The organism is Patescibacteria group bacterium, from assembly GCA_018897195.1.
GTDB lineage: Bacteria > Patescibacteriota > Patescibacteriia > Patescibacteriales > UBA12075 > JAHILH01.
Genome location: JAHILH010000001.1, coordinates 230,686 through 288,356 on the forward strand (window position 1 = coordinate 230,686; position 57,671 = coordinate 288,356).

At 37.2% G+C, this 57,671-nt stretch carries 60 protein-coding genes and 1 tRNA gene (2 of these 61 only partly in view); 5 read left to right on the forward strand and 56 right to left on the reverse strand.

From position 1 onward, the window contains the following. Together KKD45_01045 and KKD45_01050 are read right to left on the reverse strand one after the other, a co-directional pair. Positions 1–2,149 carry the 5' portion of an AAA family ATPase gene (locus KKD45_01045; protein MBU4309091.1) on the reverse strand. Its footprint begins 596 nt before the window's first position, so only the first 2,149 of its 2,745 coding nucleotides appear in the window; the start codon lies at positions 2,147–2,149; its stop codon lies off the left edge, out of view. Continuing rightward, the gene (locus tag KKD45_01050) at positions 2,139–2,537 is read right to left on the reverse strand and encodes a hypothetical protein (GenBank protein ID MBU4309092.1); all 399 of its coding nucleotides are present in this window, start codon (positions 2,535–2,537) and stop codon (positions 2,139–2,141) included. The genes KKD45_01045 and KKD45_01050 overlap by 11 nt, the downstream gene beginning before the upstream one ends. 274 nt (positions 2,538–2,811) lie before the next feature. Here KKD45_01050 and rpmA point away from each other — a divergent pair, with 274 nt between their 5' ends. Beyond that, positions 2,812–3,090 carry a 50S ribosomal protein L27 gene (gene rpmA / locus KKD45_01055; GenBank protein ID MBU4309093.1) on the forward strand — a complete coding sequence of 93 codons (279 nt, stop codon included), beginning with the start codon at positions 2,812–2,814 and terminating at the stop codon, positions 3,088–3,090. Between the two features lie 93 nt (positions 3,091–3,183). On the opposite strand, the gene KKD45_01060 is transcribed toward rpmA, so the two are convergent. From KKD45_01060 to KKD45_01095, 8 genes are all read right to left on the reverse strand, one after another. Beyond that, positions 3,184–4,224 (reverse strand): hypothetical protein, encoded by a 1,041-nt coding sequence (locus KKD45_01060; GenBank protein ID MBU4309094.1) that lies wholly within the window; start codon positions 4,222–4,224, stop codon positions 3,184–3,186. Between the two features lie 181 nt (positions 4,225–4,405). Next, positions 4,406–5,146 (reverse strand): ZIP family metal transporter, encoded by a 741-nt coding sequence (locus KKD45_01065; GenBank protein MBU4309095.1) that lies wholly within the window; start codon positions 5,144–5,146, stop codon positions 4,406–4,408. An 86-nt stretch (positions 5,147–5,232) separates the two neighbouring features. Beyond that, positions 5,233–6,003, reverse strand: a complete 771-nt coding sequence (locus KKD45_01070; GenBank protein MBU4309096.1) for a hypothetical protein — start codon at positions 6,001–6,003, stop codon at positions 5,233–5,235. Between the two features lie 124 nt (positions 6,004–6,127). Next, complete coding sequence (locus KKD45_01075; GenBank protein ID MBU4309097.1) at positions 6,128–7,759, reverse strand: NAD(P)/FAD-dependent oxidoreductase; 1,632 nt, start codon at positions 7,757–7,759, stop codon at positions 6,128–6,130. Positions 7,760–7,761: 2 nt separating this feature from the next. Beyond that, positions 7,762–8,682 (reverse strand): arsenic efflux protein, encoded by a 921-nt coding sequence (locus KKD45_01080; protein MBU4309098.1) that lies wholly within the window; start codon positions 8,680–8,682, stop codon positions 7,762–7,764. A 115-nt stretch (positions 8,683–8,797) separates the two neighbouring features. Beyond that, a complete protein-coding gene (locus KKD45_01085) occupies positions 8,798–9,535 on the reverse strand; it encodes an SIMPL domain-containing protein (protein MBU4309099.1) in 738 nt (245 codons plus the stop codon). A 108-nt stretch (positions 9,536–9,643) separates the two neighbouring features. Continuing rightward, positions 9,644–10,297 carry an HD domain-containing protein gene (locus tag KKD45_01090; GenBank protein MBU4309100.1) on the reverse strand — a complete coding sequence of 218 codons (654 nt, stop codon included), beginning with the start codon at positions 10,295–10,297 and terminating at the stop codon, positions 9,644–9,646. 4 nt (positions 10,298–10,301) lie between these two features. Further along, positions 10,302–10,451, reverse strand: a complete 150-nt coding sequence (locus KKD45_01095; GenBank protein MBU4309101.1) for a hypothetical protein — start codon at positions 10,449–10,451, stop codon at positions 10,302–10,304. Positions 10,452–10,693: 242 nt separating this feature from the next. On the opposite strand from KKD45_01095, the gene KKD45_01100 reads away from it, so the two are divergent. Further along, entirely contained in the window at positions 10,694–11,500 is an 807-nt protein-coding gene (locus KKD45_01100) for a phosphoribosyltransferase (GenBank protein ID MBU4309102.1), read from the forward strand. Positions 11,501–11,583: 83 nt separating this feature from the next. On the opposite strand, the gene KKD45_01105 is transcribed toward KKD45_01100, so the two are convergent. From KKD45_01105 to KKD45_01115, 3 genes are all read right to left on the reverse strand, one after another. Then, positions 11,584–12,282 carry a DUF389 domain-containing protein gene (locus tag KKD45_01105; protein MBU4309103.1) on the reverse strand — a complete coding sequence of 233 codons (699 nt, stop codon included), beginning with the start codon at positions 12,280–12,282 and terminating at the stop codon, positions 11,584–11,586. A 158-nt stretch (positions 12,283–12,440) separates the two neighbouring features. Beyond that, the gene (locus KKD45_01110) at positions 12,441–13,934 is read right to left on the reverse strand and encodes a response regulator (protein ID MBU4309104.1); all 1,494 of its coding nucleotides are present in this window, start codon (positions 13,932–13,934) and stop codon (positions 12,441–12,443) included. Then, complete coding sequence (locus KKD45_01115; GenBank protein ID MBU4309105.1) at positions 13,931–14,314, reverse strand: hypothetical protein; 384 nt, start codon at positions 14,312–14,314, stop codon at positions 13,931–13,933. The genes KKD45_01110 and KKD45_01115 overlap by 4 nt, the downstream gene beginning before the upstream one ends. A 159-nt stretch (positions 14,315–14,473) precedes the next feature. On the opposite strand from KKD45_01115, the gene KKD45_01120 reads away from it, so the two are divergent. Continuing rightward, positions 14,474–15,049, forward strand: coding sequence for a DedA family protein (locus tag KKD45_01120; GenBank protein MBU4309106.1), 576 nt, complete (start codon positions 14,474–14,476; stop codon positions 15,047–15,049). Positions 15,050–15,060: 11 nt separating this feature from the next. Here KKD45_01120 and KKD45_01125 read toward each other — a convergent pair whose 3' ends face one another. The 6 genes from KKD45_01125 to KKD45_01150 all read right to left on the reverse strand — a co-directional run bounded on the left by KKD45_01125 (position 15,061) and on the right by KKD45_01150 (position 21,051). After that, on the reverse strand, positions 15,061–15,822 hold the full coding sequence (locus KKD45_01125; protein ID MBU4309107.1) for an alpha/beta hydrolase: 762 nt from the start codon (positions 15,820–15,822) through the stop codon (positions 15,061–15,063). Between the two features lie 44 nt (positions 15,823–15,866). Next, positions 15,867–17,051, reverse strand: coding sequence for a glycosyltransferase (locus KKD45_01130; protein ID MBU4309108.1), 1,185 nt, complete (start codon positions 17,049–17,051; stop codon positions 15,867–15,869). A 147-nt stretch (positions 17,052–17,198) separates the two neighbouring features. Beyond that, positions 17,199–18,239: an AmmeMemoRadiSam system radical SAM enzyme gene (gene amrS, locus KKD45_01135; protein ID MBU4309109.1), complete on the reverse strand. Its 1,041-nt coding sequence runs from the start codon at positions 18,237–18,239 to the stop codon at positions 17,199–17,201. A 125-nt stretch (positions 18,240–18,364) separates the two neighbouring features. Next, positions 18,365–19,504, reverse strand: coding sequence for a 4Fe-4S binding protein (locus KKD45_01140; GenBank protein ID MBU4309110.1), 1,140 nt, complete (start codon positions 19,502–19,504; stop codon positions 18,365–18,367). Between the two features lie 5 nt (positions 19,505–19,509). Further along, on the reverse strand, positions 19,510–20,412 hold the full coding sequence (locus tag KKD45_01145; GenBank protein MBU4309111.1) for a DUF2892 domain-containing protein: 903 nt from the start codon (positions 20,410–20,412) through the stop codon (positions 19,510–19,512). 123 nt (positions 20,413–20,535) lie between these two features. Continuing rightward, positions 20,536–21,051 carry a hypothetical protein gene (locus KKD45_01150; GenBank protein MBU4309112.1) on the reverse strand — a complete coding sequence of 172 codons (516 nt, stop codon included), beginning with the start codon at positions 21,049–21,051 and terminating at the stop codon, positions 20,536–20,538. A gap of 509 nt (positions 21,052–21,560) precedes the next feature. Here KKD45_01150 and KKD45_01155 point away from each other — a divergent pair. After that, a complete protein-coding gene (locus KKD45_01155; protein ID MBU4309113.1) occupies positions 21,561–21,836 on the forward strand; it encodes a hypothetical protein in 276 nt (91 codons plus the stop codon). 146 nt (positions 21,837–21,982) lie between these two features. Here the strand turns inward: KKD45_01155 and KKD45_01160 are convergent, their stop codons facing one another. The 11 genes from KKD45_01160 to KKD45_01210 all read right to left on the reverse strand — a co-directional run bounded on the left by KKD45_01160 (position 21,983) and on the right by KKD45_01210 (position 30,143). Further along, positions 21,983–22,201, reverse strand: coding sequence for a hypothetical protein (locus tag KKD45_01160; protein ID MBU4309114.1), 219 nt, complete (start codon positions 22,199–22,201; stop codon positions 21,983–21,985). A gap of 177 nt (positions 22,202–22,378) precedes the next feature. Beyond that, positions 22,379–23,449, reverse strand: coding sequence for a hypothetical protein (locus tag KKD45_01165; GenBank protein MBU4309115.1), 1,071 nt, complete (start codon positions 23,447–23,449; stop codon positions 22,379–22,381). Then, a complete protein-coding gene (locus KKD45_01170; GenBank protein MBU4309116.1) occupies positions 23,442–23,939 on the reverse strand; it encodes an RNA polymerase sigma factor in 498 nt (165 codons plus the stop codon). Before KKD45_01170 ends, KKD45_01165 begins: the two co-directional genes overlap by 8 nt. Positions 23,940–24,087: 148 nt before the next feature. Then, positions 24,088–24,432, reverse strand: coding sequence for a response regulator (locus tag KKD45_01175; protein MBU4309117.1), 345 nt, complete (start codon positions 24,430–24,432; stop codon positions 24,088–24,090). 187 nt (positions 24,433–24,619) lie between these two features. Further along, positions 24,620–25,060 carry an NUDIX domain-containing protein gene (locus KKD45_01180; protein MBU4309118.1) on the reverse strand — a complete coding sequence of 147 codons (441 nt, stop codon included), beginning with the start codon at positions 25,058–25,060 and terminating at the stop codon, positions 24,620–24,622. A 159-nt stretch (positions 25,061–25,219) separates the two neighbouring features. After that, positions 25,220–25,465 (reverse strand): hypothetical protein, encoded by a 246-nt coding sequence (locus KKD45_01185; GenBank protein MBU4309119.1) that lies wholly within the window; start codon positions 25,463–25,465, stop codon positions 25,220–25,222. A 103-nt stretch (positions 25,466–25,568) separates the two neighbouring features. Then, positions 25,569–25,640 (reverse strand) — tRNA-Asn (locus tag KKD45_01190). A gap of 148 nt (positions 25,641–25,788) precedes the next feature. Then, on the reverse strand, positions 25,789–26,244 hold the full coding sequence (tsaE, locus tag KKD45_01195) for a tRNA (adenosine(37)-N6)-threonylcarbamoyltransferase complex ATPase subunit type 1 TsaE (protein MBU4309120.1): 456 nt from the start codon (positions 26,242–26,244) through the stop codon (positions 25,789–25,791). 90 nt (positions 26,245–26,334) lie between these two features. Continuing rightward, on the reverse strand, positions 26,335–27,471 hold the full coding sequence (locus tag KKD45_01200) for a sigma-70 family RNA polymerase sigma factor (GenBank protein MBU4309121.1): 1,137 nt from the start codon (positions 27,469–27,471) through the stop codon (positions 26,335–26,337). Between the two features lie 336 nt (positions 27,472–27,807). Next, positions 27,808–29,652 (reverse strand): DNA primase, encoded by a 1,845-nt coding sequence (gene dnaG / locus KKD45_01205; GenBank protein MBU4309122.1) that lies wholly within the window; start codon positions 29,650–29,652, stop codon positions 27,808–27,810. 50 nt (positions 29,653–29,702) lie between these two features. Further along, positions 29,703–30,143, reverse strand: a complete 441-nt coding sequence (locus KKD45_01210) for a hypothetical protein (GenBank protein ID MBU4309123.1) — start codon at positions 30,141–30,143, stop codon at positions 29,703–29,705. A 62-nt stretch (positions 30,144–30,205) separates the two neighbouring features. Here KKD45_01210 and KKD45_01215 point away from each other — a divergent pair, with 62 nt between their 5' ends. Next, positions 30,206–30,403: a hypothetical protein gene (locus tag KKD45_01215; GenBank protein ID MBU4309124.1), complete on the forward strand. Its 198-nt coding sequence runs from the start codon at positions 30,206–30,208 to the stop codon at positions 30,401–30,403. Here KKD45_01215 and KKD45_01220 read toward each other — a convergent pair. From KKD45_01220 to KKD45_01345, 26 genes are all read right to left on the reverse strand, one after another. Then, the gene (locus tag KKD45_01220) at positions 30,400–31,278 is read right to left on the reverse strand and encodes a glycosyltransferase family 2 protein (GenBank protein MBU4309125.1); all 879 of its coding nucleotides are present in this window, start codon (positions 31,276–31,278) and stop codon (positions 30,400–30,402) included. The genes KKD45_01215 and KKD45_01220 overlap by 4 nt on opposite strands. Positions 31,279–31,371: 93 nt before the next feature. Continuing rightward, positions 31,372–32,343 (reverse strand): glycosyltransferase family 2 protein, encoded by a 972-nt coding sequence (locus KKD45_01225; protein MBU4309126.1) that lies wholly within the window; start codon positions 32,341–32,343, stop codon positions 31,372–31,374. 83 nt (positions 32,344–32,426) lie between these two features. Continuing rightward, positions 32,427–33,839 (reverse strand): aminopeptidase, encoded by a 1,413-nt coding sequence (locus tag KKD45_01230; protein ID MBU4309127.1) that lies wholly within the window; start codon positions 33,837–33,839, stop codon positions 32,427–32,429. A 207-nt stretch (positions 33,840–34,046) separates the two neighbouring features. Further along, positions 34,047–34,772 (reverse strand): NTP transferase domain-containing protein, encoded by a 726-nt coding sequence (locus KKD45_01235; protein MBU4309128.1) that lies wholly within the window; start codon positions 34,770–34,772, stop codon positions 34,047–34,049. A gap of 52 nt (positions 34,773–34,824) precedes the next feature. Next, complete coding sequence (rfbD, locus tag KKD45_01240) at positions 34,825–35,685, reverse strand: dTDP-4-dehydrorhamnose reductase (protein ID MBU4309129.1); 861 nt, start codon at positions 35,683–35,685, stop codon at positions 34,825–34,827. Then, on the reverse strand, positions 35,678–36,391 hold the full coding sequence (locus tag KKD45_01245) for a hypothetical protein (protein ID MBU4309130.1): 714 nt from the start codon (positions 36,389–36,391) through the stop codon (positions 35,678–35,680). Before KKD45_01245 ends, rfbD begins: the two co-directional genes overlap by 8 nt. Before the next feature lie 2 nt (positions 36,392–36,393). Further along, complete coding sequence (gene rfbB, locus KKD45_01250; GenBank protein ID MBU4309131.1) at positions 36,394–37,365, reverse strand: dTDP-glucose 4,6-dehydratase; 972 nt, start codon at positions 37,363–37,365, stop codon at positions 36,394–36,396. 45 nt (positions 37,366–37,410) lie between these two features. Next, on the reverse strand, positions 37,411–39,846 hold the full coding sequence (locus KKD45_01255) for a hypothetical protein (GenBank protein ID MBU4309132.1): 2,436 nt from the start codon (positions 39,844–39,846) through the stop codon (positions 37,411–37,413). A 72-nt stretch (positions 39,847–39,918) separates the two neighbouring features. Beyond that, entirely contained in the window at positions 39,919–40,317 is a 399-nt protein-coding gene (locus tag KKD45_01260; protein MBU4309133.1) for an HIT family protein, read from the reverse strand. A 105-nt stretch (positions 40,318–40,422) separates the two neighbouring features. Then, complete coding sequence (locus tag KKD45_01265) at positions 40,423–40,830, reverse strand: HIT domain-containing protein (protein ID MBU4309134.1); 408 nt, start codon at positions 40,828–40,830, stop codon at positions 40,423–40,425. Between the two features lie 75 nt (positions 40,831–40,905). Next, positions 40,906–41,355 (reverse strand): dTDP-4-dehydrorhamnose 3,5-epimerase family protein, encoded by a 450-nt coding sequence (locus KKD45_01270; protein ID MBU4309135.1) that lies wholly within the window; start codon positions 41,353–41,355, stop codon positions 40,906–40,908. A gap of 4 nt (positions 41,356–41,359) precedes the next feature. Beyond that, entirely contained in the window at positions 41,360–42,382 is a 1,023-nt protein-coding gene (locus tag KKD45_01275; GenBank protein ID MBU4309136.1) for a prohibitin family protein, read from the reverse strand. A 3-nt stretch (positions 42,383–42,385) separates the two neighbouring features. Then, positions 42,386–42,589, reverse strand: coding sequence for a hypothetical protein (locus KKD45_01280; GenBank protein ID MBU4309137.1), 204 nt, complete (start codon positions 42,587–42,589; stop codon positions 42,386–42,388). Between the two features lie 2 nt (positions 42,590–42,591). Continuing rightward, positions 42,592–44,058 (reverse strand): hypothetical protein, encoded by a 1,467-nt coding sequence (locus KKD45_01285; GenBank protein MBU4309138.1) that lies wholly within the window; start codon positions 44,056–44,058, stop codon positions 42,592–42,594. A gap of 22 nt (positions 44,059–44,080) precedes the next feature. Next, on the reverse strand, positions 44,081–44,494 hold the full coding sequence (locus KKD45_01290; protein MBU4309139.1) for a hypothetical protein: 414 nt from the start codon (positions 44,492–44,494) through the stop codon (positions 44,081–44,083). 101 nt (positions 44,495–44,595) lie between these two features. After that, positions 44,596–44,955, reverse strand: coding sequence for a ribosome-associated translation inhibitor RaiA (gene raiA / locus KKD45_01295; GenBank protein MBU4309140.1), 360 nt, complete (start codon positions 44,953–44,955; stop codon positions 44,596–44,598). A 154-nt stretch (positions 44,956–45,109) separates the two neighbouring features. After that, on the reverse strand, positions 45,110–46,237 hold the full coding sequence (gene rseP / locus KKD45_01300; protein MBU4309141.1) for an RIP metalloprotease RseP: 1,128 nt from the start codon (positions 46,235–46,237) through the stop codon (positions 45,110–45,112). Positions 46,238–46,264: 27 nt separating this feature from the next. After that, a complete protein-coding gene (gene frr, locus KKD45_01305; protein ID MBU4309142.1) occupies positions 46,265–46,819 on the reverse strand; it encodes a ribosome recycling factor in 555 nt (184 codons plus the stop codon). Positions 46,820–46,899: 80 nt separating this feature from the next. Next, complete coding sequence (locus KKD45_01310) at positions 46,900–47,973, reverse strand: hypothetical protein (protein MBU4309143.1); 1,074 nt, start codon at positions 47,971–47,973, stop codon at positions 46,900–46,902. 4 nt (positions 47,974–47,977) lie between these two features. Continuing rightward, positions 47,978–49,027 carry a DNA polymerase III subunit gene (locus tag KKD45_01315; GenBank protein MBU4309144.1) on the reverse strand — a complete coding sequence of 350 codons (1,050 nt, stop codon included), beginning with the start codon at positions 49,025–49,027 and terminating at the stop codon, positions 47,978–47,980. A 40-nt stretch (positions 49,028–49,067) separates the two neighbouring features. Beyond that, a complete protein-coding gene (locus KKD45_01320) occupies positions 49,068–49,850 on the reverse strand; it encodes a hypothetical protein (protein ID MBU4309145.1) in 783 nt (260 codons plus the stop codon). A 29-nt stretch (positions 49,851–49,879) separates the two neighbouring features. Beyond that, positions 49,880–53,398 (reverse strand): DNA polymerase III subunit alpha, encoded by a 3,519-nt coding sequence (locus KKD45_01325; protein MBU4309146.1) that lies wholly within the window; start codon positions 53,396–53,398, stop codon positions 49,880–49,882. A 7-nt stretch (positions 53,399–53,405) separates the two neighbouring features. Then, positions 53,406–54,509, reverse strand: coding sequence for a glycosyltransferase family 4 protein (locus tag KKD45_01330; protein ID MBU4309147.1), 1,104 nt, complete (start codon positions 54,507–54,509; stop codon positions 53,406–53,408). Between the two features lie 10 nt (positions 54,510–54,519). Next, positions 54,520–55,989, reverse strand: coding sequence for a flippase (locus KKD45_01335; protein ID MBU4309148.1), 1,470 nt, complete (start codon positions 55,987–55,989; stop codon positions 54,520–54,522). Between the two features lie 101 nt (positions 55,990–56,090). Continuing rightward, entirely contained in the window at positions 56,091–56,849 is a 759-nt protein-coding gene (locus KKD45_01340) for a hypothetical protein (protein ID MBU4309149.1), read from the reverse strand. Between the two features lie 132 nt (positions 56,850–56,981). Beyond that, positions 56,982–57,671: the 3' end of a hypothetical protein gene (locus tag KKD45_01345; protein MBU4309150.1), read on the reverse strand. 1,746 nt of this gene lie beyond the right edge of the window; only the last 690 of its 2,436 coding nucleotides appear in the window; its start codon lies beyond the right edge, outside the window; the stop codon is at positions 56,982–56,984.

Below are 57,671 nucleotides of genomic sequence, written 5' to 3' on the forward strand. Positions count from 1 at the left end.
TTTCCGTGAGGTAGCCGTTGACACCGTCAGTGTTGCCAATCATTTTATCCACTGAATCAGGATGTTGGTATTCGCTCATGTCAATTCTAATCATGTACGCCTCATCACCAAAATAAACATCGGCAATTGTTTTGGCTAACTCAGTCTTGCCTACGCCCGTCGGTCCCAGGAATAAGAAATTAGCAATCGGCCTTTTATTTTCGCGTAGTTCGGTGCGGGCACGACGTAAACTAGCTGACACCTTTTCAATTGCCTCATTTTGACCAATCATTCGTTCGTGCATTTTTTCTTCTAGGTGTAATAATTCTTTACCTTCACTGATAGTGATTTTGGTTAATGGAATTTTGGTTATTTCCGATACGGTGCGGGCCACATCATTTTCCACAATTTTTGTTATGCCCTCCCTAACTTGCCCAGTGTTAACCGCGGTCATATTAAGAATATTAATCGCCTTTTCTGGTAAATAGCTATCATGAATATAGCGCTGAGATAGACTAATTGCTTTTTCAATAGCACCATAAGAAAAATAGACCTTATTATGAGACTCAATGGCACCAATTTTACTTTCGACAATTTGAATTGCCTGATCACCTTCCGGTTCTTCGATAATAATTTTCTTCATTGCGCGACCCAGTGTCTTGCGTTCAATGTACTTGGTATAATTGTCACTTCCAGCCGTAGCTAAACAGTAAATATTGCGTCTTTCAATTTCATTGGCCAAAACTTCTGACAAATCCAAGCTGCCACCTTCGCCACTACTAATTCCAATCAGGTGTTCTATGTCATAAACACATAAAACGATATTGCCTGAACTAATTACCTCATCAAGGATTGACAACATTCTCCCCTCGGCCTGCGCTGGCGTTGCCCCACTGATAATTCGCGAAGCATCGATCTCAACCAGGCGCATGTCACGCATAAACGATGGCACATCTTCACGCACCATCCGCTCAGCCACACCTCCGACAATGGTTTTCTTACCCACGCCGGTGGCACCGACTAAAATAACACCGTTATTACCGCCTTCAAAAGTTGAAAAAATATTATCCAATTCCTCTTCACGCGCAACGCAAAATTCCAAACGACCATACGCGGAGACCAGTGTTAAGTCATAGCCAAAGCTATCTAAAATAGGCGTTGCAATTGCGGTGTAGGATCGATTCATACTCGTCTTAGGCTTTAGATGAGCCTTCTTTTGATAGATATTATAATTTTCAATCATTTTTTCATTAATATGAAACCATAATACTACATTAAAAATCTTCTCAGCTGTAATCTCAAACTCCAAAAACAATTCCTTTAAATACTCGTCCTTACTTATCAATGCTGTTAAAAGATTGCTGACAGAAACATGTTTTTGTCTAAATGAAATCGCCTCCAAGTAAGCACTAATCAAAACTTCTTTTGTTTCATTGGATAAATCACAGGATTGCGCATCTGATTCTATTTTGAGTAAATAGTTTTTTATTTTTTCAATCAAGTTGTTAAGGTTTGTGTCTAGTCGTGATAAAATTGCCACAACTTCATTATCACTCAGCGCAGCAAAAAATAAATGCACGGGATTAACCTCGGCATTGCCAAGTTTGATTGCCAGTAAAAAAGCATCTTCAATTACCTTAAAAATCTTTTCATCAAAACCGTGTGAGACCTCAACTCTAATTTCGCTTCCAGATTTTACCAACTCAGCCCAATTGTCTGGTAATCGTCTAGTATTAGTTCGGTCTTCGTATTCGGTTTTTTCAATACGTCTACGCTTACGTGATTCCTCGCTAACTCGAAAAAAGATAAACATCCCAGCAATAACACCAATCCAGAAAATCAAAATCAAGGGGTGTTGCTTATTCCAAAAGAAATAATCAGTAAGAGTTTGTGTATTTAGTGAAACAAAATAAAGCCAGATTGCTAAAGTTGCGACTCCAGTCAAAAAAACAACATATGCAATCAAGTTTAGGAAGAAATTTAATTTACGTCGCGCAAAATCTAATTGGATAACTGCTTTACTTAGTCCGAGTTTCCAATAATAAAATTTACCAAAACTAAAAAATCCCAAGCCCATGCCCATACAACTTGAGCATGCGAAGCCGAGTTTATTCTTGCCCGAGCCATTGCAAACGGGACAGACGATAAATTGTTCTTCTTTATTGGGCATTAGTAAATATTAGAGAAATATTGGGATAAATTTGATAAACAATTTCATAAAAAACAAAAAACGGTAAAGCCACCCAAAGCAGGATAAAAACAAAAGACACTAAAGTATAAAAAAGCATAAACAAAGAGCGAAAAATAATTTGCACCATGCGCATAAATACGCTAATTAGGCGCCCTGATATGTCTGTTTGCCCATACATCGGTCGAAAAATATTCTTGATCCAGATAAATACACCAAGAGATCTTTGTTTATCACGCAAAAAATTAAGATTTTTCTTGACTATCATTAATAACCCAAGGCTATACCACCAAAGGGGAAAATACAAAATACTCTGCAAAAATTCTAAAATTATTTTGCCACTGTATAGTAAAGTGTCATTATTTTTCATATTACCAATATTATAACATATTTTGACTAATTATAAAAAACATTTTATTAAATAAAAATAGCTAAAATTAGCTAAGTTAAAAAATGGTAAAATACTTGACAGAAGTTATCCACCCTGATATACTATAATCATAAATAATTACACAAAGTCTTTGTGAAAATACAAAGGTCTTTTTATTTTAATATAATGTAAATCTATTATTTATGAGCACCGACCCGTCCTTTACCGGGAATTTGCAAGTAATATTTAAGAATTCATTAGTTAGACCAATCATATGGCACATAAAAAAGCTGGTGGCTCCAGTCGTAACGGCCGCGATTCCGCAGGTAAACGCCTAGGTACAAAACTTTCCGGTGGACAATTTGCAAAAGCTGGTTCAATCATTGTTAGACAAAGAGGCACCAAGATTCATCCAGGTACAAATGTTCAAATAGGAAAAGATGACACTTTATTTTCTCTTGTTCAAGGTATTGTTAAATTTTCAACTAAAAAAGTTCGTAAATTCAATAACCAATTGAAGAGCACAAAATTTGTCAGCGTTGAAGCTATCTAAAATTTTTTCAGATAAAAAAGCAGTTCGATATGAACTGCTTTTTTTGTGGTAAAAAAATACCCCACGCGTTATTTTGCGTGGGGGTTGATTCTTTTAGACAATAATTAAAATATTCTTTTCCTTGATTGCCAAATTTAACTTCTCAAAGTTTTGAGGATTTTCTACGCTATTCTTTTCAGCAAGACACTGACGAACAGATGACTCGACGCTTGCCCGCCATCTTCTTTTTTTGTCGGCGACAAACAATCCATCAGGGCCTTGAAAAAAAGTTGGGTAATTACCGTCTAAATTCATCTTGCCATAAACATAGAATTTAATTCCCTCGACATTAAAAGTTGCCACAACATCAGCACTTCCAGTTTTATCTAGGCAGAATTTTTTATTAGCCCGTGTAATAGAATTAAGGCGCTCCTGCTTGGTTTGGAAAACAACGGGCGCGACAACCGGCGGTAATTCAACCACTGCATCCTTTTGCACATCGTCTTTACTTCCTGACTTGTGCGACATGCACATGGCCACTTGCTCGCTTGTTTCGATTTTTTCACCTTTAATTGTCGGAACATTCTGGAGTCTGTTTCGGAACAATATCTGTGCAAGTCCACCAATGGTAAAACACACCGTTATTGCCAACAGAGCAATTAATCCAGGCTTACGCCTCACTGGGTTATTGTTTACTCCTTCTGTCTCAGTAGAAATTGTCTCCGGCGTCGTAAGAACTGTTGACTCTAGACGAGGTTTGTAAATCTCAATCCAAGCACCCTGGGCATCAACACCATCTTTATCATAACGACTATTAGCAACTTCGAGGTTGCTATCGGGAAGTTTTTCAAATGAAACAACGCCCCTCAATACACCAATGACTGCCTGACCACGTTCCTCTGCCAACTCTTTGTTTTTTTTAATACTGCCGACTTTGTTCGTCCGAACATAAATCCGAACAAAACGCCCATCGGGCAAAGTGTTGAGCCGAATAATCTCGTGCCCCATTTTACCGGTCAGATCTGCCTTCCCAAGGGGAAATTCCCCTAAATCAATATGCTCCTCAATTTCCCACTTACCGTTATCAAGCGCTAAAACACTTGATGCTAAACACAGCGACATTGCCATAAATAAAAAGAACATTTTCATCTTCATCGTGTTACCTCCTTCTTTGTTGTTTGTAGACGCACTTTTGCGCGTCCGATGAATTGAATATATTAGTATATTTATCTGATTTTGTCAATACTGGTTCTCGATTTTAAAAAAATGTTAAAAAAATTAGCTAAAAATACAAAAAACCTCGCTTATTAAACGAGATTTTAATTATTTGAAGATTTTATTTAAATAATATTTGCAGGATTAAAACCAAGACAGAACCTACGAGAAAACTTGGTAAATATTTTAACTTCTTCCCCTTTTGGCTCATAACCTCTGGTAGTAATTCCCAAAATGAAATATAGAGCATGACACCAGCGGTGGCGCTGATAATAAGACCGAGTAAAAAACCAGAGATGTTTTTAAAGAAATAATAAGTTAATAAAAAACCGGCAATAGTTGGAATGACGGTTAAAAAAGTTAGTAAAAATGATTTAAATTTTTTTCCAGTTGAGTAATAAAGTGGCGCAGCCACACAGATTGCTTCTGGAATATCATGAATAGCAATAGCGAGAGCAATTAAGATAGAGAAATTAAAACCTGGTAGAGCGCCGATGCCGATAGCGATACCTTCTGGTAGATTGTGAATAAAAATACCGAGAAAGATAAAAAGAGCCAATCTTTTTAATTTTTCTGCCCGACTTTCAAGCCCAGATCGAGAATGGTGATAGTGTGGAATTAATTTATTCAATATATGCATCACAAGGCCTCCAAATAGAACACCGACTATAAGTAGCGCTGGGGAAACTTTTTTGTAACTTTCCGGTAGTAATTGTAAAGCTGACACAAAAACCATCACACCAGCTGCAAATGACAACATGTGGTGAATTTGATTAGCGTTATACTTCTTAAAGACGCCTAATAAAGAGCCAATCAGAGGGCCAACAAGAGAAATTATTATAATCACTAATACATTAGTCATGTCTATATTCTACCCTATTTGTTTATTTTACACAAAAACAAAAGAGGCTAATAGCCTCTTTTGTAATCTTTTACTTATTTCTATAATTATATTTGTGCTTCTACATCAACACTACCACCATCTTCTAGGTTCAAAACTTCTTCAGTTTCTGGTGTTTCAGTTGCTTCTACAACTGCCGGTGTTGTTGAGGCATCTGTAGCTGTTATTGTTGACGCTTCCGCCTTAACACATTGTTTCAATTTTTCAGTATAACTCTTCCAAGACTCATTTCTAACAGCAGCTGTTATTTTATTGCTATTCTTTACAGCCTCTTGGTAAGTTGTTGCACAAGCTTTGTTTGCTTCGATTTGATTTTCGCCATCTAGCGCGTTGATTTGACAAAGATTGCGAGCATCTAAAGCTGTAAGGATTGTTTGTGAGTAAGCAGTGAAGGCTTCTTTCAAGGCCGCATCCTTAGCATTGATCGCTTCTTTAACACATGGAACAGCACCAGCTTGCACTTTCTTCATTTCTTTCACTTGTTTCTTCTCTTGCACTTTAGCTTCTTTTCTGATCCCGAACAAAGATGTACCGATTTTTTTAATTTCTTTAAAATTATTCATTTCAGCCAAATTGGGAATTTTTTCCAATTCTCCTGCAACATCTTCTTTCTTAGTTTCTTTCTTTTCTGCGCTTGCCATTGATTTACCCTCAGCGCCCTTTCTAATACCCCATAACGCTGTGCCTTTTTTTACGATTTGTCCGAAGTTTTTAATTTCTGAAGGGTGAGAAATTTTTTCTAAGCCATCAGCCTTAACAGCTACTGCTAATCCCAAGATTAAGGAAAAAGCAACCACTAAAGATAGAGTTTTTTTCATAGTTTTTTTATCCAGCCGCAATTCATCATGTCGACTACAGATGGATTTATTTAATTATAAAAGAGAGAACATAGAGATGCCTCAATGTATTAAATATAGCATTTTTTTGATTCTCTGGCAATGCTTATTTATTCAGCCTCTTATCAATAATTGCTTCTGCCACCAACATCCCATCAATTGCCGCCGAGATGATTCCGCCAGCATAACCAGCACCTTCACCAGCTGGATAAATGCCTTTTATATTAGACTGTAAGGATTCATCACGAAAAATGCGCACTGGTGATGAGCTCCGAGTTTCTACTCCAGTCAGAATAGCATCGGGATGAGAGAAGCCTTTTATTTTTCTTTCCATTTCAGGCAAAGCCTTGCGAATACTGTTTAAAACGTAATCTGGTAAACAACTACTCAGTGAAGTGAGTCGCACACCTGGTTGATAGGTCGGAGTAACGCTCTTGGTGTCAGTTGATGGTTTATTTCTCATAAAATCACCTACTAATTGGGCTGGAGCGCGGTAATTGCCACCGCCGACTGAAAAAGCTTTTTCCTCCCATTTGCGCTGAAATTCAACACCAGCCAAGGGATGGTCAGACTTAAAATCACTGGGTAAAACGTTTACCAATAAAGCGCTATTGGAATTATCACTGTCGCGTGCGTTTTCGCTCATACCATTGGTAACCAATCTTCCATCTTCGGAAGCGGCTGCAACAACATAGCCACCTGGACACATGCAAAAAGTATAAACAGAACGGCTTTCGGTTACATGCTCGACTAACTTATAGCGAGCGGCTGGTAATTTGGGGTGATTATAAAAGTTGCCATATTGTGATTTGTTAATCATTTCCGATTGATGCTCAATACGCAGACCGATTGCAAACGGCTTTGCGGTCATTGTTAGATTTTTTTCATGAAGCATTTCGTAGGTGTCGCGCGCCGAGTGACCCACAGCCACCACTAACTCATCGACGCTTATTTTTTCATTTTCATTAAATATGGCTGTGACAATTTTATCATCAACAATTTCAATATCAGTTAAGCAAGTCTCAAAGCGCACTTCACCGCCTAATTTAATTATTTTCTCACGAATATTTTTAACAATTTTGCGCAATTTGTCAGTGCCAATATGTGCCTGAGCATCAATGGCAATTTCCGGTGATGCGCCCGCATTAATTAATTCATCAAAAATATACTTCTTACGTGGATTATCAACCATGGTGTATAATTTTCCATCAGAGAATGTCCCTGCCCCGCCTTCACCAAATTGAATATTTGATTGTGTATTTAATTTTCCTTCTTTAAAAAATTGATTGACATCTTTTATCCGCGCTTCAACATCTTTACCCCGCTCCACCACCAAAGGTTTTAAACCGGCCTGGGCTAAAAGCAAGGCAGCAAATAAACCACTCGGTCCAGAACCAATAATGACCGGTCTCTGGCTTTTTATGTCTTGAGATATGATTTTTAATTCATAAATATAAGGCATTTGTAATCGAATGCGGTGGCGCTTTATCTTATCTTTATGCGTTTCTACAATTTTAAGCAAATAATCTTCAGGATTTTTCAACTCAACATCTACGGAAAAAACAAAGAGAATTTTACGTTTGTTGCGTGAATCAATTGCCCGTTTAACAATGGTGTATTTTAATAATTCCGCCTCTTTAATTTCTAAAAGCTCCGCAATGCGCAACCCCAAAACACTTTCATCCTCTTCAAGACCAAGTGTTAGTTCTTCAACTCTGATTAATTTATCATTTTTCATAATTACATTTTAAAAACATATTGAATAATAAGTCCTGCGATAACACTAATTCCATAAAGAAGGCCCATGATTTTGAGCACGTCTTTTTTGTTTTTTTCTTCACGAAATAAAACCAAAATACCAAGACCGCCACTAGCACTAAGGCCGGCAATAACGGAACCGAATGTAATTGCGTGACTCATGTACATTTGTGTAATGGTGACCGAGGCAATACAATTTGGAATCAAGCCGATTAGCGCTGTTAAAAATGGCTGCCAAAAACTCTGACCAAGGAATAATTTTTCAAAAGTTGCTTGGCCAACTTGGAAGATGATTAGATTTAACAATAGCGATGCTCCGAAAATATAGGAAAAAATCTTCGCCGTGTGCTTAATCGGGTGCCAAATAATTTCCCTGGGATTAAATTTTTTCGATTCTGAGCTAGGACTATGTCCGCAACAGGCAATCTCATCAACAACAGAGTCATGATTATGGTGCGAGTCATCGTGCCCGTGTGTATAAGCCTCGATATGTTCTAGAGTGAATTTATTTTTCTTTCTAAAAAAGAAATCAACTGTGTAGCCCGCTATTATTGCCACGGCTATCTTGGTTAAAATTAGTGGCAAAATAATTCCAATCTTGTCTGGCTGAGATAAGATAACTGGAATCGCCTCATCAGACGTTGATAGAAAAACAGCCAACAAGGTACCAATTGTTACCAATCTCTGTGAATATAAAGCTGCCCCAACCACGGAAAAGCCACACTGAGGAAAACCTCCAGCAAGGGCACCAATTGCCGGACCGGCAGCACCAGCACCCTGAACTTTTTTTCTGATCAAATTGCCAAATTTATATTCAACCAACTCAATACCGATATACACGATTAGGAGTAAGGGGATCATGCTCACCGAGTCAAGTAAAACATCTAAAAATAGTTCGTACATATAATTTATTTATATAGGAATAATAATTAACTCAAGGTAATTATATCCTTCTTGGGCATTATAGTCAACTAAAAAAGAGTCCGTTATGAACTCTTTTCTCGCTCAAGGAGGTTAATTATTTCACCTCATAAACCAAGGTTACATCAACCTTAATTTCATTTTGACCAGTTTGAACGGTTGGGCTTGTCAAGGCATCTCCGCCCCCGCCCATACCTAATTCCATCTTGGTATTAGAGTACATTGGATACACAATCGGATTAGCATTTTCGGTCACAGTTTTGACTGCCCCCAATGTCATTCCCGCTTGATCCGCAATCATCTGCGCTTTTTCCTTGGCTTTTTGAATTGCCAATTCCCGTGCTTGATTTTTTAAGGCATATTCATCGTCAATAGTAAAATTGATATTACCGATTTGATTAGCGCCCTGTTCGGTTGTCTTTGCAATTACATCACCAATAATATTTAAATCTCGGATTTTTAAAGTTAAAGTTTGAGTCACCTCGTAACCAATTAACTCCTGCCCTTTATTATTAGTCCAATTATATATAGGGTTCAAGTTGTAGTCACTGGTTTTAATATCCTTGTCATCAATTTTCAATTTTTTCAATTCAGCAATAATGCTATTCATTTTTGCAGTGCTGTCCTTCGTCGCCTCCGCCGCCGTCTTCTTCGCCCCCGTCTTCAAACCCACGTTAATATTAGCAATATCCGCCTTGGCATAGACAGTGCCTGAACCGACCACAGAAAAACGGTCTTGATTATTAATTTTATTCGTGGTTATTAACGACACAATGACAATTGCACCAACTACTAAAATCACCAAAGTAGCTAGAAAGGTATGAGTTTTTTGCATAAAATTATTTTTTAATAATAAAGATTATGCATTTATTGTACCATATTTTGGCAAAATGAAAAAGAGAGAAGATTTTTCTCCGCTCTTTTTATTTCATTCTAACGATTGTTATTTTTCTCCGTCCCACTCCGCATAAAATTCTTTCAGATACAGCTCCATAAATTTATGCCGCGCAACTGCAATCTTTTTAGCTGTTTTGGTGTTGATTAGATTTTTCAAAAGCAATAGCTTTTCATAGAAATGATTTATAGTCGGACTATTGTTTTTCTTATACGCTTTAAATGAGTTATGCATTTCTGGCTTGATATCCGGATTATACATTTCTCGACCAGTGTGTCCGCCATAAGCGAAAGTTCTCGCTATTCCTATAGCACCGATCGCGTCGAGTCTGTCAGCGTCTTGGACAATTTCACCCTCCAGTGTCTTCATTGTGGTTTTGACACCAGCGCCCTTAAAAGACAAATCTTTTATTATTGCTGCAACATGTTCAACAATATCTTTATCAACTTTTAATTCTTGCAGCCACTCAGATGTTAGCCTAGGTCCTACACTATCATCACCGTCGGTAAATTTCCAATCAGCAATATCGTGAAGCAAGGCCGCCAATTCTATCACAAATAAATCCCCTTTTTCTTTATTGCCTATCTCTTTGGCAAGCGTCCAGACTCGATAAATATGCCACCAGTCATGCCCTGACCCTTCGCCCGATAATTTCTTTTCAATATATTCTCTAGTTTTTTCGATTATTTGTTTTTTGTTCATAAGTTTATTCCACGTCTTTATGTTGTTCTGGATATCTTCCCAATACTTCGACATGGGCAACATTAATATCTTTGTCATTTATTGGATATTCCGTGGCGATACACACATCGCTATTTTTAAATTCGTTTGTCTGAGATTTGTGAATAATTTTCATATGAATAATTTTATATCAAAAATTGATTGTTGTAATTTAAGAATATTCTATTTTGGTATAGGTGTCAATTAATATATTTAAATTAAATACACAATATTCTATCAGTCGCCCTAGCTCCTTCCAGAATGACAATATTTAAAAATAAAAAAAGAACGAGGTTGACAATTTTGAAAAATAATGCTAAAGTCTGGGAAATAATTCCGTACATTTAAATATTAATCTAAGCATACGAGGGGGCAAAAATGGATAACCAATTTATGGATATTTTTAAACTGGATAAGGAAGGACTGAAAAATCTTAGGCCGGAAGATGTGATGCGGAAAATTTCGATTGAGGAATTTTTCCATATTCTCAAAACTCTTAACAACTTATGGTTTTACGACCGTGAGGCCTTAAAAAATGGAAAGGTCGGATATCATGCAATTTTAAAATCAGAGCTTTGTAGTGATGGATTTGTAAATCTAAAAGGAGTTCTTAAACAATATCCAAACATACGCAAAATTATGGCGTATCAGCTCAAATGGATGATTTTGGAACGGGTAGATAAAGGTATGAAAATGCCCACCCATCTTGCCGGAGTACCAGATGCTGCCACCGAACTCGGCGAGGATCTTGCAGAAATTCTGGGCATAAAATTGGCTCGAGTTGCAAAGACCACAGAGGGACACATTGTTTTCCTCACTAAATTAAATAAAAATGAATCCCTCCTTCTTGTTGAGGATATCTGCTCAAAAGCGACTGGTATCACAGAAACAATAAACGACGCCACTGAGTGTGGCATGGTGGACGCTAGTGCCATTATCAAGGTGGAGATTGTACTCCTTAACCGTGGCGGTCTTAAGTCATTTATTGTTGATGGATACGAATATGAGGTCCTTTCTGCGTTTGAGCACCGCATAAGAGAATACATGCCACCTGGCGCGACCGACGATCTCAGAAATAAATATCCAGATACGCCACCCTGTCCGCTATGCGCGCTCGGTGTACCAAGGGATAAACCCAAAAAAACAGAGGAAAGCTGGACACGCATAACAACAGCGCAGCTCTGAATTGTTCAAAAATAACAAAATAAAGCCAACAAACAAAATATTAATTTTGCAAGTTGGCTTTTTTATTTGCGAATTTAAAATAATTACATTTTTTGCTCTTCCTTTATTTCCGCCATCACTTTCTTCTCTGACTTGTAAAATTTCATTAAGGTTAAAATTAACAAACTGCCCAAGATAATTCCAGCTACATTTAACAAGAGAACATTTAAAGCATTTTCAAAAGCCGGCATTTCATTCTGAGATAAAGCAAGTCCAACCACTGTTAACGGCGGAATCAAGGTGACAGTAATAGCCACACCTGGCAAATTACTGTTAAGCTCTTTTTTGGCCCAAGTAAAGCTAGCGGCAACACCAGCAATAGCTGCAATAGCGAAAACAGAAATTGACGGGTGCATAGCGGTTACGATTTCCGAAGACAATAAATTGAATTCAATACTTTTACCCAATACGAAAGCGATTAGTACTGCTAGAAAAAAAGAAGACAACAAAATACGAATTGATCTAATTAAAACTTTGATATTTAAAATTACCGCCCCAAGGGATATTGCTAAAATCGGTGATAAAAGTGGCGTCACGAGCATGCCCCCAATAACAAGAACAATACTATTAATTATCACTCCCCAACTCACGATTATACTGGAAAGAAAAACTAAAAAATAAAAATCACTTCTAGGTGCTGATGATTCAATAATATTAGCACAAAGCTCGTTTCTTTCTGCATTGCTTACTTCAAAAAGATGTACAATAGAATGGTTATTACTATTTCGAAATGGATTAAACATAAAAAATACTTAAAAAAAATAAACTACATTTTACCTTATTTAGGATTAATAATTAAATAAACTCCTCGAATTTAATTATAACACAACATCATCATTTTTAAAAATTAAAAAAATAGGGACCACATCTCTGTAGTCCCCGGTTATTCCCCGCAGGGATTTTATTTGTTTTTCTCATCCTCTAATACTTTTTTTATAATTATTGATAAATCTGACATCTTTACTGGTTTTAGAATAAATTCTTTAACACCTAGTCCTCTAGCTACCTCCGGTGACATAATTGAACTATAGCCAGTGCACATGATAATCGGAATATCTGGTCGAATGTTTATAATTTTATCCGCCAATTGCGCCCCAGTTAACTCTGGCATTGTTTGGTCAGTTAAAATTAAATCAAAGGAATCTGGACTGTCTTCAAAAATTTTCAAAGCTTCAAGACTGCTAGTGGTACTAATTACATCATACCCTAATAATCTTAAACCCATTGCACAAACATCGGCAATTTGCGGTTCATCATCAACTAGGAGAATTTTTTCACTACCAAGAATAATCAACTCATCTACTTTTTGGCACTTTACTTCCTCTCCACACCAGAGAGGTATAAAAACATTAAACGTAGAACCTTTTCCCAATTCAGAATCAACCGTCACGAAGCCGCCATAGGTAGCCACTATTCCGTGGACGATGGCCAAGCCCATACCGGTTCCTTTGCCAGCACCCCTAGTGGTAAAATAGGGATCAAAGATTCTTTCCTTTACTCTTGAATCCATACCAACACCAGTGTCGGAAATTGACAACTGCATATACGCGCCGGGCTTTGCATCTTCGTTTTTTAGAACCTGATCTTCACTGATAACGACTTTTTTCAAAACTACTGTTAATGCGCCGCCCAATTGCTCCATTGCGTGAAAAGCATTTGTGCATAAATTTGTTACAACTTGATGTATTTGCGTCGCATCAGCTAAAACATAGTTTTGTTCATTGTCTATTTCCTGCACGATTTTAATCGTCGTTGGTAACGAAGATCGCATCATTTTTAATATTTCCTTAATACAAGTCGATAATTGCAATGGCATAAACTCAGCTTTATGTTGGCGGCTAAAACAAAGAATTTGATTGATAAGTAGCTTTGCTCTTTTAGCCGCTGCTACAACATGGCTTAAGTTTTTTTCTTGTTCAGAATCTTTTGGTGCCAATGCGATCGTTAACTCTGTATACCCAAAAATAATACTCAGAATATTATTAAAGTCATGTGCAATTCCTCCCGCCAATGTGCCAATAGCTTCCATTTTTTGTGCTTGATTCAATCTATCTTGAAGCTTTACACGCTCAATTTCAGTCAACTCGCTCTTATTTTTCTCCGTGTGCAACTCCTGGATTTGGCGAATCATCTGCTTGTTCAAGTCAATAATCTTAGCTTCGGCCATATCCCTGTTTCGAAATATGATTTTAAATTTCCCATGAACAAAAAATATGCCAATCATGAGAATTACCCAAAAAATAAAACACCAAGTCTGATTTTGATTAATTTTGTAGCCCTGCGCCAAGATAATTAATGTTAAAAAAACGGCAACAAGGATTAAAACTCTTTGCACTTGAATAAAATCGCCCTGAGCCTTATGCCCAAACAAATCCTTCAAATATTTTATTTTCATGACTTGCCTCCACTTTGAATTGCGTCGCTATTGCCGCTCAGGACTATGCGACCCTGATTTACAAGATTCTGCTTGGCTTCCATAACCATGGAAAGATTCCAAAAAACTTCTGGATAATTTCTTTTCAACATTACTAAGCAATAAACCGCATAAGCCCCCTTGGTACCTGTTTTTTGAATTTTATATGCACGCTGATTCCAAGTGTCAATTTTTTCAATACAGTACCCTTCGTTTATAGCTTGTGCCTGAGCAGAGCTTGGCGTTTCGCAAAGAATTGCCAACTCCATTAATCGCTGGTTGTTTAATGCAAAATGCGCTTTAGCGATTAGGGTATTCGCATCATGTGGCCTCGGTTTCCATTTTCGTTTCTCATTGGTCATGCCAGCCTCTCCTTGTGCTAGATTTTAACAATACCTCAATTAATCGCGATAATGATTTTTTATTAAATTGTCAAGGTTCGTTTTGTGGTTATTTACATTGCAACCTTAAATCTTTCACCCCCTTTTGTCAAACTAGTTTTTATTTGTTAAAATAATACTATGTTAACTTTAGCACAAATATATTTGAGTTTAATTAAATTTCAATATATAATTCTATTTCCAGTAGTTGTTATAGAAGGCCCGATTATTTCGGTTATTGGCGGCTTTTTGATCGCCCAGGGTTTAATGAATTTTTATCTAACCTATGCGATTATCATCATCGGCGATTTAGCCGGAGACTGTCTTTATTACTCTCTAGGAAGATGGGGGCGAGATTTTGGCCTAAGGCTTTTGCGATTAACGCCGCGTCGGTTGGAAAAGCTGGAACATCATTTCGACAATCATGGTGGCAAAACAATTCTATTAAGCAAACTTGCTCATGGCATTGGCACTACTTTTTTATTTGCGGCTGGCGCAGCCAAAATGCCTTTTGGAAAATATTTATACTACAATGGATTAGGCACAATCCCCAAGTCTCTCATTTTAATTATTATTGGTTATTTATTTGGAAAATCATTTGTCCGCATTGGAACATATTTTGACTACTATGCGCTTTTCACAATATTTTTAGGAATTGTTTTATTGACTGTTTATGTTATGCTAGCCAAGAAGATTCAAAAAAAAGAAGATATATAAAATTTGCAGTTTTATTTAATTTCAACAAAGGCCTCTATAGCACCGGCTACCTCTGGGAAATTATTTAAAACTAAAATATGATCAGCTTCATCCAAGAGAATTAACTTGGATTTTTTTATTTTTTGCGACATGCTAATTGCACCAGCCACAGGAAAAATTGAATCTTTTTTGCCATGCACAATCAAAGTTGGTTGATTGATTTGATTAACAATTGCCTCATAGTCCACTTCATATGATTGTCGACTTCCAAAAAGATAGACCCGTAAACTAGTATTACTAACATCGGCAACCATACGTGGAATATTCCAGTCGCCAGTATTTTTGAAACGATTATAATCAATATGCTCTCCGCTTGACGGATTAAAAGGCAAAATTTTTAACAAGCCAACTAAATTAAATAATGGTCTAATAACTTTTGCAATTGGAATTCGATTCGGTGCGTAGTTAGGACTAAGAAAAATAACTTTCTCGACCATGCCCATATGTTGAGCCATAAATTCAAGTGCAACTAAGACGCCAAAAGAATGACTGACTAAAATGAAAGATTCTATTTTTAGATAAGAAAGTAAATCAAAAATATCTTCTGCAAATTTACTAATAGCATAATCTTCCAGATTAGGAAATTTAGCTGATTTACCATGTCCGCGCAAATCGAAAGTTAAAATATTAAATTTATTACTAAACTTTTCTTCATACAACTTCCAGGCTGACGAACTACCAGAGATTCCGTGCACAAAAAACAAGGTTGGACGATCCGACTTAAATTCATTCATTTTATAATATATTTTTTTGGGAGAATAAATATATTCAGTCATATTTAAAGTATTGAGTAATATAAATCCAAAAGCTTATCAACACTACGATTGATGTCATATTCACGACTAAGTTGAAGACTCTTTTTTGACATGATTTTCAAAAGCTCATCATCATTTAATAAGCGAACTGCATTTCGCGCTAGATCATTGTAATCCTCAGCCTTAAACAAAAAACCATTACCGTCAACCAAAAAAACCGATGCGCTATCCTTGGCATCTGCAATCAAAAGAGGCATGCCACAAGCCATCGCTTCAAGCACCACCATGCCCTCCAATTCCGCCAAGGAGGTAAGAACAAAAACATCTGCCGCACTATAGGCCAAAACCAAATCTTCATCACTCACCTTGCCGCAAAAAGTAATATATTCATCAAGATTAAGACTGGTCGCCAATTTCTTCATTGCTTCCTCTTGATGACCAGATCCAGCCAAAATAATATGCGTTTTTGGTGCTGCCGCAATAATATTCGGCACCGCCTTAATCAAGGTGTCGATGGATTTTTCAGGATGAAAACGTCCAACAAATAATAAATGCTTATTAGTCTTATCTAAGTTATATTTTTTAAAAAATTCATCCGCATTGGTTTTTTTAAAATGAGAAGTATCAACGCCGTTGGAAATAACCGCTGTCTGTATCTCGCTATTCAAATCAGGAAATAATCTTTTTGCAAACTCTGTTGGATAAATAATCGCTTCCGCTTGGTGATACAACCAATACATGAATTTATAAAAAGCTCGATTCAAGGTGCCTTTAGGCATCATTTTTGGCAAATGTAGAAAAACATTTTCCGGTTGTGAATGTGAATGCGTTACCACTTTAATTCCCAAAGACTTTGCCGCTTTGGTCGCCACAATTGAAGATGGTGTTGGAATGATATTATGCAAAATATCGATTTTTTCTTCGATTAAAATTTTCTTAATCTGCCCCTCGGTTGGAAAAGAAATATATAATTGTTTCTCCGTCTTTGGTAATAAAATAGCTGGGAAGCGATAAGCCTTAATGCCATTGTAGTGGTCACGATAACCGTTATTATTTGGCGACTTAGCAGCAATAAAGATCACCTTATGTCCGCGACTTTTCAACAGTTCTGCAAAGCGCAGAGCGGAAACAAAAGAACCGGCTACATAGTCGGTAATCGGATCGCAAACAATGGCGATATTTAATTTTCTTTGATTTTCTGAGTCCATACTGTTGAAACATTAGCTAAGAACATCATACACCTGAATAACAAAAAAATCAAGATTATGTCTTAATCTTAATTTTAACAAACTTTTACTTTATTGTAATTCATTAAATTTATATAATTTATTTAAATAATATAAATTTGTAATTTTTTAATTACCCATCATTCCATCCATTTTCTCATGACACTTTTGGCACTTTCCGCCTTTATCCATCCGAGCAATATTATAACCTTTTCTCTCAATCACCATCTTACCACAATGTTTGCAATAAGTATTTTCCAAATTTTTTTCCAAAACATTCCCCACATATACATATTTCAAACCCTCTTCTTTGCCAATATCATAGGCGCGTTTAATTTTAACAATGGACGTGTCTGGTAAATTTTGCAATTTCCAAGAAATCGCGCCAGAAAAAGCGCTGACATGCCACGGCACAAAATCACCTAATTCTTTTTTAATAAATCTTGCTACTTGTCGTAGCATTTCTTCATCATCAGATAAAGTGGGGATTACTAATGTTGTAATTTCTAACCAAATTCCACGCCTAACCAATTTTTTACAATTCTCTAAAATCGGCTTCAGGTGTGCCCCGCAATTATTACGGTAAAATTCATCATTGAAGGACTTAATGTCAATATTTATCGCATCTAAATATGGAATAATTAAATCCAAGGCCTGATCTGACATAAACCCATTGGACACCCAAACATTTTTCAATCCGGCCTTTCGCGCTAGCTTCATTGTATCCAAGGCATATTCCAAAAATATCGTCGGCTCATTATAGGTATAGGCAATCGATTTACAGTCATTCACCTGCGCTTGTCGGACCACTTCCTCAGGGCTTAATTGATAACCCCAATCAATTTCATTATATTTATCAACTGATCCCTTCAGTCCATAAATCTGTGAAATATTAAAATTCTGACAGTTGGCACAGCGAAAATTACAACCCAAGGTCCCCAAAGAAAATGCCTTGCTGTCTGGTAGAAAATGAAACAATGGCTTCTTTTCGATCGGGTCAATATTGACTGCTATGATTTTGCCAAAAACCAAAAGAGATAATTTTCCCTTCTGGTTTTTTCTCACTCCGCAAATTCCTACCTGCCCCTCACTAATTATGCAAAAATGATGGCAATTTTGACATTGCACCTTTTCTTCGTCAATTTTTTTATAATTTAGACATTCTTGCATAATTATTTCATTCATTAAGATTATATAACATACACATTATAACTACATTAAGTATTAATATAATCTACTATAGAAAAAAAAATACGGCCATCGCTGACCGTATTTTAAGATATATTTATGGGATTTTATTTATTCGCAAAGTAATCACTAATCACCGCTCGAAAATCTTCAGTCTCCAAAACAGCACCTTCGGCATTTTTCAAATCATATTGGATACCGATATTTTTTAACATCAAAGAAGAATCAATATCTTTCGGTAAATTCAATTCATTAACAAACACTTCAAGAGGCACTTTGGAATCTTCAACTACTTTTTTAAGTGTATTACTACCACGAATATTCGCCACATCAATTACACCTTTTGTGTTTACAATATTTGAAGGTGCCATTGTTTCCCAAAACGGTGTCACAACCACAATCGCCAAAGGCACAAGAAAGCTAAGCACTGCGATAATTCCAAATGTTTTTTTGCTCAACAACTTATTAAAAACCCGTGCACTCAAGCTATCACTAGGGCAATCACTAACGCAATTCAAGCAACTAATGCAGTCAGCTGACTTAATTGCTTCCGCCGTTTGAATATCCAGATTGGCCGGACACACCTTATCGCAATTGCCACAGGACGTGCAAGTTGACGACTCGCGCTTAATTTTAAACGGACTAATTTTTTTAACGATACCCAAGAAGGCACCCATCGGACAAGCGTATCGACACCACCAACTTTTTGAAAACAAAGCTGATACCAATACTATGCCCAAGATGGCATAAGCAGCCACCTTTTCCTCGAATTCATTACCAAAATGCATCAAGGCATTGTATGGGTCATAGTCTCGGAAAAATAAATCACCCACTCTATATGAATAATAAACAATAAAAGCTAATACAAGATATTTCAAATAGCGTGCATATTTATCAATACTCCTTGGTAATTCAATATCTTTCTTAATCCCCAACTTGCGACCAATCGCTCGCAACCATTCCTGCAAAGCGCCCAGTGGGCAAAAATAGGAACAAAAGACACGGCCAAACAGCACAGTCGTCAAAAGTGTAATTCCCATCAAAAGAAAAGCGCTTGTCCATATTCTTTTTAAATAATCACCGGTTTCTATTTTTGTCAAAAAACTTTCCACAGCCCCAAATGGACAATAAGCATCGATAGAAGCAGCCTTTTCAATGCCATATTTTAAATGACTCAATGAAAGGAAGATGAGTAAGGCGAAAACTGAAACCTGTACAATAAAACGAAATGTAAATATTTTTTTCATATTTTTTAACCGCGTTTAAGATAGACTTTAACAAAGCTACTCTTTAACTCTCCGGCTTTTTTTGATAATTCCTCAGTTTTATTATTATTGGCCAAGTCTAGAAGACTATCAAGATTGGCTCTAATTGCTTTTATCTCGTCATCATTCGCTGTTTCCTCTACCGCTTTTAATTTCTCGTCAATCTCCGGATAAACGTCAATTACCCCTTGAGCATCTTTGGCGTCAGCCGCTGCAATAGCTTTTTCCATGGCATCATGAAAATCAACCAAGGCCACAGCTAACATTGAGAAATTATTACGCTTTAACATGTCTTGAAAAATCGGTCGCACATCTTCTAGCTCTTTATGCAAAGCCAACAAATCGCCATTATAGATTTTATCTTTAGCATTGACTATTTTCTCTGAGATATTTTTAATATCATCGTTAAATTGAGAGTCTTTACGAATAACATAGGGATGATAAACACTGTATTTATCACTATACTTCTTATACTCAATTACTAATTTTTCATAATTATCAATACTTTCCGGTCGTAAATCTTTACCAGTATTAAAAAGCGTCTGCTTGTAATAATTATTCATCCGGTTGTAATCTTCTAAGAAAAATTTCTTGGTGAAAAAATTACTATAATAAGCGCCAATAGTTGGCAACATCACTAAAACAACCACAAAGAAATAAATAATTTTTTTTCCTAAAGCTGAAGGAAATTTTACCACCGTGCTAAAATTAATTATTTTATAAAGCGCACAAAAACCGGTTATCGCTGTGAATAAAGTGACCCCGCCGACAATATAGAGAACCAGAGACAGCGTGCCACTAACCCAAAAAAAGGCTAGTAATAAAAAAAGTTCGCCCAATGCGACCCGGATTAAGCGATCTAAGAGATTTTCATTTTGCAGTTTTTGCATAAAAAATAATATTAATAATAATGTTAAACTATGTTCTATCATTACTACGTAAGTAAATAACATTTTCTTTCAAATAAAAAAACCGCAGGGCGAACCATGCGGTGTTAAACGTTTGTAAAAAACTTACTCAGTCCTTTTTTCTTTTGCTTTTTCAAAGAAGGCGAGGCACTCTTTTTCGTCGGCAATTAAATCCTTGAAGGCGAACGCATCAATGCCTTCTATAAGAATTGTCACCTTCTCTTCGCCGTGAACGAGCTTATTGATATTGCCGTAATCGCAATCTCCTTCATACATGACGTCTTTACACTCAAGCCCATTTTTTAGGGCATAGGCAACTATTGGTGAGCTTGGCTTTTCGAAGAGGTATTTACCGTTAGGCAATATAATTCGTGTTGCCTGACCCCGTTTTACCTTGGCCAATATTTGACAAACAGCCTCAATAGATTTATCGCTGACTTCTTGTTTTGGCGGAAATTCACCAGGGGTTGCAAATGCTTTCCGCATCAGAACGATTGATAACAATTCGGCCACTTCTCGCCCGTAGCATTTTTCTACGTAGTCAAAGGCTCCGGTGCCTTCAATCTCGAACATTCTGGCTGCCTCATTCAAGTCAGACAACGTCAAGTTTTTTTTACTCATTTGATTCACTCCTTATGTTGTGTTTGATAAAAAAGACAAACAAATATATGCTTAAAAAGAACTGCGTTTAATACTCCAAGTTAGCACAAAAACCTAAGCTTGTCAAACATATGCTTAATATAAAAACAACCCGCATGTATTACGGGCTGTTTTAAACGTTTTGGAATAAATCTTAATTCTTCTTTCTCTTTGCCGCTTTTTCTTCAAGCATAACACGCTTGATTTCTAATCTTTTTGCTGTTTTGTGTGAGTGCGATTTTTTACCTTTTCCCACGCCAGTGTCTCTTTTTGCCATGTTTTTTTCATTAGGAGCTACTCATTTATTAAATATATGGAGCAAATCCTTATTACAAATTTATAATAATCTTAATATGTATAATACTTTAACACAAATGTATAAATATTTCAAGGGCTGGCAGTTATTGACAAATACGAGAATAATTGCTTAAATATGTAAATCATGTTCACGGCAAACTACAGATAAACAATATTTAAACGGAGAAAAAAACATGGACAACAACAAAAGAATGCTTGTGTTGGAGATTGGTCAATCCGTGAAAATCGGTGAAAAAACCTTCCTAATGGCATCCATGTCTCGGAAGGGAGACGACATTGTTTGTGAACTAAAAAATGGCCCAACAGTGTCCATTTCCCAGAGAAATATGCCCGAACATTTGGCTGAGATAAAAAAGGTGCATCACAGAAAACCACCCCGTATTCTCGGCACAGTAATCGACGAAGCTGCCAGGGTGGTTACAAAAAAACAACCAATGAATAGGAGATAAAAAAAATTCTCAGTAAAAGACAAAACCCAAGACGCGCGCTTGGGTTTTTTAATTTTTGAAATTTAAAAAAAATAGGGCTACTTAATATTTCATAAGTAGCCCATTGGTAAGCATAATTTATCCCAAGTTAATACATTTTATTTTTGTCACACACTTATAACTTTGCCGCCTGGCCCACTAACTGTTATCATGGCCATAAAGAGCAACCCCTTTCGTTCAGTGGCAATTGCAGCTCTTGGGCCATCGAAACCAGCCTTGGTTAATTGATTTCTGATTTCATCAACTGAACGAGTTGAGTGTGCAATTTTTTTTACAATCTCAGTCGCCTCTTCAACAGAAAGCCGGCTAATATCATTTGCGACCATTGTTACTCTCCTTTCATTATAAAAGGTTTATAAAAAGAACCGTTATTATTATAATAATTTACATACACTACCTTGTTTTTTACAGTTTGTCAAGTAAGTGCCTAGTAGGCATAATTATATAAATAAAAAAATAGCTAAATATAGCTATTTTTTTATGTGAACTAATTTTACGTTACTTTATTCCTCGCTAGTTGTGCTTGCAATATCTTCGTCATCTTCCTTTTCAGTAGAGCTATCCTTATCGCGCCCATTACCTTTTTTCTCACCTTCCCCATTCTCAAGTTTCTTGCCTTTTTCCATTTTAAACTCCTTTTTCTCTTCTTTTTCAATCTTGTTCTCTACTTTTTCCAATGCCTTTTCAGCTTGCATGGCATGCTGCCTAGCTTGCACCCAATGTTCTTTTGAAATAGATGAGCTAGCTTTATCCATAAAAGAATTAAATTTTATCAATTCGGTTGTTGAGGCTAATCCGTTTTGTGATGCCTCTTGTAGTTGCTTTCGCGCCTGAAGCATGGCCGCCTCGGCTTCTTTTTTAAATTCCTCAGACTTGCCGATTCGATCCTCATTATCCTCCATCTCACTCTTAATTTTCTCAATTTTTTCTTTCCACGTTTTTCGCGCTTCGGTACTTGTGGCGTTTACCGCCATTGAGTCTAAATTATTTTCCAAATCAGTTTTAGCTTTCTCAATTTTATTTTGCAATTCTTTGGCTAGAGCATTTACATTCTTACCATGACTTCTTTCCCCTTCAATAATACTAGCTGTTTGAGATGCGTGTTTTGTTAGATTAGCCAAAGCAATTTCTAAACCCTTGGGATCAATTCCTTTTTCGCTTAACATTTTTTGAACTTCCTCAACTCTATCATTTGCATACTTGGCATGAAGCTTGGCTTTAGCAGTATTATTAAAAGTAACTGCCTCCCTAACTTCTTCTGTCAATATTTTGACTGGATACAAGGCATCACTGGGAAGACTTGTTTGAGAAGCAGCTGCGACTCCACCTCCGGTTGTAATAAGCGCGATTAAAACAATAATAAATGCTGGCATAGATTTAAAGTTTAGTTTATTAAAATTTATAAATTTATTTAGGGACTCCATATTAAATAGACGTTGAACTTCTTTTTTCATTACAGGATTATTTGTCATGAAAATATTTAGTTCACCTCTAAAATCAACCAAGAATTGCTTATTCATATCTTCAGTTCTTAGCTTCTTTATTTTTCTGATTGTAAATACTTCCTTAAACATATAATTGGTTTCTTATTTTTTTTAATCCTCGATGACATATGACGCGAATATTGTTTGGATTTTTATCCATCATTGTAGCAATTTCCTTAACACTTAAATCGTCAATATATCTCATATACACAATTTCACGTTCATTGTCTGTTTCAAGACTTTCAATAGCTGCTTTAATTTTTTTCACCTCTATCTTATCTGACGTACTATCAGCCAAATCATTACTTGATGGCTCATTTGCCCCCAAGTCATCCAAGGCAATATCAGATCGACTTTTCTTCCGGTAAAAATCAATAATGAGATTCCTGGCCACCATATAAACAAATGCTCGAAGATTTTCAATTTTTTGTTCATTGACTAAGGACTTCCAAGTTCGCAAAAAAGTCTCTTGAAAAATATCCTGCGCCTCCTTGTTATTAGACACGCGAAAACTAATATGGCGCATAACCTGCTCACCATATTTATCATAAATCTCTAAAAACATTTTTTCTTCGTCCATATCTATTTAGACGAATATAATCGTCTTTCATTACAAGATTATTTTTATTTTATCATTAAAAGTTAAAATAAACAATAAAATTAGCAAAAAATAAGATAATAAAAAAGCGTGCTTTATAGGCAACGCTTTTGTTTAAATTTAACCTCTTTTACCTCTCAATCAAATTCTTTAAGGCCTCAGTTTGGACTGGTTTTGAAAAGATGGCCAAAAAAATATTTTGATCATCTTTATTTATCCTTTCGGGACTAGCGGTTATCATTATTACGGGAATTTTAATCCCTTTTTCTTGAATTGCTTTTGCGAACTCAACTCCATCCATTTGCGGTCTGCGATAATCCGTGAGAATATAATCAAAATCGGGATTACCAACTAGGTGCACCAGCGCCTCCAGGGAACAATCGGCAATTGTCACCATGTGGCCGGCATCTTCTAGGACAGGCTTTAGAAACCCGCGAATCACGGGACTGTCATCGACTAATAAAATTTTTTTCATTACTGGCCTCCCTTGTTTATATAACAAGATATAAAGTTTTATTCTTAAAAAGAACTACGTCATAGAAGATTAACACATTTTAAGTCCATGTCAATGTATTAACAATTTAATTTATAATAAATATTAGATATAAAAAAACTTACCTAAAATTAGATAAGTTTTTTTAAATTATTCATATTCCAATTGTTTAGTTATTTGGTTGATATATTTTTCCGTCCTTAAAATTTCTAATAACCAACTCTGTCCCCTTAAATAATCTTTTCGGCAAATCATTCAAGCTCACCCAGCGCCATTCTTTGCATTTGTCCGGCTCCATAAGTTTCGGATCACCGCCATTGTACACAGCCTTGATACCAATATTAAGATAATGTTTATTGTCAGTTATAATATAACGCAATTCGTCAGCCACGGAAATCAATTCAAATTCACTCACATCAAGATCAACTTCCTCTTTTACCTCCCTCTTTGCCGTTTCAAAAATAGTCTCCCCAAACTCCAAATGCCCACCCGGAAAACTCCACTCACCCTCACCATGCGCCCCTTGTCGCAAACCAAGCAACACCTCGCCTTTGCTATTTTGAATTAACACACCAACGCCAACACGCGGTCTTATTTTTTCTGTTGTCATATTTTTAACGACTAATTTATTACTTTAATATTATATATCCGTATTATATCACAATTTCAAATTATTCAACATTTGTTAAATAAAAAAGAGGGCTTCGCGAAATGCGGGTGCCCTCTGAATGTGTCCCATTAATTTGATGATGTAATTTACGTCGTATCACTATATTGACGTTATATCCTCTCCGGAAACTAAACCATTGGCTTCAGCCAAGTAATAAACAGTTTTATGTTTTTCAGTTTTCTTATATCCAACCACTTGCCTGTTTTGCACCACTCTCGAGAGCGTGAATGATAGTTTAAGCTTAGCTCGCGCATCTTCTATTGAATCTGCACTAACATAACCTTTTACCCGACTAGGCGTTAAGCCATTGCTTTTTTGATGATTTTTCCAAAGAAAAAATAACATCTTTTATCTCCTTGATATGTTTGTTTATGAGTAATATAAGTTCGATTACTATTTATTAAATACGTAACAAAAAAATATAGCAGAACGCTATACTTTTGTTAAGCTCCCAGGACAGGATTCGAACCTGTGACCAATTGATTAACAGTCAACTGCGCTACCGCTGCGCTACCTGGGAATGTTTATTCTTTTTTTTCTTTATTATAAAAACCAACGGCTTTTTGTATAGTCTGGAATTCATTTTCCTCGACTGCAAAAAAATAAAACTGAAAGATTTTCAGCTTATTTATATAATACCAAATTTTTAAAATATGTCAATTCCTTTGCTAAATTGCTAAGATTTCAGTCTTTTTATTGTTTTTTACCGTGAACTCGCGGCTGTCTTCGCTTACATTTTTTATACTAATGTTTATTGTATTTTTAGGCAAAACATCAGCTATTTTTTCAGGCCATTCTATTACCGTAACCGTCTTTTCCGCTCCAAAATACTCTGATGCGCCGATATTGGTTAAATCGCGACCTGATTCTAAGCGGTAGGCGTCGATGTGGACAAATTTATTGACCGTGGGGGTATTTGCGTGATAAACCTTCATAACGACGAAGGTGGGGCTGTTGACGTTCTGTTTGACCCCTAGGGCTTTGCCTAAGCCTCTGGTAAACGTGGTTTTGCCAGCGCCGAGGTCTCCGGATAAGAGGATTACTTCGCCGCCTTTTAGTTTATCAGCTATTTTTCTGGCAAACAGAATAGTTGCCCCCTCGCCTTTTAGGATTATTTTTTTCATGTCTATTATTCAGACCAAATTCTTAACACGGGTATCAGCTTCGAAAACCACCTCACCCCGACCCTCTCCTGGCCAGGAGAGGGAGATATATTAGTAATCTCTTAGCTTTTGAATACCATCATGCTTTTGAACTTTTTCCAAAGCCTTGGCTTCGATCTGACGGATACGTTCTCTGGTAACGTCGAACTCTCGACCGACTTCTTCCAGGGTATGTGCCACGCCGTCGGTTAGACCGAAACGCATTTCGATAATCTTTTGCTCTCTTGGGGAGAGTTGTTGAATTACCTCTTTTACATAATCTTTCAAAAGTTGCAAAGCAGCCGAACGATCTGGAGTTACTGAGCGAACGTCCTCGATGAAGTTTTCCAAAGTGGAATCTTCGTCGTCGTCGCCGACGGATGTTTCTAGGGAAATTGTATCTTGGGAAATCTTGATGATGTGACGAACCTTGTCGATGTCTTCGTGCATTTCGGCGGAAATTTCTTCTGGCAATGGTTCACGTCCTAGGTCTTGGATTAATTGTCTTTCAATCTGGGTAAACTTATTAATTGTTTCAACCATGTGCACTGGAATACGAATAGTTCGAGATTGATCAGCCAGGGCACGCGTAATCGCTTGACGAATCCACCAAGTCGCGTAAGTTGAGAACTTGTAACCCTTGCGATAATCAAATTTCTCAACCGCTCTAAACAAACCAATATTACCTTCTTGAATCAAATCTAATAAACTCAAGCCCTTGGCGCCGGTAAACTTCTTGGCAATCGAAACTACCAAACGAAGATTGGCTTGAATTAATTTGTGCTCCGCTCTACGGTCACCACGTTCTTTTCTCTTCGCCAATTCAACCTCATCCTCAGTCTTTAATAACGGTACACGACCAATTTCCTTCAAATACATTTGAATTGAGTCAGAGCTCAACTTGGACAAATCAGCGATATCGCGACCAAGTACATTGCTACCCTCAAAGACACGTTCTTTTTTCTTGGGCGCATCACCATCTTTCTTGGCTACAAAATTATCCGTATCCAAAAAGCTTGTCTCCAAAATCTTGCCAGTATCTTCAATAATACGTACGCCATTTCTTTGTAATTTCTCTAGAAACAATTCATAATCATAAATATATTCTTCAACCTCGGGAAAAACATAAAGCAGCTCGGTCTCGGTTACAAAATCACGAGAACGACCTTTGTTGATCAAGCTATTTACCCTCGCCTCCTCAGGTGGCATTACTTCCTTTTTTGGTTCTTCAACTTTTGGTACTGGTTTTGGAGCTGGCTTCGGAGCCGGAGCCTCTTTCTCTTTTTTAGCAGACGATTTATGCTCAACGTGTTTCTTAGCAGGCGTTGTTTTTTTCTCAACCGCTTTTTTTTGTGTTACCACAATTTTTTTAACAACATGATTCTTTACTGGTGCTTTTTTTGGCAATTCTTTCTTATCTACCTTTTGCTGCTCCTTTCCCTTACCAACAAGCTTAGCTGCGGTTTTGGCAGTTTTCTTGATAATATCTTTCATTGTTGTTTTTAGTTTAGGCATAAAAATTCGTTTACTATATATGATTATTTTTTAATTTTCAGATAAATACTTGAGCTCATTCATTAAGCCATTAATTTCATCTTCGCTATCAATATCTGTGTTGGCTTCTAATTGCACTATCATTCTTTCAATTTCTTTCATTTTGTTTTTTCTGTGGATAGCTTTTAAGTCCTTCAACATCCCAATTAAGCCCTCTTTGGCATTTTCATCATCTAAACCAGTAAATTCTTTATCAATTAAAAGAACCAGTTTTTCCGCTAATTTTAACTGGTTTTCTATTTCTATTTGATTTTTTGCCTCCTTATCGCTAAGTAGCCAATTCCTAAATTCAAAATACTCAAATTCACTAGAAGTTTCTTGATTATTTATATTGTTATTATAGTAGAATATTAATTTTTTGTAAATAGCTTTATTTTCCTGTCCGGAAAGATGCTCAATTGGGAGATTATTTATTAAATATTCAAATAAATATGGAAATTTAAAAGCAAAGGACAGAAGTAACTGACTTAACTGATCTTCTCTAGTCCTAGACACATTTTCTAGTTTTCGCACCTCAACTTGATTTCGATCTTGATACTGATTACCCTCGCTATTTTTAAGAATTTTTGACAATTCTTCACGAACAACAGATTCGTCACTATTGGTAATCTGACTAAACTTAGAAATCCAAAAATCACGCTCTATCTTGTTGGGCAAAATCGCAATTATCGGCAGCAACTTTTCTTGCGCTTTTTTTATATTCTCAATCTTGGAAATATTCAAACCAGTGAAGGTTTGGTCAAAATAATATTGCATCATCTGCTTCGCATTCTTTAAAGCACCGACCCAACCATCCAAATCATTCTTGATACACTCATCCGGATCCTTTCCATTAGGCACTTCAATTATTTTAATATTCATCCCCTCGCGCAATGTCTCGCGAATCCCGCGGTCAGCCGCCATAATCCCAGCCTTGTCCATATCAAAAGCCAGCGCAATGTTATTTGAAAATCTTTTTAACAAATTAAGCTGTTCCTTGGTCAAAGCTGTGCCTGAAGACGCAACCACGTTACGAAAACCATTCTGATGCGCCGTAATAACATCCATTTGCCCTTCAACTAAAATCGCATAGTCCTGATTCTTTACGGTCACCTTGGCCTTATCCAAACCAAATAAAACCTTACTCTTGTCGTAAACGTCAGTCTGGGGGCTATTAATATACTTCCCCATTTTTTCTGTCGCTTCTTTCTCTGGGGACACACGCGCGGTAAACGCAACCGTGTTGGCATTCACATCATTAATCGGAAACATAATACGACCACGAAAGCGATTATAATATCGCCCGGTCTCTTCTTTTTTTACCGACATACCAGATGCAAAAATTTCTTCATCTTTGAAGCCTCGTTCTTTTAATATATTTATCAAGTCATCCCAAGAATCCTGACTATAACCAACTTGCCATTCTTCAATTGTGTCCTCAGTCAAACCACGTTTCTCCAAATAATCACGCGCCTTCTCCGCTGCCTTACTGTCCATCAATACCTTGTGATAATATTTTCGAGAAATATCCAAAATATCCAAAATTCGATTCCGTTTCGAATAGGTCTTCGGATCTTCCTGCTTCAAAGTCACTCCCGCTTTTGGCGCCAAAAGACGCAAAGCCTCAATAAAAGTAATTCCCTCAATCTCCTGCACAAACGAAAAAACATCCCCACCCTTGGAACAACCAAAGCAATGAAAAATCTGCTTTTCAGGAGACACCATGAAAGATGGCGACTTTTCTTGATGAAAAGGACAGCGCGCCCGAAAATTCCCCCCAGCCGCCTGGAGTTGGATATAATCGCGAATAACGTCCACGATATCAAGTCTGGATTTTATTTCTTCTGATGGTTGCATATATTAATCAATTTACAGCATTATATAAAACTTAACAACAGGCCAACTATTTACGAAAATAATCGCCCTAACCAGCCCTTCTTTTCCGCAACTTTAAAATTCTTCTCATAAGTACCGTTTCCAATCACATTGTCATTATCCCCATCACGAACATTTACTTGTGCGTTTTGCTCTGCACCCCGGACACCACCGATTACAATCTCTTTCAAGCGCTCAATCTCATCAGCAACCACCGGTCCATCATGTTCGGCATTGTGCATATGAGCAGAGCCGGCATAGCTGGCTTGTTTTTGGTCTAAGTGAATATCGAAAATTACTTTCTCACCTTCTCGCTTGACATACATGTGCAATCTCGGATAATGGTCACGCCCCAAACGACGCACGAAGCTTTCTTTGCCCATTTTACGGTCAACGATAAAACCATAGCCGGCGTTGCGGAGGAAATGTTCGGGGTGACCATTGATTTGATTTTGATGGACGATTAATTTCATTTAATTTACGTTTAATTTGATTAATGATATAATTAAAATAGTTTAATAATTAACTTAAAGTTATGTTTCAATCTCTAACACCAGAAATGAGCGCATTATTACTTATTCTCATTATCTGGGAAGCAAGCTGGAAAGGCATGGCGCTTTGGAAAGCAAGCAAGAATGACCAATTGAATTGGTTTGTTGCAATTTTTCTACTCAACACTGTTGGCATTTTACCGATTGTGTATATTAAGTTTTTTCAAAAGAAAGCAATTTAAGTTTTTGCTTTGCTTTTGACGTTCAGCTTGCCTAAAACAAAAGTCAGGGTTAGACCGATTGGCCAGGCGGCTTTCAATAACAGGTATTGCCAATACGGATGCCATTTTTTAAAATATTTCAACATTGAATTTCGAAAATACAATTGTTTTTTGATTGTGCCCACTTGCTTAAAACTCTGACCAACATAATCAATACATTTTGCCGCTGGTGTATACCAGACCTCGCCCTTATTCGAGCCGTTGTGCCCATTATAAACTTTTTTACAATAATCCACCTCGTCAAACCACAAGAAATATCTTTCATCCATCCAAAATAATGGTTTATTGTCACTCAACATGTTTACCATAAAAAATCCACCTCGAATCGAATCAACTTTCGCTGCCTTACTATAATCAAAATCAACGCACAAATATTTATCCAGTGCATGCGAAAAAATATGTGGAATTTTCAAAACTACCGCTAACTGATTCCACGCTGTTGGGAAGCGACGAACATGTGGCATCGTTTCTCCCGTCTCAGTCACCAAATGACATCCGGCCACACTGGCTTGCGGATTGGCGCGCATCCAATCAAGCATGTTTTTGAGCGTATCCGGAAAAACGCGCATGTCTGGATTGAGCAAAAGAATAAAATCACCCGTCGCCATATTTATTCCCAAATTACAACCACGCGCAAAGCCCGCATTGTAAGAATTCTCCACCACTTCAACTAAAGAAAACTCAGTCTCGACCATCTTGACGGTATCATCGGCTGAATCATTATCAACCACAATTACCTCATAACTAAAATCACCCTCACTTTGAAAAAGAGCTTTTAAGTTGTCTCGCAATTTATCGCGGACATTCCAGGAGACGATGACGATGCTTAAATCCATATATTTTAATGCTATTTATAATTTAATATATTCATTTTGCCACGAAAAACTACCTCACCCCGACCCTCTCCTGGCAAGGAGAGGGAGAATAGACTAGTAAACTTTGGCTAGGCGGCACTTCATTCGCATTTCTATTAAATGCAACAATAAATATTGTTCGAATAAAATAATGTACGCCAAGAGCTTTATTTGATTCCAAACAACTACCAGCTTTTCACGGCCACTAATGACACGCCAGTATTTCCAATAAATAATTTGCTGATTTACAAATGACCAAATCCGCACTTGCTTAGATTTATTTTTGCGATTTTTAATAATATCCAAATTGCTTTCTCCGATTGCGCTCGCCGTGCGGTCATGATAGACAATCGCCTCAGTGACATATCTTGATTTAAGACCAGCTAAATGCAAGCGGTATACCAAATCACAATCTTCTTTGTACATAAACATTAGTTCGTCAAAATATTTTCCATTCTCGGCAATTTGTTGTAGTGCGGAAATGCGATATAAGCCACAGGCGCCACTCGGACCCAGTATGTCTACATTTTCAAATTGTCCTTTATCTTCTTGAGCTTGACCAATATCTACAAAACGCAAACCTGGTAATAATCCGATACCACAAGTATCAATTAATTCGTAATTTTGTCCGCCCCGGCGGATTGAATTTTGAATTTCGGAGAAGTCCCACTTCAAAATTTTTGGACTAACCGATCCAAGACTTGAATCTGCGTCCAGGACCGACACCATTTTTTCCAAGGCTGTTTCAGTTAATTTCACATCAGGATTAATGACCAAGAAATAATCAGCCCCGAATTCAATCGCTCGCTTAATTATTTTATTATAAGCGCGCCCGAAGCCAAGATTTTCCTTATTCCACCAAAAATCAAAATTTAGATCGGCAACATTATCCATGTATTTCTTATTCTCATTTTCTTCCATTTCACTGTTATCAGCTACTAATAATTTAAAATCGGTAAAGGTTTGCTTTTTTAAACTATCAAAAAAATCGGGCAAGTATTTTACCGTTGAATTGTTATATGTAATTGTACCGATTATTAATTTCATAAATTTATAACTCCCTATATAATTTTCATAGCCCTTCTACCTCATCCTAACCTTCTCCTATCCAGGAGAAGGAACCAAAAAATCTAGTTCTCAAAAAAAGCCTTATATGCTAAATAGGTTGAATAAATATCCGCCTTTGAGGCAATCTCCATCGGCGCGTGCATATTAAATAGAGGCACACCGATATCGATAATCTCCAGATTGCGAGATGCCATGAACATGGCAATAGTGCCACCACCACCTTCGTCAACCTTGCCCAATCCAGCTGATTGCCAAATAACACCCGCTGCATTCAAAATGGTCCGAATCTTTTGCACATACTCCGCATTTGCCTCAGATGTTGAGCTCTTACCCCTGTGACCCGTGTGTCGTTCTAAGGCAACACCAAAACCCAAACGTGCGGCATTGAGTGGATCATGTACGTCTTTGTAATCGGGATCATAACCAGCGGTTACGTCACTAGACAAGGCCATGCTACGAGAAAAAAGTTCATGCACTTCACTAAAACCCTTTGGTTTGCCAACCAAGCCTAATAATTTAGAAATGGTTACTTCGAAATAATTAGAAATGGCGCCAGTCAAACCCTCTGAACCAACTTCTTCCTTATCCACCCAATAAATAATCTGCGTTTGATTTACAGATTTTGCGGTCAACAAGGAGTCAAAAGAGCCATACGCACAAACACGGTCATCTTGGCCGTAAGCAGCCACCATGGAGCGGTCAAAGCCCAAATCGCGTGCCTTGGCTGATGGCACAGCTTCAATCTCCGCACTATAGAAATCTTCCTCAATCATGCCATATTTAATGTTCAAATGCTCAAGGATTGCCAATTTCACCCGCTCCTTAATATCTTTATCAACAACAGGAATTGAGCCAATTAAAATATTTAATTCCTCTGCCACGATTCCTTTATCTAGTGTCTTTTCCATTTGACGACGAGCCAAGTGTGGCAACAAATCAGTAATCATAAAAATAGGATCATTGTCGTCCTCACCAATCACAAAAGAAACCTGTTTACCATTTTTTAAAACAACAAAACCGTGCAAAGATAATTGGATAGTCGGCCAATGATATTTCTTGATTCCGCCGTAATAATGCGTTTTTAAAAAAGCCAATTTCTCATCCTCATAGAGCGGCATAACCTTGGCGTCCAAACGCGGTGAGTCAATGTGCGACATCACCAAACGAAAACCCTCGTCAAATAGCTTCTTGCCAATCACGCCAGCAATCAAGCCCTTGCCGCGATTTACAGAGTAAAATTTATCACCCGCTTTCAAACTCTTTAATTCCCCAACACTCTTAAAACCTTTTTTCTTTAAAATCTCCACACCAACCGAGACTGCCTCGCGCTCCGTCTTCGCCTTATTCAAAAAATCCTTATACCCCTCCGAAAAAGCCAAAGCCTTCTTCTGCTCCGCCTCACCCCAAACATCCCAACAATTCCGCTTCGCGAAAGTCAATTCTTTTTCTATTTTTTTGTAATCTTTTTTCGGCATATATTTGTAAAATTATCAATAATAACTACCGTCATCCCCACGAAGGCGGGGATCCAGGTACCTCGCAGATTGTTTTTAGAATAAGTAGAATTAAAATTTACGAAGTTTTATTTGTTATCAATTTATGTATTAAGATTAGTCTCTATGATTACGCATCCATTGTCTGTGGCGCCTGGATTCCCGCCTTCGCGGGAATGACGAATGTATTTAAATAACCATCCCATACTGCAATTTCTCTTTTGCCAAAATTTGCGCCTCGAGCAAACTATCAAAAGTCCCGGCATCAAGCCAAGCGCCATTCACTATGGCTGTTTCCAATTCACCTAATTGCAGATAATAATTATGCAAATCAGTAATCTCAATCTCGCCACGATGACTTGGTTTTACATTTTTTGCTGCTTCTATAACACGGTTATCATATATATATAGTCCGGTAATCGCGTAATCACTCTTTGGTTTTTCAGGCTTTTCTTCAATGGAAATGGCTTTCATGTTTTCGTCAAATTCAACTACACCAAAACGCTTGGAATCATCAACTTTTTTAGCAAAAATTTTACCCCCCTTTTTAAAATTTCTTATGTCATTGCTAAAATCATCTTCAAAAATATTATCTCCCAAAATCATCGTTACATCATCATTCCCAATAAACTTCTCACCAATTATAAAAGCATCAGCTAGACCACGAGGACTATCCTGCACTTCATAGGTAAAATCGACTCCGAATTCACGGCCACTGCCCAGTAAATTCAAAAAGTTACCAGCTCGCTCTGGCGCAATGATAATCATAATCTCCGTAATTCCAGCCTTAATCAAGGTGTTTAACGGATAATAAATCATCGGCTTATTATAAACCGGCAATAACTGTTTTGAGGTAATTTTCGTACACGGTCTTAATCGTGTTGCATTCCCTCCTGCAAGTATAATTCCTTTCATAGTTTTTCCTCGCCACACCATAGCTTTTTAGCGACGGCGGGTATTTTAAATATTATAATTGACTTAAATATTCTTTTAGCGCATCTTGATAGCTGCGCATTTTTTCGAATTTTGTATTTACTAAAACTGAACAAGTCGGTCGTTTCGCTGGTCTAGGAAATTTATCAGACGTCACGGCGTTAACCCGAATATTAATATCTGCCATTTTATACAATTCCAAAACTGACTCATACCAAGTACAAGCGCCTTCATTTACAAAATGATAAATGCCGAAGGTACTGTCACTTTCCAAAAGCTTTTTTGTCCACAAGGCTAAATCTGGAGAATAAGTAAAGCAACTCCTTTCTTCATTCACCACGTCAATCGATTCTCTTTCTCGGCCCAATTTCAACATCACATCAAAAAAACTCGGTTTCGCTACCTCGCTCTCACCCTTTGGTCCAAATAATTTTGAAAGTCTAACAATGAAATATTTCAAACCCTGATCGGAAAACCGAAGAACGTTTTTTTCACCAGCCAATTTCGTTTCACCATATTTATTTATCGGATTAGTCTGTGCATCTTCCCTAAACTCTTCAGTCACCTCACCATTAAAAACATAATCACTAGAATAATGAATCAAGGTTGCGCCGACCTCCAGAGCCGCCTCAGCCAAAAAACCTGGCGCATCGCCATTAATAGTCTGTGCTGCTTGCAGCTCTGCTTCATCTGCTTCACATTTATCAACTGCATTATAGGCCGCGGCATTAATTATTACATTCGGCTCCAAGTCTGTAATTTTTTTCATAACTTGCTCCCGATTCGCAATATCAATCTCATCACGATCCCAAGAATATACATCATACTTTGCAAAAACTTTTTTCAATTGCCCGCCCAAATTACCCTGAGCACCAACTAGTAATATTTTATTCATATTGTTTTATTAAATTAATAATATAATCTCTTGCCAATATTTGCTCTTTAAAAGAATTTTCCAACTCAATACTAATTAAGTCTGGTAAATATTTAAAATATTTTTTTAAATAATCAAACTCATTTAATTTTTCAAACTTATGCCAACCAAAAACTCTTACCTCTTCACCGTTTAAATAATTTGTTAATATATCTGGATAATCCCTAATGGCGGAGATATGGCAACACCCGATTTTTCTTGATTTCAAAATTTCTGGAAATTGATCATAGCTCCTAGATTCCTGAATAACACCGTAATCTTCCCAGTGTGAAAAATCAGGACATACGCCGGCAAACAGATTAAGGGCATTCCTAAAATCATCGTCAATATGATAATGATTTTCAATATAGATCATGTCGACGTATTTACTGTTTTTGTAATAATCAGCCACGGCTTTATGGGAATGAATATTAAAAACTTGCGTTTTATATCTTTCAACGAAATAATCAAGCTCCCACTGCTCCATATCGTCACGTAGATGAACGTGTGGAATATTTTCCAGATTTGTTCCTTCTAATAACTGATACAACTCCTTTCGTTCTTCAGGTTTTAAAAATGTCGGGAACAAAGCTAACTCTTTTATTCCCAAATCATCTATTTTTCGAATTTTTTCTCGCCAATCAGACCCAGGCGTCGTAGTTAATCCAAATAATATTTTTTTACTCATTTTTAATTCTTATTTTTTAATTTCTTCCACCAATTTTCAGCACCTTTGTACCACTCAACCGTCTTACGTAAACCTTCTTCAAAGTCAATCAACGGCTCCCAGCCTAATTCTTTTTTTGCTTTAGAAAAATTAATTGCATAGCGTAAATCATGGCCCTTGCGATCAGTCACATACTCAATCATGTCATGCTCATGGCCCATAATATCCAATATTTTTTTAGTAATATCAATATTTGCAATTTCACCATCACCGCCGAGGCAATAAGTCTCACCAATACGACCTTTTTTAATAATCGCCTCCACGCCGGCATTATGATCATCAACATGAATCCAATCGCGAACATTTTTACCTTCACCATAAACAGTTACTTTCTTGCCCTCAATTAAATTTGTTACGAATAAGGGGATTAATTTTTCCGGATATTGATATGGTCCGTAATTATTAGAACAATTAGAAATTGTAATAGGCAATTTGTGAGTATGGTAATAAGCGCGCACTAAGTGATCAGAGGACGCTTTTGATGAGCTATAAGGACTGCGCGGATCATATGGTGTATTTTCATGGAAAGGCTCATCGTCCATGCTCAAAGCACCAAAAACTTCATCAGTGGAAATATGATGGAAACGTATATTTCCGTTATTTTTTGCCGCCTCTAACAAAACATGCGTACCGAGAACATTGGTGCGAATAAAATCAGCACTATTCTCAATGGAACGATCCACGTGAGACTCAGCTGCAAAGTGTACAATCACATCAACGTCCACAACTAATTTATTAACTAAATCCGCGTCGCAGATATCACCCTGCACAAAATCATAGCGCGGATTATTTTCCAAATCGCGCAAGTTTTCAATGTTGCCGGCATATGTCAATAAATCAAGATTAACAATACTGTCTTCTGGATTATTGTTTAACCAATACCTGATAAAATTTGAACCAATAAAGCCGGCTCCGCCAGTTACTAAAATTTTCATATAAGAATAATTATATATATTTTAACTAAATATTAATGACCCAAGCTACAGCTTCACGCCTGAATAAGCAATCGCTCTAACAAGATTCCAATCCATCATGGAAGATGGGTTATATTTATAAATTTTTTGAAATTTTTTCAACGCTACTTTTTCGTAGCTCATGTTTCGATGACGCACTCGTAAGCCGTAGGCAATCAAGTTCAAGGCAGCCTGGTCCTTCTTGTTGGCAATCACCGCCTTACGTTTATATATCTTTACAAAAGACTGTCGCGCATTATCCAGTGCAACTTTACTTACCGCCTCCGGCAATTCGCCATTCGTCATATTAAAGACATCAAACCATTCTGATTTAGTCACCGGAAACTTACCATAAACCTGCCAATAGGTTTCAATCACGCTCATTCTCTCGCCAGCTCCCACATTACTCACCCACTCCGAGCCAGTGCGAATAAAACTCGTAATTAAATCCTGGGAGAATTTATTAATATTTTTGCCGGCAAAAAGTTTTATAATTTTCTTATCAGGCGTGCTTGTGCTATTACTAACAAAAGTTATTCCCAAAATCTTATCACTCCGCAACACAAGATCTTTTTCCAGATCAAGATCGCCCTCACCGCCAACTTCACCTTTCTCAATATTCAAACCCTTAACTTCTTCCTGAATAATCAGTGGGATAATTACAGGCGGCACAATAAACACCGGTACACTTGAGGGGGGAATATAACCTGATGATGACGTAATTTTCTTAAGCACAGTGTCTGACACAGCCACACCCTCGTAACCAGCCTCAGTAATTAAATTAAATGTCAAAGTCAGCGTGCCATCACTCAGCTTAGAAACATCGAGACCGGAGACAACACTGGTGGCCGTCGCCACAAGACCATTTCCACTAATCGCCGGGGTCTTAACATTACCATCATCAACTGTGTAGTAGTAAGTCGCTCCAAGCTCAACGGCCACATAGGTAAAAGAGAGGCTCTTTTGATTACTACGATCAATTAAAGATTGGTCAATATCAGCGCTGTAGCCGAATGGAGTTTTTGTATCAATCCTAAATAACGATGATGACGCAAATAGCGCATCGTTGCCCGCAATATCAGTAAGAACAGAGTCTAATACGACGTAATAATCTTCGTCAATTCCATTATCGATACCATTGCCATCGACTCCATAATATCTGAAATTCATAACATAGGAACTATTATTATCAATCCAACCAAAATTCAAAAGCTCCCAATCCTGACTGTCACTAAATTCGCCTATTTGGCTATCATTATCTACAAACATTTCTTCACCAAAATCAACCGTTACCGTTTGGAGTAGATCACCTCTATGAATAAGATAATTATCAATAGAAATCGCAGCTAGTGGCGCTTTTGTATCAATATTTAGGTAGCCTATCGTGCTTGTGCTTTCTGGGTTACCTACCAAATCGATTGCCCCGGTACTTTTTATAACCACCCCAATCTGCTCCTCATCCACATCTACCAATCTAAACGATTGCATCCAAACATCATTAGCATTATCATCTGTGCCCCAATGTCCATTAGATGTTGTTGAAATAAAACTAGTTGTCGGACCAAAAGAAATAACTGGATCAACACCAGTATCCATTATCTCATTATAAGTAACCGTAACATCAAAAGTAGGAATCTGTTCCGTAACTGTGCCGTTTGTTACATTAGCATGCCCAACTGGATTTGTCGTATCCTTAATTATCTCCGAAGTTGTGGATATCTTAGTGTTTCCATATTCATCCTCAGCCCGAACATAAAATGTAAACGCATTAATGCCACTAGTTGCCGTATCTGGAAGATTAACAAATCCGATAATATCACCAATTGTGGTCACACCACTTTCGCAAGTAGACCAATCATTTCCATTAATTCTGCACTCGATATTAACGACGTTTAAATCACTAGCATGCGGATCAAATTCTATCACGCGGTTAGCGTTGACAACATCTCCAGACGCTGGTGCAGAAATGCTTATATCTGGGCCAATGGTATCAATAAATAAATAAAGAATATCACTTTGCGCTCCATCTACCCACACTGGGTCAATTTCCGTCCCCTCGTTATGCCAGATTAAATAAGTCAACGATGATGTTCCATCGGTTAGTTGTCCATGATTTAATGTAAAATCATATTGTTTGGCAGTATCTTCAGTATTTAAAGTTATCGCCTGATGCCCAGCGAAAGTGCTTTCATCACAGCCTACATCTATATCACAAATTTGTCCTTCATCGCTATACAATTCAAGAACATCCCCCGCACTACTACTAGCCAAAGTAACAGACACTAAAAATCCAGCCTTCTCTTCCAGATAATTCACGGCAAAATCATCATAAAAATCACCAACAACAGTTGGCGCATTTGAACTTTCTGCTAAAACTACTAAATTATTAAACGGTAACGCTAATAGAGAAATAACTACTAAAATAAAAATCACGCTTTGGGATTTCTTAAAAAATTTTTTCATACACGAATACAATATTTATTAAAAATTTCAGAATCTTTTAAGTTTTGTTTTTAGAAAAAATTTTTATTTTATTTATTTGATTTTTATTTTATTCAAGACTTCTTGGATCTCATCATCACCATATCGTCCACCACTCCACAAAAGCAATCCATCATTTTCCAATCTTGGAATAATATGAAAATGAAGATGGGAGACAACTTGACCAGCAACCGGATCATTGTTCTCTTGTATATTATAACCAGTGATATTGAAATTTTCTTTCAAGCTCTGACCGATTTTTTTTACTACAGTTATAACACGACAAAGATCGTCATTGGTCACCTCCTCCATATTCGCATAATGATTTTTGGGGATGACTAAAACATGTCCATAATTAACGGGGGCGACATCCAAAAAGGCTAAGACAAAATCATCTTCATAGACTTTGTACGACGGGATTTCACTTGAGACAATTTTACAAAAAATACACATACATTTTGTAGACGCTAGTGATTAAACCACTGGACAACTAAAATTATTTAATAATGTTATTCGATAATTTTAGTTGTCGAGCCGCCAAGATACCTAGTTGTCTTATTATGCTAAATTTGCCTTTATTTTACTCAAACAAGCCTCTGCTTCTTTTTCACCATATCCGCTTGAAGGCCATCTTTCTAATCCATCACCCTCATCTCTTGGTACTAAATGAAAATGCACATGAGGCACGTGTTGGTTTGCAGCACTCTTATTATCCAAAAACACACTATAACCCTTCACGCCCAAGCCAGCCAAAATCGCCTTACCAACCTTCTTCACAACAATAGCCATCGCCGCCATATCTTCATCAGTTAAATCTTCAACATCGGAAACATGATTTTTTGGTGCGATAATTGTATGCCCAGGACTAATCGGCAATATGTCAAAAAAGGCCACCACCTTATCATCTTCATAAACTTTATAACCAGGAATATCCTCGTTAACGATTTTGCAAAAAATACAATCCATTTTTTTTAATATGAATTATTAATTACCCTCCCTAGGTGGAAAATTACTAATTCACAGTAATTAAATTATTTTAAATTAAATCTTATATGGTGACTCCCCATCTGTCTCCCAACGAATCTCATCAACCTCGGCGTCTTGCTTTTGGATTCCTTTATACAGTCTATCTGGAAGATTTATAGAATAAGCGTCAGTCTCAGAAATGCACTTATAACCATGCACTACTCCCGGTGGCACAATCACCATTGTTGGATTATTTTCACCGACTTCCATTTTGATATGCTCACCCTTGGTTGTGGATTCCTCACGGCGATCCCAGAGATACAAATCATAACTTCCAGGCCCAACAAAGACAAAACAATCAGATTGATAACGATGTTCGTGGGGACCACGCGCCACGCCTGGTTTAGTTACGCTGATATACGCCATAGCCGGATTGTAATCAGCCTCGTCATGACGATAAAACTCCGCCAACCACCCGCGAGCGTCTTCATATTTATTAATCTTCTTAATAACTACTCCGTTCATAATTTTATTTACCTAACTCCTTAAACGTCGGCATGCCAGTTGTTGGACTGGTTGGCACATAAATTGTGCCTTGGCGATCCTTTAGGGTATTAATATATTGATAATACAAATAATTAGTGGTTAAACTCTCATTGATAATCTTTTGTGCATCACGTTGACCTTCAGCTTCGATTATTTTTCGCTCCTTTTCTTTCTTTTCTGTTTGCAACAAGAAATCATATTTCTGAGTGCTTTGTTCGGCTTGTAATTTTTCCTGAATTGATTTAGCTAGATTCTCAGGTAAACGCACATCACGCAAAAGCATATCTTCCAAGACAATTCCTCTTGTGTCTAATTCCGTCTGAACTTGATCTTTAATCTTTTGTGCTGCCTCCTCTCTCTTGCTTGAATACATTTCCTTGGCCTCGTAACCGGCTACAATATTTCGAATTGCCGTACGGATAATTGGGCGGATAATTTTTTCATTATAGTTTATCCCTAATTCTCTATAAACATCTGATGCCTTACTCTCGTCAAGATGATAAAGAGCGGTCAAATCCAATCCGACGCTCAAACCTTCTTTAGTCAAAGCAGTAATTGAATCATCACCCATTTTATTACCCTCACCTGAAACAATACTCATGGTATACTCTTCAGTTCGAATGCTCATTTTCTCAACACGTGCCAGCGGAATCACCAAATGAAAACCTGATTTTAATTCATTGTCACGCACCTTGCCAAACAAGGAATAAACACCAGTCTCGCCCGCATCAACCACCACGATTGAAGCAAAGAAAAGCCAAAGGCCAAAAATGGCAATTATTCCAGTCACTACACCTCTTTTTACATTGTCCATATTTTTAAGTTTATCCATGTCGATTGCACCAGACATGGGATTATTTAATTTTTTTCTTGAAATGAGATAATTTATACCAAAAATGACTCCAGCGACAACCAACAAAAAAATCCCAAATTTACCAAAAATTGGGAAAATAAAAAACATTAAAAACAACAAAAATGGTAAATTTTTCAATAAATCTTTATTCATATATTATATCTGCTTCTTCTTGGGAAGCATCAATAATATAATAGCAATAATCATCCAAAGAATCAACACTTTAGAGATGTTAATATATGCCAAGACCACCCGTGGCCAAACCGCTTCCAAAATAGCGAAAATAAGCAAAGAAGCGGTTAAAACGTAGAATAATTCTAAAAAAATAGTTTTCGTTTTGGTATTAAGTGATAATGTCATAATTATTTAAAAATATTTTTTATTCGACTAATAATTGACCAGCCTGTCAAGTCAATCCGCATTTCATTTATTGTAATGCCATCATCAACATCATCATATCCTTTTAGACCAGGAATTGAGACCAAGAAGCTATATTTTCCTTTTTCACGATAAGCATAACGTAAATCCACGGATACATCCACCTCTTTCCAGTCGTCATTCGCAGTCGGCGACTGATAGCGCGCCAAGACGTATTCAATACCATCATTTTTTACATCAACATTGGTGTCCATTTTTTTAATACTCGGATTAAGCAAGGCGTCAGCTGTAAAGCTAAACACACCATTGCCGTTCAAATAAATTCCGTCTTTTTCCAAAACAATTTTAGTTGACTTATCTACGCTCAACTCCTTGATCACAGCCGCTTCAAATTGTTTATAGGTTTCCGTCAGTGGCAATTCATTTTCACCCACCTTGATTATTTGTAAGGAACTAGGGTAAGTTGTTTTACTTTGAATTTTTTTACTATCAGTAAAAATGGTCAAATTTCTTTTGCCGGCCTCGTGCAGTCTAATTCCATTTATAAAAGCAAGCTTATTTTGTTTTGTGCTAATTTTCTTAGTCACAATATCATCGTTAACTTTCACTTCAATTTTATAAACCCCAGTGCCCAGGTCCGGCATCTCAAAACTCATTTTTTGCACCGCATTTTCTTTACCATCGTCGGTACTATTCCCATCATCATTTATCTGGCGAGTTTCAATTAAGTCATTATCGTAAAAAAGTCGCACCTCAATCGGATCTTGATCCCTGTTTTTATTCAGATCAATAAATTCAAAATTATAATCCAAGTTTTCATTATCAATATAAGTATAAAACTGATACGCCCCACGCATCGCCTTGTCAATCACTAAATTTCCAGGCATTGCCTTATAGTCATTGAGTAAATACTCAGTTTTCAAATCATAATTGAAAACCGCCACCTTGCTTAAATCAATTTTTCCTGGATCATCCAGCGCAGACAAAAATTCATTCACGCTCGCAAATTTCTTTTCTTTTTGCAATAACTGCAAATCACCGTCATTAATTCTATCCCACACTAAGGCAATTGAGTCGATTAATTTATTCTCTACTGGTTGTAGATTATAACGCCAAGAAACCTTGTCCACCAATGGACCAACCTCAATAATCGGATTCATTAAATTATCTGTGCCTATATTCTTATACCTCAAATGCAAAACCGCCGACTCGAAACTCCGCGGAGTGTGCAAAGTAAAATAAACCGGGTCGCCCAGAATGGTATTCGGATATTGAATATTATTCACCCGCTCCTTCGGCGTCAATGCGCCAATAAACTCATCGGTCTTATCAAAACGATAAATATAGGAAATCCTTCCAAAAGGCACAATCCCCAAATACAAAAGCACGGCAATGACAGCCGTCAATAAAGACCAGAGAAGTATTCGGATTTTTAGTTTGAATTTATCCATTTATCATAATTACTTCCATTAATTATTTCATTTCTCCAATCCATTTCAAATACTCGCCATCAATTCTTTTGGCCAACTGCGCGATCTCATTGGAAATCTTTCTCACCTTTATCGTCTTGTACTCAAGACGGACTGCTTTCGTAAAGCGATGAACGCCATCGAGAATAATCCATTTCCCCTGATGTTTATAAATTTCAATCGGGTATTTTAATTCAGCCAACTCAACCTGTTTGGCATGCGTAATTTCTTTTTCAAAATTAGCAATTAACATTCTTGGGGATAAATTCCAATCATCAGTTCCCTCCTGTTCTAAATATGGAATATCTAAATTATATTCAATTTCGGATATATTTATCTCTTCCACGGGAATATTCATAGCCCACAATTTTGGCTCATCGATTTTAAATCCGACGTTTAATATTTTAGGTATTGGCATAATAAATATCATTAATAATATTTATTATAGCTTATTTAACATTAATTTTCAACCAACAAAAAAACTCCACCAAAGGGAGTTTTTTAATTAAGATTCAAATTTTATTCCTCACCCATCACATCCTCAACTAACACCTCTTCCACCTGTCGATTATTATCAATTCTCTTTTCCTTGTACTTCTTGATCGCCATGGTCAAATGATCTTTGACGTTGTCGATTGATCGGTATAGGTCCTCTTCTGTCTTCTCAACGCGTAGTAACTCGCCGGGAAGGTTTAGGTTTACTTCAGTGCGAAAGATTTCGCCCTTGTTGTGATGATTAGATGTCATCCCTACTTCGACGTCACAGTTCAAGACTTTGATACTGCCCAAATTTTTTTCGAGCATGTCCATTTTTTCTTGAACATAATCCTTGATTGCGTCGGTCAATTCGATTTTTGTGGATTTAATGTTTATTTTCATACTTTTATTATAGTACTTAATTATTAAAAATTGATTAAAAATTGATTACAATTTAATTTCCCTCGCCTTTGCAGGAGAGGGTTAGGGTGAGGTAGAAACTTTATTAATGCTCCCTCACCCCGACCCTCTCCCGGCGGGGAGAGGGAGAAGTATATTATTTAAAAACTTTCAAAACATCTTTCAAGGTGACCACCGCCATTAACAACAATAAGAGAACCATACCGACAGTATTCACAGCATTTTCCAATTCCCTTTTTACTGGACCGCCTTTAATTTTTTCAATAATCAAGAATAAAACACGACCACCATCTAGCGCTGGGAACGGCAAAGCATTAATAATGGCTAAATTCACTGATAATAATGCGGTTAAGTTTACTAAATAACCAAAACCCATACGGGCGGCTTGGCCGACATACTTTGCAATCATAACTGGTCCACCCACTTCTGTGCCAGCGCCTTGACCCATGACCAAGCTTTTGATAACAAGGAAAAAGGCTAGCACCATTTTTATTAACAATAAAATCGTGAAGGATATTCCCTTCCAAATTGCTAAATACCAAGGGTAACGAACAACGCCCACGTCAGTAATGCCAATACCGATACCGCCCTTGCCTGTTTCTACTAACTTCTTCGGTGTAATTTTTTTATCCAGTACTTCATTATTTCTCTTAATTTTATAAGTTAATTCCTTGTCAATGTTTTGATCAACAAAAAGAATTAAATCCGCCGTCGACCCAAACTCAACATCGTTAATACTGACAATAATATCATTAGGCTTTAAATCTGCCACGCTGGCCGCACTGTCTTTCAAAATTTGGTCAATAATTATTTCGTGATTTGTAACAATCGCCTTGGGATCAACGCCATCTAATGACTGTGGCAATCCAAAGGCAAAACCGATGGAATACAAGAACATAGCTAAAAGCACATTCATGGTTACGCCCGCTAAAAGAATCATTGCCCTTTCCCAGATTTTCTTATTAGCAAAATGATTGGGATCACCGCCCGCATCTTCGTCTTCAAGTAGGTTCACAAAACCACCAAACAGCATCCAATTGACTGAATAAATAGTGTCCGCCGCATCGATTATTTCTCGTTTTCCCCAAACCTTTTTCCAAGTACCATCAGTGCTCTTGTAAATACACCACACTCGTGAAGGCAGGCCGAGACCGAATTCCACGGGCTTTAAGCCACGATTCTTGGCTGCCCAAAAATGGCCGAACTCATGCGCCAAGACTAGTACTGACAGAACTAAGATAAATACTATTATTGTTAGAAACATAGATTATTTTTATTTACTTGTGTTTAATTAAATTGTCATCACCTCTACCTCTTTTTTATCCCGAAGTGCCTTCAACTCTTCATTTTTCTCATGCACTTCCTTGTCTAAGTCGCCGATGAAAATAAAACGATTATCTTCGGAAATTTCTTTATCCTTTTCTGCCTTTTCAATCTTGCTTTTTACTTCTTCTCGAATCTTGCGGAATTTAATACGGCTTTCTTCGTGTTTTTCATTTAATTTCTTTACTAAGTCCTTGCGGTTTTCTTCCGTCATTCTTGGCACTGTTATGCGTAATTGCATGCCTTCATTTACCACTCCAACGCCCAAATTTGCCTCTACAATAGCCTTTTCAATGGCCTTTGACACGCTTTTGTCCCAAGGAGCCACCACGATACTCTGAGCATCCGCAACGGTAATAGAGGCCATGCTGTTCAGGCCAGCTCTAGATCCGTATGCCTCAACCTGGACACCGTCAAGAATTGCCGGATTGGCGCGACCGGTTCGTAAAGTCGCGATTTCTTTTTTAAAGAAATCAATCACATTTTCAAATTCTTCCTCGTGTTCTTGAATATATTTATTCATACTTTTTTCTTAATATTAAAAATTAAATTATTATAATCCATCACTCAAAATTCAAAATTTGAAATTCAAGATTTTCGACATTATTTATTTAAATTAACTACTCCCAAATAAATCACGCTTGGATTTTTTTGGTCAATCAACAATCTCCAGCCAGCGCGACTAGTCGGCAAGGGCAAAGTTTTCCAACTCTTGCCACCATCAAGCGATTTGTAAAAAGTCGAATTGGTAGTGTAGTAGATTTCATCAGTATTAGCATAGTTAACGGCTATGGCATTAATTGTCGCTCGATCTTCTGCAGAAATTAATTCTAGCTTTGTCCAAGTAGCGCCATTATCAGTTGATTTTAACAATCCATAATAAGTGGCTAAATATAAAGTGCGCCCGTTCTCATTATCAATCACTAAAAAATCTCTAATATCATACTTTAGCTCATTATCCTTCAAGGCATTATCAATCTCAACCATGCGTGACCAATTCTGACCAGCATCATTGGTCCTATAAACACCTTTTTTATAGGTGACTACAAACATTTCACGACTATCCTTGTTATTAATAATCAACTTAGACACTCTGTCTTCAAAACGATTAACCACCTGCCAAGCATTGCCACCATCATCACTTTTAATTAAATCACCGCGCGAAATAACGGCATAAATAATAGCACTATTAATCGGATCGACGGCGACGCGATTTACCATTGATACTTGATCATTATCTTGATAAATTTGTGACCAAGTACGATTACAATCAGTAGATTTCAAAATCTTATTTGCCCTAGTTACGAAAATATTACATTTGTTTTTCGGGTCTACAGCGAGAAACTCGATTGTTCCCTGGCCCAACCCTCTATCAAGTAACCAAGAAACACCCGCGTCGTAAGTATACAAAAGACCATTATCAATACTACCAAAATAAAGCGCCTTATTGTCGTTCGGATCCATTGTTATTGAAGATACATTTAAACTGTTAAAATTTGAAGCCTTGCCGCCTGCCGTTGCAATAATTGAAGCATTGGCCCAAGTCTCACCCTTATTCACTGACTTAAAAACACCGCCAAGATTCTTGGCCGCTGTGCCTGACCCACCAGTATTGATGGTAATACAACCGGTAAGTACAAACATTAAAATTGGTAAGAAATATAAGTATTTTTTCATATATTTAAACTTGCACCGCTACACTTTCGATAACGGTTTTAAAATTAACATTCGCGACTAAATAATTTTTCGCTATTTTAATATTTTTTAACAACTTAATTATATCTGCACTTGTTCGTGCCATCATAAATTTCTTAATCTGAGTCTCAAATTCGCCATTTTGGATTAAGAAATTATTACTATATTTAAAAAGGAAGCAATCACGCGCCACACCTTCCCAAATTTCCAAAATTTTCTTTGCCTCACGCACATCGTCCTGGTCTACTTTCTTAGTGCCAATAAAATCGCTCACCGCTTGCAACCTTTCGTTGATATCCTGATCAATAAAATTCAAAAATAATTCAATTTGATTAATATATTTATTATAATATCCCTTATCCTGTAATAACTTCATCGCTAAGGCCGGGCGCCCCAAACTCATGCGCGAAATTATTTTCGCTTCATCACGTTTTGCCTTGCCGACATTTAGCAAATGGTCGTAAATCGTATCCACGGGCACGGGCCAAAAATTCATCACCTTTGCGCGCGATTTGATCGTCAAAGGAATCGCATCCAGGTCATTAGTAATCAATATAATGATAACATTTTTTTTCGGTTCTTCCAAAGTTTTCAAAAGCGCATTCGCCGCCTTTTCGCCCAGCATATCCGCGTCCTTGATGATGCCGATTTTAAACGAATTCAAAAACGAGCTCATATTTAAAACATTGATCAAATCACGGACTTGCTCCACAGAAATATTTTTCTTTTCAATATCTTTCTTCACGATATGACAATCACCATGCGCAATCTCGTGTCCCATATCCAACGCCGAAAAAAACTTGCAAGATTCACACTCGCAATCGTCAGCCCCATCAGTAGCCTGGCACAATAAAGACTTGGCAAAGTAATTCGCCACGGTAGTCTTGCCCAAATCCTCTGGTCCATTAAATATAAAAGTCCCAGTCAATTGACTAGCTTTTTCATTATGTTTATTGGCTAATAATCGCTCCAAATACTCAGTTACGTGAGCATTGCCGACATGCGGCCATTTTAGCTTTGATTTCTTAATTTCCATGAGTTTATTTTAGCATTATAGGGAGGATTAATCAATTTAGCTAAATATTATAATCAAATTTCAATTCCAGGCCAAATTTTTCCCTAAAATATTCCACAACCTCATCGTCTGACTTAATATTTAATTTATTTACCCCTATAAACAAATCAAAATACTTATCCCTAAACTCATCCAATTCCTGATCCTTGTTTTTCATTTCGCCAACCGGTTTAATCTCCACAAATCCATTTTTCGAATAAATCCTCGTTACATTTTTTATTGTTTCTGGAAATTTAAAATAGCCCTTAAGGTCACCGCTACTTGGCATCAGTCCGGCAACGAAGCATATTGGCAATTCTTTGGCTTTTTCAAATTCAAAACCAGTCGGGTGATAATGACCAAAATATTCTTCACTAAAAATAATACCACTATTCCTTGATTTATTACCAATACTTATCGAAATCAATTCATCAGAGTGCTTAACGATTGAGATTTCAAATGAGTTATTCAGTTTCGCAAAACTACTCAAAATTAAATGCAATTCACTTGGCAAAAAATTCTCTTTACTAAAAAATAGATTGATTTTTTCATCTGTGTAATTAGCATTTTTTGGCAACATCTCAATCACCTCATCAACGGTCGATACGGTTATTGGCTTATTGATTGAATTTTCCGGTATTTGTAAAAACCAATCATAAAAAGCCACTTTTTCTGCGTCAGAATAACTTACTTTTAATTTACTTTCTATTGTAGCAACCTTTTCATTGGTCACAATAGACTTATCAATAACATTTTCTGTTTTATTTAGATCAATTTTATCGTTTTGTGGCCGTTCGTCGTGCATACTATATAATTTTTAAATAGATAAAATAATTATCGCATCACCACCGCATCCCCAACCTTGTTCCTAATTTCCGTCAACAAAAAAGTCGAATTCGCCACGCGGAAATCGGTTTCGATAACTTTCTTTTCTCCATTTAGACCAATTTCGAAGATGACTTTATTTTCACCTTTGTATTTCGTAAACAAATCACGCAAACGTTCTAGGACGCCGGCGTCGATGGTTTTGTTGAAAATTAAGCGCAGGTCTTGATTAATGACGTGACTGCTACTTTTGGCTTTGTTGCCATATTCAGCTGAGTTGAATTTTGCTACCACTTCACGGATATTGCGTAGCGAAACAGCCGCGGCTGTATTGGCGAGGATTTTTATTTCGTTATCTTTGTCGGATTTTTTACCTTGGATAATTACAGCCTTGCCTTCTGTCCAGATTGAGAAAGTAGTTTTGTATAAATTTGGAAATACCAAAACTTCAGCACCGCCAGAATCGTCCTCTATTTTAACGAACAACATTGACTTACTGGTTTTGGTGATAATTTTTTGAATCTTGGTAATAATACCAGCTACTGTCATTTGATCTTCATCCTTAAACTCAGGCACTCTTTTAAGAGGAACAATAATTCCTTCTAATTCTTTACGATAATCAGAAAAAGGATGATCAGAGACGTATAGACCTAGTAATTCTTTTTCCCAGCGCAACATTTCCTGCTTATTGATGGCTGGGGCGCTGTTTAAACGAATCATACTACGCACGCCAACATCCAAGACGTCGGCGAAGAGACTGGTTTGTTTGCTGTTTTGGTTTTTCAACATTTCCTTGTTGTAGGACAACATATTGTCGACATTCGCCAAGAGCATGCCGCGTTCGCCAAAATCATCGAGGGCGCCCGTCTTTACCAAGCTCTCTAGGGATTTTTTATTTAAATCTTTGTCGGTCACACGTTCAAGTAAATCCGTAATATCTTTATATGGACCGTTGATTTTTCGTTCGTCAATCAAGACCGAAGCGATGTGAGAGCCCATATTCTTGACGGCGCCGAGTCCGAAGCGAATCATGTCGCCAGACTTGCGCTTGCCCACTAATTCCCCATTTTCAAAATTTGATTTCACCACCGTAAATTTTTCAAATGATTGATTGACGTCAGGACGGCTCACAATAATACCCATTCTTTGTGCTTCTTCAATTTCCACAGCCAAACGTTCAATATGTTGTTGATCAGCCGTCAAAAGCGCCGCCATAAACTCAGTTGGATAATGCGCCTTGAGGTAAGCGGTTTGATAACCGATCATGGCATAACACGCCGCATGCGAACGATTAAAACCATAGCCAGCGAAAGGCTCGATAAATGAAAAAATCTTTTCCGCCAAACCCTCTGACATACCATTGGTTTCAACGCAGCCTTTGATAAATTTTTCTTTTTGCTCGGCTAATAATTTTACAATTTTCTTACCCATCGCCTTACGCAAGACATCGGCGCCAGCCATGGTAAAGCCAGCCAAATCGCGAGCCATCTGCATGACTTGCTCTTGGTAAATCGCGACACCTTTAGTTTTTTTCAAAATCGGTTCTAATTTTGGATGCAGATAGGTCAAAGTCTTGCCATGTTTGCCGGCAATATAATCAGGAATCCACTCCATTGGACCTGGTCGATACAGTGCGACCATGGCAATAATATCTTCAAACTCAGTGGGACGCAATTCACGCAAATAGCGCTTCATGCCACTAGATTCAAATTGGAAGACACCAGTTGTTTCGCCATCGGCAAATAGTTTGTAAGTCTTCACATCATCAAGAGGGATTTTTTCAATATCAATCTCAACATTGGCTGTGCCTTTAATAATACGGATCGCCGATTCAATGATGGTCAAGTTTTTTAAACCCAAAAAGTCCATTTTCAATAAACCCAAATCCTCAACCGGATGTAAGGAATATTGCGACACGATACTACGATCGGTTGAAGATGCATATTGCACGGGCACATTTTCTACCAAGGGGTCCTTGGTAATCAAAACACCACAAGCGTGCGTCGAGGAATGACGGGAAACGCCTTCGAGTCGACGCGCATAGTCAATAATATTTTTGGCCTGCGGATCAGACTTATACATTTGTTTAAATTCATCCACGTCTCGTAAAGCCTCATCCAGTTTCGTAAACATCGGAATCGCCTTGGCCAGTTTATCCATATAGTCATAAGGCGCACCCAAAACACGACCAACGTCCTTGACCGCCGCGCGGGCCGCCATAGTTCCAAAGGTAATAATCTGTGCCACATGATCTTTGCCATACTTATTTTCCACATATTCCAAAACCTCACCACGGCGAGTATCAGCAAAATCAAGATCAATATCAGGCATTGAAACACGGTCAGGATTTAAAAATCTCTCAAATAACAAATCATATTCCAACGGATCAAGATTGGTAATACCAGTTAAATAACAAATCAAAGACCCAGCCGCGGATCCACGTCCTGGTCCAACCACAATCCCCTGGTTTTTGGCCCAGTTTACAAAATCAGCCACAATCAAAAAGTATGATGGCCAACCCATACGTTCCACCACGGACAATTCATAATCCATTCGTTCGCGTATCGCATCACTAACTTCGTTATATTTTTTGTCATATCGCTTACCCAAACCATCCTCGCACAATCTTCGCAAATAACTAGCTTGATCAAATCCTTCAGGCACGTCAAAATGTGGCAATTGCACCTTGCCCAATTCTATCTCCACATTACACATATCAGCAATTTTCACCGTATTCTCGATTGCATCCGGCGTGTCCTTGAAATCCTCGATCATATCCGCGGTAGAGCGGAATGAAAAATCATTTCCCAACTGACACATTCGATTTGTATCCTCTTTTTTCTTTTTGCCCTGCATGCACAACAAAATATCCTGCGCCTCATCATCTTCTTTACGCAAGTAGTGCGAATCATTCGTTGCAACCAGGGGAATATTTAATTCCCGCGAAATCTTGATTAATTCCTGATTTACCAAATCTTGCCCTTCAAGGTCGGGATGATGTTGCAATTCAAAATAAAAATTATCCTGTCCAAAAAGTGTATTATATTCCAAGGCTCGCTCGCGTGCTTTTTCCAAATTGCCAGACCGAATCAAAGTTGGAATCTCACCACCAATACAAGCCGTACAAGCAATTATACCCTCATGATATTTTTCCAAAACTTCCCAGTCGATACGCGGTTTGTAATAATATCCTTCAAGATGAGCAATCGAGGTCAATTTTAATAAATTTTTATAACCTTGATTATTTTTCGCCAATAAAATCAAATGAAAATTTCGCTTCTCATCTGTCCGCGTAATTTTGTCGTGTCGCGACCGCGGTGCTAAATAGGCCTCCACTCCAATAATTGGTTTGATTCCCGCTTTTTTGCATTTTTGATAAAACTCAATTACTCCATACATTACACCGTGATCCGTAATCGCTACCGCTGGAGATCCTTCTTTTTTGACAAAATCAACCAACTCATCAAGTTTGGTTAAACCGTCGAGTAGTGAATAATGAGTATGGACATGGAGGTGGACAAATTTCATAAGGTATTTAATTAATTATTTGATACATTTTTTTAATCTGTTTAGGCCAGTTAAACTCCGCAATCGCTCTCTCTCTGCCCTGCGTACCTAGTTTTTGGCAAAGCTCTTTATTCGTCGCCAAGGTAATAATCGCCTCTTTGATATTTTCCATATTTTCTGAATCAACCAAAACACCTGAATAAGCACCACGGATGGCATCGGCTACGCCACCACTATTACCACCAATTACAGGTTTGCCGGCTAAATTCGCCTCCAGGTAAACGATACCAAAGCCCTCGAAGTCGCCATCGATATTGCGTGACGGCATAATAAATATATCACAAAGCGCCAACCAAGCCCATTTGTCCTCATCGGACAGATTATCTAAATACAAAATATCTGATCCTACTTTTTGACAACTCTTTATATAATCTTCATCAGGACCCTTGCCTGCTAAAACATATTTCGCATTCGGTACGACCTTGTTTACCTCACTCATCACCTCCACAACCTTATCAAAGCCCTTACGCTTGACCAGACGGCCAACACTCAAGAGAACAGTTTTATCTTCTAGGTCATATTCTTTTTTAATTTTTTCCACCAAGGCATCATTGCGCTTAAAGTCATCATTAATTCCCGGATTTACTACATCCACCTTCACCGCGGACACTTCACCAAGAAAGTCCTTCACCATATTAGCTACAAAATTATTGCTGCAAATTATATTTTTTGAATTATTTAAAATTAATTTTGTCAAAAACTTTTTTCTCTTTCGCCTGATTGCAAAAGCAAAATCCATACCATGAATTACCACCGAATAGTCAGTCATAGTAAATCGTGAAACAAGATACGTCACTGTCCCCAATGGCAAAAGATGTCCAACAATAACATGATCTATTTTATTTTTTAAAATATAATAAAACAATTTAAATATACTGGTAATCCATTTAGGATAGACCAATTTCGAGATCAAGCAGCATTGGGTAATTTTTTTATTTACAATTTTTTTCTCAAAATTGGCCATGACAAAAATGTCATCCTGGTCTGGCCAGTGTTTAACTATATTTTCATAGTAATTCGCCACTCCACCCTTAAACGGTGGATATTCTAATGTAAATAATAAAACTTTCATAAATTTCTATTTATTTGCGCGAAAAGGATTGCGCGATACTAAAAACATCTGCTTTGGTAAAACCTCTCATTGCAAATAAGGTAGTCAAATAAACTACTCCGGAAATAGCGACATTAACAAAGATATTTAAATACTGTTTCAAGGCAAAGGCTACGCTCACCATCACAACAACTGATGCTAGGATTTTGAAAAATGTCAGCACATTATTCTTGTATTTATAATCAATAATCTTAACCACCTGCGCCATGCCAAGGACAAACATCAAAAAATTTGTCGCCAAGATTGTAATGCCGGCACCGATGGCCTGATATTGCGGAATCAAAATCAGATTCATGATTACGCTCACCGCCAAACCAATGGCCATATTTCTGGTATTAATTTTTTGCTTGTCGCAGGCATTAAGCAAAGAGCCGATTGGGAAATTTAAAAATATAAACACCACAGAAGCGATAATTATTTGCAGAGGCACAACTGCTTCCACATATTCTGTTTTAAATATTTTTACAATATCATATGCCAAAATCATTACCCCGCCGCTGATCGGCATGGAAATAATCAACAAATAATTAACTGCACGGGAAAAAGAAATCGGCAGTTGCTCGCGATTATTGCGCCAGTACGATGAGAAGGCTGGATACAGCGAAGCTGTAAAAGCCATTGGCAAAAATTGAAGTGCGAAAATTATCTTGAACGGCACCTGATACAACCCGACATATTTCTCCCCGGCCAACCATTGCAATAACACTTGGTCGACATAGGTATACATTCTTTGCAAGATTCCAAAAATAGCAAACGATGATGACGTTACCATCATGCTCCACATCAGAGTCTTATTCCACCTTGGTCGAATATTAATACCAAATCTAAAATAAAGTGTTAATGCTGAATACGTAAAACCAAACAAGCTAGCCAATGCTAAGGCGATAATCAACCAATTTAAGCCGAGCCCAGCGCGCAAGGAAAAGTAGCCAAAAACAAAGACAATGACTTGAAAAATAAAAACACCCACGCTTTCAAATTTCAAATTATGAAAACCGCGCATAACAGCATAAAAGGTAATTGCAAAAGAATCCAAGACCATGCTAATCGAAGACAGATAGATTAAAAATTTTATCACCGGTGAATAGTGAAAAATACTCGCGAGCATTGCCACTAATAAAGCCGAAAAAATAGCCGTTGGAATCTTAATCGCCATCACTGTGCTTAAGAGATTTTGGGCAAATGCTTTTTTGCCGCCATTCTCCTGAGTGGGTGCCTGGTCATTATTCTTGGCCACTTCCCTAGTTAAAAAATTAAAAAGCCCGATATCAATAAAAATTCCAAAAATAGATGTAAATGATATAGCAAAGTAATACCTACCCAGGTCTTCTGGGGACAAAGTTCTGGCCAACATGGCAAAATACGCAAAAGAAACAACCTTTTGCATCACCAAGGCCATCGTATAATAAGATGTATTTTTCGCGATATTATTTATTTTCATTATTTTTATTGTAACATATTATTTTAAAAACACCACCCTCAAAAAAACAAAAAATCTTGTTAAAACAAGACTTTTTTTAACCTAATATTACAAGATAAATTCTACTCCTCAACACCAGCAACTTGACCAGTAATATCTTCCACGGGCACTGTTTGATTGTTTCTAATTTTATCAAAATTCTTCTTAATATATTCCGCCAATTGCTCCTTAGTAACAACTTCTGTTTTTTTTGCGGTCATTATACCCTCAGTCTCATCGACAATATTTTGCATTTTTACAATTTTATTGATTGGGTATTCAAACATTGAATCAATTTTTGAAATTGATTTATTGGTGAAATTGGGAAAAATTGCAGTTGAGAAAAAAGAAATCATTAATACAGACATTACCATCACGCTATAATTCAAAACATTGCCCTGGGGCACATATTCTAATTTTTCTTTAATTAAAATAGAAAATGTTTTTCTTTTTTTATTATGAGTTTTTTTTCTAATTAAGTCTTCTACGTCTTTATGAATATTAACTTTCATATTCTTATAAATCTCATCCCAGCCCTCAAAAGTTACATAATCAACCTGCATCTCTGTATTCTTGCCATCCAAAAATACCTCCATAGTTTTAATTAATTTACTCGCATTCGCTAGTCGATTCTTCACATTGGACTTCTTACCAAAAACATTCTCAGCTTTTTTAACAACTGACTTCTTCGAAGTTTCTACTTTTTTTGCTAGTGCTTTTTCAATTTTCTTAATTGTTTGCTTTGGCAAAACTTTTGCCACGACTGGCTTTGATTTCTGACTCTGAAATTCATTATTCAAGAAATCAATAAACGCTGTACTTTTATTTTTGTCTTTTATCATGGGGATAGATTTGAGTTATTAACAGTTAAGTTCATTATAACATATTTTTGCAAGTGGCACAATATTTTTTTAAACATAAACAAAAACGCTCCTCAACAGAGAAGCGTTTTTAAATTTTATATCTTTTATTTTCTACAATCCCTTAAATTGCACACTCACGGCATCCTTTGTTGCCTGATCTTGCAAAACATTATTAACTAAATAGTCAGCCATTATTTTTGCCTTATCATTCTCGCCGATCTTTTGATAAAGAACAGCTAGGCTGTAGCGAGCATTGGCATGATTTGGGTTACCACCCTGAGTTGGGTCCAGCAGGATACTTAAGAATAATTGTTCAGCAGTGTTTAGGTCGGCATTTCTTTCGATTTTTCCGCCTGCTTGTCCGGCTTGCACGCTTAGGTTTTGCCCATTTGCATCAAGAGCGTTTTGTTGCACCTTTGGATCAACAACGCCGCGATTAAAATAAAGGCGACCTAATTCAAATCTATAATCCAGATTGTCGCGCGCGATCAGATTAGCATTTTTTAATTGCTCAATCGCGTCGTCGATTTTATTTAATTTTTCACTCGCAATCGCCTTGCCATAATATGCTGCGGCCAAATCACCCTTTTTGGCAATTGCTTCATCGTACTTCTTTATCGCTTCTTCGATATAAAATTTCTTTTCCTCGTCAGCAGTTTCAATATTTGACTTAGCCATATTAACTAAAGCCATTCTAAGATATGAGGTTGGATTTTGTGGATCAAGCGCGCTTACCTTTTTATATAATTCTGCCGCTGCATCCAAGGCGCCCCGTGTGTAGAAAGAAGCATTTTCATAAAT

What these genes read in the sequence shown, in the direction of transcription:
- KKD45_01115 (MBU4309105.1), bottom strand. Translation starts at nt 14,314, where the DNA reads ATGACCAATGAGAAACGAAAATGGAAACCGAGGCCACATGATGCGAAT.
- KKD45_01280 (MBU4309137.1), bottom strand. Translation starts at nt 42,589, where the DNA reads ATGACATTATCACTTAATACCAAAACGAAAACTATTTTTTTAGAATTA.
- KKD45_01275 (MBU4309136.1), bottom strand. Translation starts at nt 42,382, where the DNA reads ATGAATAAAGATTTATTGAAAAATTTACCATTTTTGTTGTTTTTAATG.
- KKD45_01140 (MBU4309110.1), bottom strand. Translation starts at nt 19,504, where the DNA reads ATGAAAAAAATATTTACATTTCGTTTTATTGTACAGGTTTCAGTTTTC.
- rseP (MBU4309141.1), bottom strand. Translation starts at nt 46,237, where the DNA reads ATGTTTCTAACAATAATAGTATTTATCTTAGTTCTGTCAGTACTAGTC.
- KKD45_01080 (MBU4309098.1), bottom strand. Translation starts at nt 8,682, where the DNA reads ATGTACGAACTATTTTTAGATGTTTTACTTGACTCGGTGAGCATGATC.
- KKD45_01095 (MBU4309101.1), bottom strand. Translation starts at nt 10,451, where the DNA reads ATGAAAATTATTCACAAATCTCAGACAAACGAATTTAAAAATAGCGAT.
- KKD45_01200 (MBU4309121.1), bottom strand. Translation starts at nt 27,471, where the DNA reads ATGCCACCTGAGGAGGCGAGGGTAAATAGCTTGATCAACAAAGGTCGT.
- KKD45_01065 (MBU4309095.1), bottom strand. Translation starts at nt 5,146, where the DNA reads ATGACTAATGTATTAGTGATTATAATAATTTCTCTTGTTGGCCCTCTG.
- amrS (MBU4309109.1), bottom strand. Translation starts at nt 18,239, where the DNA reads ATGCAAGAATGTCTAAATTATAAAAAAATTGACGAAGAAAAGGTGCAA.
- KKD45_01315 (MBU4309144.1), bottom strand. Translation starts at nt 49,027, where the DNA reads ATGGAAATTAAGAAATCAAAGCTAAAATGGCCGCATGTCGGCAATGCT.
- KKD45_01310 (MBU4309143.1), bottom strand. Translation starts at nt 47,973, where the DNA reads ATGAAAAAATACTTATATTTCTTACCAATTTTAATGTTTGTACTTACC.
- KKD45_01060 (MBU4309094.1), bottom strand. Translation starts at nt 4,224, where the DNA reads ATGAAGATGAAAATGTTCTTTTTATTTATGGCAATGTCGCTGTGTTTA.
- KKD45_01270 (MBU4309135.1), bottom strand. Translation starts at nt 41,355, where the DNA reads ATGAACGGAGTAGTTATTAAGAAGATTAATAAATATGAAGACGCTCGC.
- KKD45_01110 (MBU4309104.1), bottom strand. Translation starts at nt 13,934, where the DNA reads ATGAAAATAAAATATTTGAAGGATTTGTTTGGGCATAAGGCTCAGGGC.
- KKD45_01230 (MBU4309127.1), bottom strand. Translation starts at nt 33,839, where the DNA reads ATGCCGAAAAAAGATTACAAAAAAATAGAAAAAGAATTGACTTTCGCG.
- KKD45_01100 (MBU4309102.1), top strand. Translation starts at nt 10,694, where the DNA reads ATGGATAACCAATTTATGGATATTTTTAAACTGGATAAGGAAGGACTG.
- rfbB (MBU4309131.1), bottom strand. Translation starts at nt 37,365, where the DNA reads ATGAAAATTTTAGTAACTGGCGGAGCCGGCTTTATTGGTTCAAATTTT.
- KKD45_01150 (MBU4309112.1), bottom strand. Translation starts at nt 21,051, where the DNA reads ATGAGTAAAAAAAACTTGACGTTGTCTGACTTGAATGAGGCAGCCAGA.
- KKD45_01235 (MBU4309128.1), bottom strand. Translation starts at nt 34,772, where the DNA reads ATGAAAGGAATTATACTTGCAGGAGGGAATGCAACACGATTAAGACCG.
- frr (MBU4309142.1), bottom strand. Translation starts at nt 46,819, where the DNA reads ATGAATAAATATATTCAAGAACACGAGGAAGAATTTGAAAATGTGATT.
- KKD45_01330 (MBU4309147.1), bottom strand. Translation starts at nt 54,509, where the DNA reads ATGAAAGTTTTATTATTTACATTAGAATATCCACCGTTTAAGGGTGGA.
- KKD45_01340 (MBU4309149.1), bottom strand. Translation starts at nt 56,849, where the DNA reads ATGATAAAAGACAAAAATAAAAGTACAGCGTTTATTGATTTCTTGAAT.
- KKD45_01185 (MBU4309119.1), bottom strand. Translation starts at nt 25,465, where the DNA reads ATGTTATTTTTTCTTTGGAAAAATCATCAAAAAAGCAATGGCTTAACG.
- KKD45_01255 (MBU4309132.1), bottom strand. Translation starts at nt 39,846, where the DNA reads ATGAAAAAATTTTTTAAGAAATCCCAAAGCGTGATTTTTATTTTAGTA.
- KKD45_01125 (MBU4309107.1), bottom strand. Translation starts at nt 15,822, where the DNA reads ATGAATGAATTTAAGTCGGATCGTCCAACCTTGTTTTTTGTGCACGGA.
- KKD45_01050 (MBU4309092.1), bottom strand. Translation starts at nt 2,537, where the DNA reads ATGAAAAATAATGACACTTTACTATACAGTGGCAAAATAATTTTAGAA.
- KKD45_01325 (MBU4309146.1), bottom strand. Translation starts at nt 53,398, where the DNA reads ATGAAATTTGTCCACCTCCATGTCCATACTCATTATTCACTACTCGAC.
- rfbD (MBU4309129.1), bottom strand. Translation starts at nt 35,685, where the DNA reads ATGAATAAAATATTACTAGTTGGTGCTCAGGGTAATTTGGGCGGGCAA.
- KKD45_01285 (MBU4309138.1), bottom strand. Translation starts at nt 44,058, where the DNA reads ATGGATAAATTCAAACTAAAAATCCGAATACTTCTCTGGTCTTTATTG.
- KKD45_01265 (MBU4309134.1), bottom strand. Translation starts at nt 40,830, where the DNA reads ATGGATTGTATTTTTTGCAAAATCGTTAACGAGGATATTCCTGGTTAT.
- KKD45_01215 (MBU4309124.1), top strand. Translation starts at nt 30,206, where the DNA reads ATGTTTCAATCTCTAACACCAGAAATGAGCGCATTATTACTTATTCTC.
- KKD45_01210 (MBU4309123.1), bottom strand. Translation starts at nt 30,143, where the DNA reads ATGAAATTAATCGTCCATCAAAATCAAATCAATGGTCACCCCGAACAT.
- KKD45_01165 (MBU4309115.1), bottom strand. Translation starts at nt 23,449, where the DNA reads ATGTTTAAGGAAGTATTTACAATCAGAAAAATAAAGAAGCTAAGAACT.
- KKD45_01180 (MBU4309118.1), bottom strand. Translation starts at nt 25,060, where the DNA reads ATGACAACAGAAAAAATAAGACCGCGTGTTGGCGTTGGTGTGTTAATT.
- dnaG (MBU4309122.1), bottom strand. Translation starts at nt 29,652, where the DNA reads ATGCAACCATCAGAAGAAATAAAATCCAGACTTGATATCGTGGACGTT.
- rpmA (MBU4309093.1), top strand. Translation starts at nt 2,812, where the DNA reads ATGGCACATAAAAAAGCTGGTGGCTCCAGTCGTAACGGCCGCGATTCC.
- KKD45_01335 (MBU4309148.1), bottom strand. Translation starts at nt 55,989, where the DNA reads ATGAAAATAAATAATATCGCGAAAAATACATCTTATTATACGATGGCC.
- KKD45_01290 (MBU4309139.1), bottom strand. Translation starts at nt 44,494, where the DNA reads ATGCCAATACCTAAAATATTAAACGTCGGATTTAAAATCGATGAGCCA.
- KKD45_01220 (MBU4309125.1), bottom strand. Translation starts at nt 31,278, where the DNA reads ATGGATTTAAGCATCGTCATCGTCTCCTGGAATGTCCGCGATAAATTG.
- KKD45_01145 (MBU4309111.1), bottom strand. Translation starts at nt 20,412, where the DNA reads ATGCAAAAACTGCAAAATGAAAATCTCTTAGATCGCTTAATCCGGGTC.
- KKD45_01090 (MBU4309100.1), bottom strand. Translation starts at nt 10,297, where the DNA reads ATGAACAAAAAACAAATAATCGAAAAAACTAGAGAATATATTGAAAAG.
- KKD45_01245 (MBU4309130.1), bottom strand. Translation starts at nt 36,391, where the DNA reads ATGAGTAAAAAAATATTATTTGGATTAACTACGACGCCTGGGTCTGAT.
- KKD45_01075 (MBU4309097.1), bottom strand. Translation starts at nt 7,759, where the DNA reads ATGAAAAATGATAAATTAATCAGAGTTGAAGAACTAACACTTGGTCTT.
- KKD45_01175 (MBU4309117.1), bottom strand. Translation starts at nt 24,432, where the DNA reads ATGAAAAAAATTTTATTAGTCGATGACAGTCCCGTGATTCGCGGGTTT.
- KKD45_01160 (MBU4309114.1), bottom strand. Translation starts at nt 22,201, where the DNA reads ATGGTCGCAAATGATATTAGCCGGCTTTCTGTTGAAGAGGCGACTGAG.
- KKD45_01170 (MBU4309116.1), bottom strand. Translation starts at nt 23,939, where the DNA reads ATGGACGAAGAAAAAATGTTTTTAGAGATTTATGATAAATATGGTGAG.
- KKD45_01320 (MBU4309145.1), bottom strand. Translation starts at nt 49,850, where the DNA reads ATGCACGACGAACGGCCACAAAACGATAAAATTGATCTAAATAAAACA.
- KKD45_01260 (MBU4309133.1), bottom strand. Translation starts at nt 40,317, where the DNA reads ATGTGTATTTTTTGTAAAATTGTCTCAAGTGAAATCCCGTCGTACAAA.
- KKD45_01225 (MBU4309126.1), bottom strand. Translation starts at nt 32,343, where the DNA reads ATGAAATTAATAATCGGTACAATTACATATAACAATTCAACGGTAAAA.
- KKD45_01085 (MBU4309099.1), bottom strand. Translation starts at nt 9,535, where the DNA reads ATGCAAAAAACTCATACCTTTCTAGCTACTTTGGTGATTTTAGTAGTT.
- KKD45_01120 (MBU4309106.1), top strand. Translation starts at nt 14,474, where the DNA reads ATGTTAACTTTAGCACAAATATATTTGAGTTTAATTAAATTTCAATAT.
- KKD45_01130 (MBU4309108.1), bottom strand. Translation starts at nt 17,051, where the DNA reads ATGGACTCAGAAAATCAAAGAAAATTAAATATCGCCATTGTTTGCGAT.
- KKD45_01070 (MBU4309096.1), bottom strand. Translation starts at nt 6,003, where the DNA reads ATGAAAAAAACTCTATCTTTAGTGGTTGCTTTTTCCTTAATCTTGGGA.
- KKD45_01155 (MBU4309113.1), top strand. Translation starts at nt 21,561, where the DNA reads ATGGACAACAACAAAAGAATGCTTGTGTTGGAGATTGGTCAATCCGTG.
- raiA (MBU4309140.1), bottom strand. Translation starts at nt 44,955, where the DNA reads ATGAAAATAAACATTAAATCCACAAAAATCGAATTGACCGACGCAATC.
- KKD45_01105 (MBU4309103.1), bottom strand. Translation starts at nt 12,282, where the DNA reads ATGTTTAATCCATTTCGAAATAGTAATAACCATTCTATTGTACATCTT.
- tsaE (MBU4309120.1), bottom strand. Translation starts at nt 26,244, where the DNA reads ATGAAAAAAATAATCCTAAAAGGCGAGGGGGCAACTATTCTGTTTGCC.